Here is a 48,060-nt window from a genome sequence, read left to right on the forward strand (position 1 = left end):
CGGGCTCGCCGCGCCCGCACGGTGGAACGCCGCCTGCAGGCCCCGGGCGCTGAGCCCCGTGGCGCGGCAGACGTCGGCCGTGGTGAGCGGTCGGCGGGCGTTCGCCGCGATCCACTCCTGGGCGGCGCGGACCGCACCGTGCCCCGCCGCAGCGATGCCCGACGGCGGGGTCTGGTCGAAGGCCTCGAGGACGGCCTCGGCGATCCTCCGGTGCTGCGCCTCGCGGAGGGGCGGCGCGGCGCGCGGGTCCCACAGTGTCCCCGCGGCCCCGGCGATCGTCCGGCGGAGTGCGGGCAGGGCGTCGGGGTCGGCGGTCGTCCGCAGGTCGAGCGGGCCGGGCAGGTCTCCTCGGAGCGCTGCCGAGACCGACTCCAGGAAGTCGGCGTCGAAGCGGATGACGTGCTGCACCGCGGGGGCGGCGTCGAAGGTGAACGGGCGCCCTGCCGGGTACGCCACGGGGAGGTTCGGGTGCATGGTGATCGGGTCGCGGCGGTCGGCGTCGAGGACCATGCCCGGTCCGGTGGCCCACGCCAGGGTGTACTGCCGCCCGGGGTTGATCGTGCCCCAGCGGTGCGCTGCGACCGCCGAGGTCGCGGTGGTCACCCGCTCGTCGCCGACCGCGCGGTAGCGGTAGGAGAACCCGTCGGCCACCGCCTGCCCGATGTTGATGTCGTGACTGCTGTAGACGCCCTCGAACAGGTCGACGGCATCGTCGACCACGGTGCCGTGGTGCTCGGTCGCGGTGGGGGTCCGGGTGTCGCTGTGCATGCGCGGACCAGTCTGCGCCTCGTCGCCGGGTGCCGGCGGTGCGGTGCGCGTCGCGGCGTTCCGGCTTTCCGGCTTTCCGGCGTTAAATTTATCGTCGCCGGTCCAACGTTGTTAACTTTAACTACGGGTCAGCCGAGGCGCTGCGCCAGGAACGCCGCCTGCCGCTCCCAGTGCCGGTGGCCGCCGCCCTCGTGGCCGTTGTACGGGTAGACCTCGATGTGCTTGTCCGTCGACGCCAGTGCGTTGTACGCCGCGAAGGTCGTGCGTGGGGGCACCACGTCGTCCATGAGCGCGACGGAGAACAGCGCCGGGGCCGTGATCCGTGCGGCCAGGTTCACGCCGTCGAAGTACGCCGCGGTGTCCCACACGGTCTCGACCGCGTCCCGGTGCACGGCGAGGTACTGGGCGAGCTCCAGGTACGGGCCGCCCACCGCGACGTCGGTGCCGTGCTCCCAGTCCGACAGGAACGCGACGTCCGGCAGCACGGCGACGAGCGGTGCGGTGTGCGCCTCGACCAGGGCGGCCGCGGCGATCGCGATGCCGCCGCCCTGGCTGCCGCCGGTCAACACGATGCGGTCCGGGTCGACCCCGGGCAGCGTGCGGATCGCGTCGACGAGCCGGACCGCGTCCGTGTACACGCGGCGGTAGTAGTGCTCGGCGGGCGAGGCGATGCCGCTCGCCATCCACCCGCCGCCGTTCGGGCCGGAGCCGTGCGGGTCGGGGGTGTCACCGCCGGACCCCCAGCCGCTGCCCTGCCCGCGGGTGTCCATCACGACGTGCACGTACCCGGCGAGGGCCCACGAGACCCGCTCGCCCGGCAGGCCCCGACCGCCGCCGTACCCGATGAACTCGACCACGGCGGGCAGGTCACCCGTCGAGCCCGCCGGACGCGAGACCCAGGCACGGACGGGGTCGCCGGCGAAGCCCGGGAACGTCAGGTCCTGCACGTCGAGCGCGGTGACCGGCGTGGTGGCGGGGACGAGCACGGGCTCGGTCCCGGCGCCGGCCGCTCGGGCCTCGGCGATCGTGTCCGTCCAGAAGGCGTCGAGGTCGTCGGGCCGCCGCACGGTCGGCCGGTACGCGCGGAGCTGGTCGAGGGGCAGGTCGGTGAGCGGCATGGGGTCCTTCCGGCAGAGGTGACGTGGGCTGTTCCGCGTGCGGGATGTCGAACCGCTCGTAGGGTGCCGGTTCTTCCTGCACCCTACGAGCGATTCGTCTTCCTACGAGCGGTTCGTCCTACTGGCGTGCGGCGGAGCGGTACTGCTCGAGCACCTCGGGGTGCGGGTCCGCGGGCGCGACCGTCGCGGAGACCTCCCACGACGGCAGGCTCCCGGTCAGCACCCACGCGGCCTGTCGAGCGGCACCCGAGGCGACGTACTCGCCGGGCTCCGGGATCGACACGTCGCGGCCGAACACCTGCGCGGCGACGGCCCGGACGGCCTCGTTCCGCGCGGCCCCACCGATGAGCAGCAGCCGCGACACGTGCACGCCGGTGTCCTCGACCGCGGCGAGACCGTCGGCGAGGGCGCAGAGCATGCCCTCGACGGCCGCACGAGCGAGGTGCGCCCGGTCGGTCGTCACGGGCGTCATGCCCACGAGCGAGGCGGTCGCGTCCGGCCGGTTCGGCGTGCGCTCGCCGACGAAGTACGGCACGAGCACGAGCCCGTCCGCCCCCGCCGGCGCCTGCAGCGCGAGCTCGCCGAGCTCGTCGTGGTCGACGGAGAGGAGTCCGCCGATCACCTCGAGCACGCGGGCCGCGTTCAGGGTCGTGACGATCGGGAGGCGCGACCCGGTCCCGTCGGCGAAGCCCGCCACGGTCCCGCTCGGGTCGGTCACCTCGGTGTCGGTGACGCCGAAGACCGTCCCGCTGGTGCCGAGGGACACCGCGACGTCGCCCGGGCCGAGCCCGAGGCCGAGCGCTGCCCCGGCGTTGTCGCCGAGCCCCGGGCCGACGACGAGGCCGACGCGGGCGACGGCACCGCCCGGCAGCTCGACGTCGGACGTCAGCGTGCCCATCGCCTCGTCGGGAACCACGACCCGCGGGACGACGACCAGGTCGTCGTCCCCGTCGTGCGCGGTGCCGTCGTGCGTTCCGGCAGCGACCCGTGCACGACGACCGAGCGCCTGCTCGAACAGCTCGGTGTCGTACTCCCGGCGCACCGGGTCCCAGTAGCCGGTGCCGCTGGCGTCCGAGCCGTCGGTCGCGAGGGCGTCGAGGTCCGGTCCGAGCGGGCTCTCGTCCGCCGGTCCGTACCCGCGCAGCCGCCACGACAGCCAGTCGTGGGGGAGTGCGACGGCGGCGACGCGCGCCGCGTTGTCGGGCTCCGCGTCGCGGAGCCACCGCAGCTTGGTGCCGGTGAACGAGGCCACCGGCACCAGACCCGTCCGGGCGACCCATGCCTCCCGGCCGAGCTCGTCGACCATCTGCGCGGCCGCGTCGGCACTGCGGACGTCGTTCCAGAGGAGCGCGTCGCGGACCACGCGACCGTCGGCGTCGAGCGCGACCATGCCGTGCTGCTGCCCGGCGATCGCGACGGCGGCGACGTCGTCGAACCCGCCGGCGTCCGCGATCGCGGTGCCGAGCGCGTCCCACCAGTGGCGGGGGTCGACGGACGTGCCGTCCGGGTGGGACGCGCGTCCCTCCCGGACGACCGCACCGGTGGCCGCGTCACGGATGGTGACCTTGCAGGACTGGGTCGAGGAGTCGACCCCTACGACGAGCCGACGCTCGACGACGTCAGCCACGAGCGCCCATGAGGTGCTCGATCGCGAGCTGCTGCAGGCGCACGAAGCCGAAGCCCTTGCCGCCGAAGTACGCGTCGGCGTCGAAGTCCTCGTACGCCGAGCGGTCGGCGAGGAAGTCGTCGTACGACTCGCCGCTGTTCAGCGTCGGCGTCGAGAGCTCGTCGACCTTGGCGGCGGACAGGGCCTCCTGCACCTCGGGGTCGGCACGGAACGCCTGCGCGCGCTCCTTGAGGAGCAGGTACATGCGCATGTTCGCCTTCGCCGAGTCCCAGACGCCCGTGATGTCCTCGGTGCGGCTCGGCTTGTAGTCGAAGTGACGGGGACCGTCGTACGCCTGGCCACCCTGCGGGGCGCCGTGCTCGAGCAGGTCGACGAGCGAGAACGCGTTCTGCAGGTCGCCGTGGCCGAACACCAGGTCCTGGTCGTACTTGATGCCGCGCTGCCCGTTGAGGTCGATGTGGAAGAGCTTGCCCTGGTAGAGCGCCTGGGCGATGCCGGCCGTGAAGTTCAGGCCCGCCATCTGCTCGTGGCCGACCTCGGGGTTGATGCCGAACAGCTCCGGACGCTCGAGCGTCTCGGTGAAGGCGATCGCGTGACCGAGGGTCGGCAGCAGGATGTCGCCGCGGGGCTCGTTCGGCTTCGGCTCGATGGCGAAGCGGATGTCGTAGCCCTTGTCGGTGACGTACTGGGCGAGCAGGTTCACGGCCTCGCGGTAGCGCTCGAGCGCTGCCTGCACGTCCTTGGCGGAGTCGTACTCCGAGCCCTCGCGGCCACCCCACATGACGAAGGTCTTCGCGCCGAGCTCGGCGGCCAGGTCGAGGTTGCGGAGCACCTTGCGGAGCGCGAAGCGACGGACGTTCCGGTCGTTCGAGGTGAAGCCGCCGTCCTTGAAGACCGGGGCCGAGAACAGGTTCGTCGTGACCATCGGCACGATGATCCCGGTGGAGTCGAGCGCGCCCTTGAGGCGGTCGATCTGCGCCTGGCGCTCGGCGTCGGTCGAGCCGAAGGCGAACAGGTCGTCGTCGTGGAAGGTCAGGCCGTAGGCACCGAGCTCGTCGAGCTTCTCGACCGCCTCGACCACGTCCAGCGCGGGACGGGTCGGGCCGCCGAACGGGTCGGAGCCGTTGTAGCCGATGGTCCAGAGACCGAAGGAGAACTTGTCGTCGCGGGTGGGCGTCGTTGCCATGGTGGGTCACCGTTCGTCGTCGAAACAAAATGTTGCCGCGCCCAACATAAGCGGTAGGGTGGATCCTGGCAACACCGGATCGCAAAGGAGCGAGTGGATGGCACAGGACGGACACGGACCGGGACGACTGCGCGTCGCCATGGTCGGGCACGGCTTCATGGGGGCGGCGCACTCCCAGGCGTGGCGGACCGCACCGCGGTTCTTCGACCTCGGCGTGGAGCCCGAGATGGCCGTGGTCGTCGGCCGCGACGCCGAGCGCACCGAGGCCGCGCGGCGGCAGTACGGCTGGCAGACCGCGTCGACCGACTGGCGGCAGGTGGTGGCCGACCCGGACATCGACGTCGTCGACGTCGTGTCGCCGGGGTCCTCCCACGTCGAGGTCGCGATCGCGGCGCTCGAGGCCGGCAAGCACGTCCTCTGCGAGAAGCCCCTCGCCAACACCGTCGCCGAGGCCGAGGCGATGACCGCCGCCGCCGAGGCCGCCGCCGAGCGCGGGGTCCGCGCGATGGTCGGCTTCAGCTACCGCCGCGTCCCCGCCATCGCGTTCGCCCGCCAGCTGGTCGCGGACGGGAGGATCGGCACGGTCCGCCAGGTCCGCGCGCTCTACCTGCAGGACTGGTTGGCCGACGAGGACGGTCCGATGACGTGGCGCCTGGACAAGGCGCTCGCCGGCTCCGGCTCGCTCGGCGACATCGGTGCGCACGCGATCGACCTCGTCGAGCACGTCACGGGCGCACAGCTCGCCACCGTGTCCGGCACGCTCGAGACCTTCGTGCACGAGCGTCCGCTGATGGCCGAGGGCGTCGGGCTCTCCGGCACTGCGTCCAGCGAGCGTGGGCAGGTCACCGTCGACGACGCCGCGTTCTTCCTCGGCCGTCTGACCGGCGGCGCTGCCGAGGGTGCGATCGGCACCTTCGAGGCCACGCGCTACGCGACCGGCCGGAAGAACGGCCTGACGCTCGAGGTCAGCGGGTCCGAGGGTGCGATCCAGTTCGACCTCGAGTCGATGAACGAGCTGCGTCTGTACGAGTCGTCGGCGCCCGCGGGGGAGCAGGGCTTCCGCCGCATCCTCGTCACCGAGCCGGAGCACCCGTGGATGGCCGCGTGGTGGCCGACCGGGCACCTCATCGGCTACGAGCACACCTTCAGCCACCAGGTGACGGACTTCGTGCGGGCGATCGTCGCCGGCACCGACCCGCAGCCGTCGTTCGCGGACGGGCTGCACGTGCAGCGGGTCCTCGACGCGGTCGAGCGCAGCGCAGCCGACGGCAGCACCTGGACGGCGATCTGATGGCCGACACGACGAAGCGAGCGCTGGTCGTCCGTGGCGGGTGGGACGGGCACATGCCCGTCGAGACCACCGACCTGTTCGTCCCGTTCCTCCGCGACAACGGCTTCGACGTCCACGTGTCGGACTCGACGGCGGTGTACGCCGACGCGTCCGTGATGGCGGACGTCGACCTGGTCGTGCAGGTCGTGACGATGTCGACCATCGCCGACGACGAGTTCGCCGGGCTCCAGCAGGCGGTGCTCGGCGGTGCCGGGCTCGCCGGCTGGCACGGCGGGATCGCGGACGCGTTCCGGAACACCGCCGACTACCTGCACATGGTCGGCGGCCAGTTCGCGCACCACGCGGGCAAGCACCCGTCGGAGCGCACCGGCGAGCAGTCCGACAACTACATCCCGTACACGGTGCACATCACCGAGGCCGGGCACGAGCACCCGATCACGCAGGGCATCGAGGACTTCGACCTCGTGACCGAGCAGTACTGGGTGCTCTCCGACGAGTACAACGACGTGCTGGCGACGACCACGCAGGAGGCCCGGGACTTCGACGCCTGGAACCGTCCGGTCACCGCACCGGCGATCTGGACCCGCCAGTGGGGCGAGGGGCGCGTGTTCGTCTCGGCACCCGGGCACCGGCTCGAGGTCGTCGAGTCGCAGCCGCTCCGCACGATCATCGAGAGGGGACTCCTGTGGGCAGCCCGATGAAGGTCGGTGTCGTCGGGGTCGGCGTCATCAGCCAGCAGTACTTCGAGCACTTCCCGGCGCTGCCCGGCCTCGAGCTCACCGCCGTCGCGGACATCGACGTCGACCGGGCGCAGTCGGTCGGCGGGACGCAGGGTGTGCGGGGGACGAGCGTCGACGAGCTCATCGCCGCGGACGACGTCGACGTCGTGCTCAACCTCACGATCCCCGCCGCGCACGCGGAGATCGCCACCCGGGCACTCGAGGCCGGCAAGCACGTGTACGGCGAGAAGCCGCTCGCCATGTCGACGGCCGAGGCGCAGCCCGTGCTCGACCTCGCGCGGCGCTCGGGCCTGCGGGTCGGCAGTGCGCCGGACACCGTGCTCGGCACCGGGATCCAGACCGCACGGGCCGCGCTCGACGACGGCCTGATCGGCAGCCCGGTCGGGGCCGCGGTGTCGTGGTCGGCGCCCGGGCACGAGCTCTGGCACCCGGCGCCCGCGTTCTACTACCAGCCCGGCGGCGGTCCGCTGCTCGACATGGGGCCGTACTACCTGACGAGCCTCGTGTCGTTCTTCGGTCCGGTCCTCCGGGTCAGCGGTGCCTCGACCCGCTCCGACCGCGAGCGCACCATCGCGACGGGTCCCGCCGCGGGCACCCCGCTCCGGGTGGACATCGACACGCACGTGGTCGCCGTCCTCGAGCACGTGAACGGTGTCGTCTCGACGGTGACCGTGTCGTTCGAGGTCTGGGCCACCCGGGCGCCGCTGTTCGAGGTGTACGGCACCGCGGGCACGCTCGGCGTCCCCGACCCGAACCGGTTCTCCGACACGGTGTCGATCGCCGTCGCCCAGGGGGGAACAGCACAGCCCCGCGAGTGGCGGGACCTGCCGACGAGCGCGGGGTACGCCGACGCCGGACGCGGGTACGGCCTGGCCGACATGGCGCACGCGGTCGCGACCGACCGACCGCACCGGGCGTCGGGGGAGCTCGCCTTCCACGTGCTCGAGGTGATGGAAGCGGTGTCGACCGCCGCCCGCGAGCACACCGTGGTCGAGGTCCGGTCGCGCGTCGACCGTCCCGACACCGTGCCGGCGGGCGCCACACCCGGGTCCTGGTGAGCCAGACTCAGCAGCAGCAGCAGCAGCAGCAGCAGCAGCAGCAGCAGCAGCAGCAGCAGCAGCACGACGCGACACGACACGACAGGCGAGGAAGGACGACGACGATGACGACGACGGACGGAACCGGCGAGACCGAGGTGGGCAGCGCCTCCAGGCCGGACGGCGGCGGACGGTCGACCAGGCCGGTGACCCTGTTCACCGGGCAGTGGGCGGACCTGCCCTTCGAGGAGGTCGCGCGCCTTGCGGGGGAGTGGGGCTACGACGGGCTGGAGATCGCCTGCTGGGGCGACCACCTGGACGTGCGGCGCGCCGCGACGGACCCGGAGTACGTGGCAGACCGGAAGGCGGTCCTCGAGCGCAACGGGCTGCAGGTCTGGACGATCGCGAACCACCTGACCGGGCAGGCCGTGTGCGACGACCCGATCGACCAGCGGCACGAGGACATCCTCGCGCCGCACGTGTGGGGCGACGGCGACCCCGAGGGCGTCCGGCAGCGGGCCGCCGAGGAACTGCAGTGGACCGCCCGTGCGGCGGCCGCGCTCGGGGTGACCACCGTGACCGGGTTCTCCGGGTCCTCGATCTGGAAGACCGTCGCCGGGTTCCCGCCCGTGCCGCCGGCGATGATCGAGGCCGGGTACCAGGACTTCCACGACCGCTGGTCGCCGATCCTCGACGTCTTCGAGGAGGTCGGCGTCCGCTTCGCGCTCGAGGTGCACCCCTCCGAGATCGCCTACGACTACTGGACGGCGAAGCGGGCGCTCGAGGTGTTCGCCGACCGGCCGTCGTTCGGGTTCAACTTCGACCCGTCGCACTTCGTGTGGCAGGACCTCGACCCCGCCGCGTTCCTGCTCGACTTCGCCGACCGGGTGTACCACGTGCACTGCAAGGAGTCGGTCAAGCAACTCGACGGCCGCAACGGTCGACTCGGCTCGCACCTGCCGTGGGGCGATCCCCGTCGCGGGTGGGACTTCGTGTCCGCCGGGCACGGCGACGTGCCGTGGGAGCGGGTGTTCCGCGTGCTGAACCACATCGGGTACGACGGCCCGACGAGCGTCGAGTGGGAGGACGCCGGCATGGACCGACTCGTCGGCGGCCCCGAGGCGCTCGCCTTCGTGCGGAAGCTCGGCACCATCGCCCCGCCCGACGCCGCGTTCGACGCCGCGTTCTCCCGCTCGCGCTGAGCGCCCGCCCGGGTACGCGAGACTCGGTCTCAGCGACGTTCCTCGTCCCGACCGGCGCGAGGAGGGTCGCTGAGCACGAGACTCGCGCCGCCGATCCACATCACCACCACGAGGAGGACCCATGGCCCGCACGGCCACGACCACGCCCGGCAACGTCGCGCGGGTCCTCCGCATCGTGCACGAGAGCGGACCCGTCACCCGCGCGGAACTCACCCGACAGACCGGGCTGAACCGCTCGACGGTGCTCGCCCTGGTGGGGGAGCTCGTCGAGCGGGGTCTGGTGCACGAGGAGTTCCCGGCCGCCGGGACCGCGGGAGCCGACCGACCCGCCGGGGTCGGGCGGCCGAGCGCGGTCGTCCGGGCATCCGGCGACGTCGTGGCCGCCGCGGTCACCGTCGAGATCGACACCGTCGCGGTGGCACTCGTCGCCCTCGACGGCACCATGCGCGACCGGCTCGTCGAGCCGCAGCCCAGCGTCCCGAGCGCGGCCGTCGCGGTCGACGCCGTCGCCCGGCTGCTCGACGTCCTGACCGGACGGGCGGCCCCGGAGCTGCAGCTCGTCGGCGTCGGCGTCGCCGTCCCGGGCATCGTCCGGGTCGAGGACGGGGTCGTCCGCGACGCCCCGCACCTCGGCTGGCGGGACGAGCCCTTCGCCGGACCCCTCGCCGAGCGTCTCGGGCTACCGGTCCGCGCGGCGAACGACGCGAACCTCGGTGCCTGGGCCGAGCGGCTCTACGGCAGTGCGCGCGGTGTCGACGACCTGGTGTACCTGAACGGCGGCGCGAGCGGCATCGGTGGCGGGATCGTCAGCGCCGGCCGACCGTTCAGCGGTGCCGACGGGTACGCGGGCGAGCTCGGGCACACCTTCGTCGCGGCGAACGGCATCCGCTGCCACTGCGGGGCGATCGGGTGCCTGGAGACCGAGGCCTCGCGCGGCACCCTGACCGCCGTGACCGGCACTCCGCCCGACGACCTCGACGCCCTCGCCACGGCGCTGGCCGCGGGGCACGACGCGGTCGATCGGGTCGTCGACCGACAGGTGACCGCGCTCGCGACGGCGATCCGGAACGCCATCCACACCGTCGACCCCCAGGTCGTCGTGCTGGGCGGGTTCCTCGGGGTGCTGCTCGGGCACGTCGGGGACCGCGTCGAGGACGACGTCCGGGCGCAGACCATGGCGGCGATGACCGACCGGCTGCGCATCGTGCCCGCCGAGCTCGGGCGGGACGTCCTGGTGCGCGGCGCGGCCGAGCTCGGGTTCGCCGACCTGCTCCGCGACGGGGCCCTCCCGACCACCAGCGGCGCGGCAGCCGCCCCCGCCACCGACCACACCACATCCGACCGCGAGGACGCGGTCGAGGAAGCGAGATCCGCATGAGCACCACCCCCGACACCCAGCGCGCGAGCGTCCTGCTCGGCACCGAGGACCTGACGATCGAGGACCGCCCCGTCCCCGCGGTCGCCCCTGGTGACGTCCTCGTCCGCGTCGCCGCCGTCGGCGTCTGCGGCTCCGACGTCCACTACTACCGCCACGGCCGCATCGGCGACTTCGTCGTCGAGGAGCCGCTCGTCCTCGGCCACGAGCTCTCCGGCACGATCGCCGCGGTCGGCGAGGGCGTCGACCCCGCCCGGATCGGCGAGCGCGTCGCCGTCGAGCCCCAGCGCCCCTGCCACCGCTGCGCGCAGTGCCTGGCCGGCCGCTACAACCTCTGCCCGCACATGCGGTTCTACGCGACGCCCCCGGTCGACGGTGCCTTCGCCGAGTACGTCACGATCGAGGCGGAGTTGGCACACACCCTGCCCGACACGGTGTCCTTCGAGGCGGGTGCACTGCTCGAACCGCTGTCCGTCGGCATCGCCGCGGCGCGCAAGGCCGGCATCGTGCCCGGCTCGTGCGTCCTCATCGCCGGCGCCGGACCGATCGGCGTCATCTGCGCCCAGGTCGCGCGGGCGTTCGGCGCGACGCGCGTGGTCGTCAGCGACCTCGTCCCCGAGCGCCGCGAGCGTGCGCTGTCCTTCGGCGCGACCGAGGTGGTCGACCCCGTCGCGGTGGACGTCACGTCGGACATCGTCCCCGTCGACGCGTTCATCGACGCCAGCGGTGCGCCCCGTGCCGTGTCGGACGGCATCAAGGCCGTCGGGCCCGCCGGCGCCGCGGTGCTCGTGGGCCTCGGCAACTCCGAGATGGTGCTGCCGGTCGAGCACATCCAGAACCTCGAGGTGACGGTCACCGGCATCTTCCGCTACACGAACACGTGGCCGGTCGCGATCGGTCTCGTCGCGTCGGGCCAGGTCGACCTCGACGCGCTCGTCACCGGCCGCTTCGGCCTCGACGAGGTCCGGGATGCCCTCGAGAGCGACACCGACCCGGCCTCGCTCAAGTCCGTCGTGTACCCGAACGGGGTCCCCGCGGGCGCGTGAGGACGCGAGTCGACGTGCGCGACGCGGGTCGCGCCCGTCCGGTGACCGCTCGACGGACGGGAGGCGCGGTGCCGGCGGGTGCCGACCCTCCCGTCCGGCGTTCGGTCACCACGGCGAGCCGTGGCCGGGTCGTCCCCGCCCGGTCACCACGACGCGCTACGGTTCGGCCATGACCGCGACACCGGCGGCGGCAGTGCCGCAGCGCACCGACCGGCGGGCCCTCGTGTCCTGGGCACTCTGGGACTGGGGGTCCTCGGCGTTCACCGCCGTCGTCACCACGTTCGTCTTCAGCACCTACCTGGCGAGCCGGGCGTTCGTCGACCCGCGGCTCGTCGCTGCCGAGGACTCCTCGGCGGCCGCGGCGCAGGCGGTCGAGCGGGAGCTCGCGCACAACGCGGCCACGGTCTCGACGGCACTGACCCTCGCGGGGATCGTCGTCGCGCTCGTCGCGCCCGCGGTGGGGCGGCTCGCCGACTCCTCCGGGCACCGCCGCCGGTCCGTGCTCATCGGCACGATCGGTGTCGCGCTGTCGATCGGGGCGATGGTCTTCGTCGCGCCCGAGCAGCCGTACCTGGTGCTCGGCGCAGCGCTCCTCGGCATCGGGACCGTCGCGTACGAGGTCGCGACCGTCGGCTACAACGCGATGCTCGGCCAGGTGGCGTCCGGACCGCAGACCGGGCGCGTGTCGGCGGTCGGTTGGGCGGCCGGGTACTTCGGCGGGATCGTGCTGCTCGTCGTCCTGCTCCTGCTCTGCATCCAGGACTTCGGCACCGAGGGGGTCGCGGGGCTCCTGCAGCTGCCGTCGACCGTGGCGGACGGGTCGTGGGACGTCCGGGTCGCGATCGGCATCGCGGCGGTGTGGTTGGCGGTCAGCTCGGTTCCGCTCTTCCTGACCGTGCCCGAGGCGGCACCGGACCGGTCCCGCACCGGCGGCCTGCTCAGCGCCTACCGCGACCTCGGCCGGCACGTCGCCCGGCTGTGGCGGGAGCGCCGGAACGTCCTGGTCTTCCTGCTCGCGAGCGCCGTGTTCCGCGACGGCGTCGGCGCGGTGTTCACCTTCGGCGGCATCGTCGCCGCGCAGGTCTTCGGGTTCAGTCCGTCGCAGGTGATCCTCTTCGCGATCGCGGCGAACGTCGTCGCCGGCATCGCGACCTTCGCGTCCGGGCGGCTCGACGACCGGTTCGGCTCGCGGGCGGTCATCACGGTGTCGCTCGTCGGGCTCGCGCTCACCGGCATCGGCGTGTTCCTCATCGGGAACGCCACCGCCGGGTTCTGGGTGCTCGGGCTCACGCTGGCGATCTTCGTCGGGCCGGTGCAGTCGTCGTCCCGGGCGTACCTGGCGCGGCTCGCCACCCCGGGCCGCGAGGGCGAGCTGTTCGGCCTCTACGCGACGACCGGGCGGGCGGCGTCGTTCCTGGCACCGGCGCTGTTCGGCATCGCGGTGACGATCGGCGGGTCGACGCGGTTCGGGATCATCGGCGTGGTCGTGGTGCTCGTCGCGGGGCTCGTGCTCATGGCGTTCGTCAAGCGGGAGCCCGCGCGGGCGTGACGCACGGTCGGGGACCATGCGCCAGGATGGAGGACATGACCGACCAGCGGATCGCCGTCGTCGTCCTCGCCGCCGGGCAGGGCACGCGCATGAAGTCGTCCACCCCGAAGGTGCTGCACCGCCTCGCCGGCCTGCCCCTCGTCGCGCACGTGCTGCGCACGGCCGCCTCGCTCGAGCCCGAGCACGTCGCCGTGGTCGTCCGGCACGAACGCGACCGGGTCGCCGCCGAGGTCGCCGAGCGCGCCCCCGAGGCGATCGTGGTCGACCAGGACGACGTCCCCGGCACCGGTCGCGCGGTCGAGGTCGCCGTCCAGGCGCTGCCCGCCGACTTCGACGGCACGGTCGTGGTGCTGTCCGGCGACGTCCCGCTGCTCGACGCCGTGTCGCTCCGCGCGCTGGTGAACGCCCACGTCGGCAACGCCGTGACCCTGGTCAGCGCGATCGCCGACGACCCGACCGGTCTCGGCCGCGTAGTCCGCGATGCGTCCGGCACCTTCGTCGGCATCGTCGAGCACAAGGACGCCACCGACGAGCAGCGCACGATCACCGAGTACAACGCCGGGATCTACGCCTTCGACGTCACGCAGCTGCGTGCCGTCCTGCCGTCGCTCACCACCGCGAACGCGCAGGGCGAGAAGTACATCACCGACGCACCGGCACTCGTCATCGAACGGGGAGGCTCGGTCGACGTCGTGACCCTCACCGACCCCTGGCTCGTGGCCGGCATCAACGACCGCGCGCAGCTCGCCGACGCCGCGCGCGAGCTCAACGCCCGCATCGTCAGACGACACCAGGTCGCCGGCGTCGCCGTGCAGGACCCGGCGACCACCTGGATCGACCTCGACGTCACCATCGAGGCCGACGCCGAGATCCTCCCCGGCACGCAGCTCGTCGGCGCCACGGCCGTCGCCGCCGGTGCCGTGGTCGGGCCGGACACCACGCTGCGCGACACCGAGGTCGGTGCCGGCGCGGTGGTGAACCGCGTGGACGCGACCCTCGCCGTCATCGGCGACGGCGCCTCGGTCGGTCCCTTCGCCTACCTGCGCCCGGGCACGATCCTGGGCGAGCGGGGCAAGATCGGCACGTTCGTCGAGACGAAGAACGCGGTGATCGGCCGCGGCAGCAAGGTCCCGCACCTGTCGTACATCGGCGACGCCGAGGTCGGCGAGGACTCGAACATCGGCGCGAACACGATCACCGCCAACTACGACGGCGTGCACAAGCACCGCACCGAGGTCGGGTCGAACGTCCGCACCGGCTCGCACAACGTGTTCGTCGCCCCGGTTAGGATTGGCGACGGGGCGTACACCGGCGCGGGTACGACCGTCCGCAAGGACGTACCGGCCGGGTCGCTGGCGATCAGCTACGCCCCGCAGCGCAACACCGACGGATGGGTCGAGGAACACCGACCCGGTTCGCCGGCGGCCGAGGCGGCTCGGCGCGCGCACGGCGAACAGATCTGACGGCGGTCGGGTCGATCGAGACGGCCCCGAGCGGGTCAGGGAGTGAGCACCGCACTTGTCCGGAATCAAGACCACGGGCCAGAAACGACTCGTCCTCGTGTCGGGCCGGGCGCACCCGGAGCTCTCGGCGCAGATCGCCGACGAGCTCGGGGTCGACCTGGTGCCGACCGATGCCCGGACCTTCGCGAACGGTGAGCTCTACGCCCGCTTCGACGAGTCGGTCCGCGGCTGTGACGCGTTCGTCATCCAGTCGCACACCGCGCCGATCAACGAGTGGCTCATGGAGCAGCTCATCATGGTCGATGCGCTGAAGCGTGCCTCGGCGAAGCGCATCACCGTCGTCGCGCCCTTCTACCCCTACGCCCGCCAGGACAAGAAGGGCCGTGGCCGCGAGCCGATCTCGGCCCGACTCGTCGCGGACCTGTTCAAGGCCGCCGGTGCGCACCGCATCATGAGCGTCGACCTGCACGCCGCCCAGATCCAGGGCTTCTTCGACGGCCCGGTGGACCACCTGTTCGCGATGCCCGTCCTGCTCGAGCGCTTCCGGGAGATCCTCGACCCGAAGACCCTGACGGTCGTGTCGCCCGACATGGGTCGCGTCCGCGTCGCCGACATCTGGTCGGAGAAGCTCGGCGCCCCGCTGGCGATCATCCACAAGCGCCGCGACCCGCTCGTGCCGAACCAGGTGTCCGTGCACGAGATCGTCGGCGACGTCTCCGGCCGTGTCTGCCTGCTCGTCGACGACCTCATCGACACCGGCCGCACCATCGCCAAGGCGGCGGAGGCCCTGAAGGCCAACGGCGCGACCGGCGTCGTCGTCGCGGCGACGCACGCCGTGTTCTCCGACCCGGCCACCGAGCTGCTGCAGAGCGAGTTCATCGACCGCGTCGTCGTCACCGACACCCTGCCGCTGCCCGAGGACAAGCGCTGGGACCGCCTCGAGGTCCTGCCGATCGCGCCGCTCATCGCCCGCGCGATCCACGAGGTCTTCGACGACGGCTCCGTGACGTCGATGTTCGACGGTGCCGCGTAGTCGGACCGGTCGCGCGATCCGCGTGACCCGACCGTCGAGCTGAGCCGTGCCTCCTGTCCACCCGGCGCACGCCGCGCTGGCCGCCCGACTCCGGTCGGCGGGCAGCGTGTTCGCCGAGGACGAAGCCGACCTGCTGCTCGAGGCCGGTGACGGTGACCCGGTGAAGCTGCGCAGCCTGGTGCAGCGTCGGCTCGCCGGCGAACCGCTCGAGGTCGTGCTCGGCTGGGCCGCGTTCGACGGACACCGCGTCCGTGTCGCACCGGGGGTGTTCGTGCCACGGACCCGCACCACGGTCGTCGTCGAGCAGGCCACAAGACGGTTGCAGCGCTACGACCGGGTCGTCGACCTGTGCTGCGGGGTCGGCGCGATCTCGGTGGCGTTGCTCGGCCGGGTCGGCGCGCTCGACCTGGTCGCCGCGGACATCGACCCGGACGCGGTCGACGTCGCGGCGGAGAACATCGGCGACCGCGGGATCGTCGTCCTGGGAGACCTGTTCGCACCGCTGCCGGAACGGTTCCGCGGAGCCGTCGACGTCATCGCGGTGAACGCGCCGTACGTGCCGTCGGAGGCGCTGGCGACCATGCCGGCCGAGGCGCGGGAGCACGAGCGACTCGTCGCGCTCGACGGAGGCCCGGACGGGCTCGACGTGCACCGGCGGGTGGCCGCGGGAGCGGGGGAGTGGCTGCGACCGGGCGGCGCGGTCGTCATCGAGGTGTCGTCGACCCAGGCGCCGGTGTCCGGCGCGGTGTTCGAGGGCTCGGGCTTCAGCGTGACGATCGAGTCCGACGACGAGGTCGAGGGGACCTGCATCGTCGCGGAGCTCCCCGCCTGACGCCCCTCGGCCGCGGTACCGTCTGGGCGTGGAGTACTCGTTCGCACCGCCGACCGCAGCGGAGTTCCAGGCCCTCTACGGCGAGACCGGTTGGGGTGCCTGGGACCCCGAGCGCTTCGCACGGGCCCTGTCCGGCAGTTGGGTGGTGTGCAGCGCGCGGGACGAGGCGGGGCGTCTGGTCGGGATCGGACGCCTGATCAGCGACGGTGCCCTGCACGCCTTCGTCACCGAGATGATCGTGTCGGAGGGCGTCCGCGGCCGGGGTGTCGGAGGCGAGGTGCTCGCCCGGCTCGTCGACGAGGCACGCCGACGGGGCGTCGAGGACGTGCAGCTCTTCGCGGCTCGGGGCCGAGCGTCCTTCTACGAACAGCGCGGCTTCGTCCGCCGGCACGAGGACGGACCCGGCATGGACCTCGACACGGTCGTCGCGACACCCGGTGCCCGTGGCGACGGCGACGGCGACGGCGACGGGGACGGGGACGATCACACTGACGGGGTCAGCCGGCGCTGACCTGCACCGTGTGCCACCCGGTCGCACCGTTCGGGGCCGGCGGCCGTTCGACGCTCGTCTGCACCTGGCCGTCGGCGCTCACCGCCCGGACCCGGATAGTGTGCGAGCCGGCGTCCGGCGTCCAGCGGTACACCCACTGCCGCCAGGTGTCGGCCGAGACGGAGTCCGCGAGCGTGGCATCCTGCCACGGGCCGTCGTCGATGCGCACCTGCACCGCCTTGACCCCGGTGTGCGGCTGCCAGGCGACGCCGGCCACGGCGACCTGCTGGCCGGCGGTCAGTGAGGCACCGCCCCGAGGGGTGTCGATCCGCGACTCCAGCTTCACCGGCCCGCGTTCGGACCACCCGCGCGGCGTCCAGTACCCCTGGGCGTCGGCGAACCGCGTGACCTCGAGCTCGGTCACCCACTTCGTCGCGGAGACGTAGCCGAAGAGCCCGGGGACCACCATCCGCACCGGGAAGCCGTGCTCGGCCGGCAGCGGTTCGCCGTTCATCCCGATCGCCAGCAGTGCCGCCGTGCCCTCGTCCTGCAGCACGTCGAGGGGCGTCCCGGCGGAGAACCCGTCGATGCTGCGGGAGAGGACCATGTCGGCGCCGTCCTGCACACCCGCTCGGGCGAGCAGTGCACGGATCGGGTAGCCCAGCCACAGGGCGTTGCCGATGAGGTCACCACCGACCTCGTTCGACACGCAGCTGAGCGTGGCCATGTGTTCCTGCAGGGGCAGTGCCAGCAGCTCGTCCCAGGTCAGGACGACCTCTCGGTCGACGGCACCGTGGATACGGAGCGACCAGTCCGCCGGGTCGATCGACGGCACGCGGAGCGCCGTGTCGATGCGGTAGAAGTCGGCGTTCGGCGTGACGTAGGGCGTGATCCCGTCGACGTCGAGCGACGCGCCGGCGGGGACGGCGGGCGCGGTCGTCGCGGCCCGGGGGAGCCGGACGGCGCGTCGCGCGGCCGCCGCGGCCTGCATCGCCGCCGTACCGGCTCGTGATGCTCCGCCGACGACGATCGCCGCGACGGCGGTCGTCGCGCTCCAGACCAGGAAGGCGCGTCGCTCGGTCGCGGCCATGCGGGGCGACGCCGAGGGCACGGCCGCCGCGGCCTCCCACCGACGGAGCCGACGCAGGAGCACGCGGAGCACGACGATCGCCGCGGCGACGCCGAGCACCGTCGGGGCTCCGTCCCAGGTCCCGCTGCCCGAGCGGGTGGTGACGGCGACCAGCGCGAGGACCGCACCGGCCGCGAGGACGAGCGCCCCGAACGGCGGCCGCGCGCGCTCGAGCACACCGGCGCCCGCGCTGATCGCGGCCGTGAGCACGGCCATGAGCACGAAGAGCGCGACCTTGTCCCCGGTGCCGAACAGGCCGACCATCAGGTCCTTCGCCGCCGGGGGAGCGAGGTCGATCACGGCCGAACCGACGGCCACAAGCGGGCTGCCCGCACCGCCGAGCAGCAGCGCGCCGAACTCGGCGACGGCCAGGAACGCGGCGATCGCGATCACACCGCACACGGCCGCGAGCAGCGCCGGGTGCCGGACCCGTGTCGGGGTCGGTGCCTGCTCGGTGGTCGGTGCCGCTGTCGTGCTCACCCGTGCAGCGTAGGTCGGGACCACCGCGGATGGGCTGACAACGTCCGTGGTGGTGGACGACGGTGAACCGCTCCGGCCTGTGCAGGGATCGTGATCGCGACGGGTTCGTCGACCGTTCACGGCGCCGGGACAGCGCGCCCGACCGGAGCCGTGCGAGGATCGGGATCGTGTTGGACCGACCAGACCGCCTGCCCCGCCGCGGTCGCGCGCGGCGGTCGCGCACCGCGTGGACGGCCGATCGACGCTTCGCGGTCCTGCGCTGGAGCATCGTCGGCGTGTGGACGGCGCTCCTGGTCGGTCGGATCGTCGTCGTCTCGACGGCGCCGCAGACCGACCTGACGTTCTTCGGCGTCGCCGAGCTCGTCGCGGTCTCCGTCGGGATGGCGGGTGTCGTCGTCGCGGTCGTGCGCGCCCGGGCGATCCGCCGTCGTCGTGCCGACGAGGCACTCGCGTCCGCGATCCGTCGCATCGACCCGACCGTCTGGTTGGTGCCGGCGGCGCCGACGCCGGAACTGCGGCGGGACGTGCAGCGGGCCCGGCCCGAGACCACCCTGGGCGAGCGGGTGACCTGGGCGTTCGGGGCCACCGAGGCGTCGCTGTGGGAACTCGAGGAGCGTCGGGCGACCCGTCTGCTCGTGATCCGCTGGAGCCGCATGGTGCACGTGGGCGTCGAGGACGTCCTGGGGGAGCGGACTGCGAGCGCCGTGGCCGTGCACTACGTCCGACCGGACGACACCGCCGCCGTCGCCACCTTCTTCGTCCGCTCGTCGCCCGGGTCCCGTCGGTTGCTCGGACGGGGCCCGAGACTCGAGCGGCTCGTCGCCGACCTCGCACGGGAGCGCATCGTCGCCTGACCTCGACCGCCGGACGGCAGCAGGCCCCGTCGAGCGACGGGGCCTGCTGTCGTGTCCGGGTCAGAGCGCTGATCAGTGCGTGGACGGTTCCTGCTCGACCTCGCGGCGGCCGTCCTCCGACCACAGCGTGTGGAAGGTGCCGTCCTTGTCGACGCGCTGGTAGGTGTGCGCGCCGAAGAAGTCACGCTGCCCCTGGATGAGTGCAGCGGGCAGGCGGTCGGAGGCGAGCGAGTCGAAGTACGCCAGCGCGGACGAGAACCCGGGGGCGGGGATGCCCGACGCTGCGGCGATCCCGACGATGCGACGCCACGCCGCCTCGCCCTCGGCGACGGCGTCCGCGAAGTACGGGTCGACCAGCAGGCTCTCGAGCGAGGGGTTCTTGTCGTACGCCTCGACGATGCGGTTGAGGAACTGGGCACGGATGATGCAGCCACCGCGCCAGATCTTCGCGACCGCGCCGAGGTCGATGTCCCAGTCGTACTCCTTCGCCCCGGCGATGATGAGGTCGAAGCCCTGCGCGTACGCGACGACCTTCGACGCGTACAGCGCGGCGCGGACGTCGTCCTCGAACGTGTCGGGCACGTCGACGACGTCCGGGCGGCTCGTCACCGACTCCTGGACGGCTGCGCGCTGCGACGGCTTCGACGACACCGCGCGGGCGAAGACCGCCTCGCCGATGCCGGAGACGGGGATGCCGAGTCCGACGGCGTTCTGCACGGTCCACACACCGGTGCCCTTCGACCCGGCCTCGTCGCGGATGACGTCCACGAGCGGCTTGCCGGTGTCGGCGTCCTGCTGCTTGAGGACCTCGCCCGTGATCTCGATCAGGTAGGACTCGAGGTCGCCCTCGTTCCACTTCTCGTAGATCTGCACGAGCTCGTCGACCGAGTGCCCGCCGGCGCGACGGAGCAGGTCGTAGGACTCGGCGATCAGCTGCATGTCCGCGTACTCGATGCCGTTGTGGACCATCTTGACGAAGTGGCCGGCGCCGTCGGTGCCGATGTGCGTCACGCACGGCTCGCCCTCGGCCACCGCGGCGATCGACTTCAGGATCGGCCCGAGGGTCTCCCACGCCTCGTCCGAGCCGCCGGGCATGATCGACGGGCCCTTCAGCGCGCCCTCCTCGCCGCCGGAGATGCCGGTCCCCACGAAGTTGAGGCCCTTCTCGCGCAGGTCGTGCTCGCGGCGGATGGTGTCGTGGAAGTTCGCGTTGCCGCCGTCGACGATGATGTCGCCTTCCTCGAAGCGCTCGGCGAGCTGCTCGATGACGGCGTCGGTGCCCTTGCCGGCCTGCACCATGATGATGGCGGTGCGCGGCTTCGACAGCGACGCGACGAAGCCGTCGATGTCCTCGGACGCGATGAACCCCATGTCGCCGTGCTCGTCCATGAGCTCCTGGGTGCGTGCGTAGGTGCGGTTGTACACCGCGACCGTGTTGCCCTCGCGCGAGGCGAGGTTGCGGGCCAGGTTCGAGCCCATCACCGCGAGACCGACGACGCCGATGTTCGCCGTGCCGCCGTCGTCGTGCTGTTCGTTGTCCGCCACCTGAGTCTCCTTCGTCCTGACGTGTCGCGGCCCACCGTACGACCGACACCTTGGGTCGGCACGGGTGTTCCGGCAACTGGGGACGGGAAGCGGACGACCCGTACTGTGGAGGGATGACCGACCACGACGTCCTCCCGCCCGTGCTCGTGATGGGCGTCTCCGGCTCCGGCAAGTCCACCGTCGGCCAGGCGCTGGCCGACGCCCTCGCCGAGCAGGGCCAGCCGAGCACGTTCGTGGACGCCGACGACCTGCACCCGGCGGCCAACAAGGAGAAGATGCGGCAGGGCACTCCGCTGACCGACGAGGACCGCTGGCCCTGGCTGGACGCGTGCGCGGCCCGCATCGCCGAGGTGCAGGCGTCCGGCCACCGGTGCGTGATGGCGAACTCCGCGCTGAAGCGGGTCTACCGCGATCGGCTCCGCAGCTCGGCGCCCGACCTCGTCATCGCGTTCCTCGACGGGTCGCACGACCTCATCGCCGAGCGCCAGGCCCACCGCCACCACGAGTACATGCCGTCGTCGCTGCTCGACTCGCAGTTCGCGACCCTCGAGCGGCCGCAGCCCGACGAGACCGCCGTCGCGGTGTCGATCGAGGGCTCGGTCGACGACACCGTGGCGACGATCACGTCGGCGCTGTCGGTCACTTCCGGCTGAGCTCGGCGAGCCGCGAGCGGTACTCGTCCGCGTCGATGTCGCCGCGGGCGAACCGGTCGGCGAGGACGGCCCTGGCGTCGGACCGTGCCCGCCAGCTGCCGCGGCGCAGCGCGCCGAAGACGACGGCGGCGGCCAGGAGCACGAGCACGAAGAACGCCGGGAACAGGAAGAAGGGCGGGCTGCCGTGCCCGTACGGGCCGACGGCGGCGATGGTCGAGAGAGCGGTGTGCACGGTTGCCTCCTGGGCGGTTCGTGTCGCCCGGTCGGGCGACGATCCAAGCGTCCGGTACGGAGGCTCGTCCCGCGTCCGCCGCGGAGGCCGACTCCGGCCTGCTCCCGCAGCGGTACCGCCGTCCCTCCTGCACAGGCGGCTACTCCCGCGGGAGTAGTCCACACCTCCTGCCAGCGCCCGACGCCGTGGCACCCGTCCGACCCTAGGCTCGGACCCATGCACCGCACCCCCACCGCCTCGGCCGAGGCAGACGACGACCAGCGAGACGGCGTCCGCCGCTTCGCCCGGTTCGGTCGGGTGCTGCCGGTCGCACTCGTGCAGATCGTCGGGACGCTGCTGGCAGCGCGGTTCCCGACCGGTCCGACGGACGCCGTCGGTCCTCGCGGCGGCCCGCCCTGGGCGTCCCACGTCCTCGGCTCATCCGTCGTCGACGCGGCGGTCCCGGGCCCGCTCGCGATCGCGCTCCTGGTCGCCGGGGTCGTCGTCCTGCCGTGGCGCTGGCGGTGGCCGACGGCAGTCCTGCTGGTCACGCTCGGGACGACGATCGGCTACGCCCTGCTGGTGAGTCCACGGGGTCCGTTCGTGGCCGCGCTGACCATGGCCGCGGTGAACGCGTGGCTGCGGGGACGTCGCACCGCCGCGGGCGTCGCGCTCGGACTGGCCGTCGCGGTGCTGCCGACCGCCGACGCGGTCCTCGGTCGGACGCCCGCCCGGAACCTCGACGCGGGCTTCCTCGCCGTCGCCTGGGCGGCCGTCACCCTGTCGGTGGCCGAGCTCGTCCGGGTCCGTCTCGAGCGCGTCGCGGAACGACACCGCCGACGGGCTGCTGCGGAGCAGGAACGTGCGCGTGACGAGCGCGTCCGCATCGCCCGTGAGCTCCACGACTCCGTCGCGCACAGCATGTCGCTCATCAACCTGCAGGCCGGGGTCGCGCTCCACCTGGGGGCTGCACTCCCCGAACAGACGCGCAGCTCGCTCGCCGACATCCGTGACACGAGTCGCGAGGCCCTGGTCGAGCTCCGGACCATCCTCGGCGTCCTCCGATCGGTCGACCGCCCCGGTCGCCCCGGCGCTGACGGTTCGGACGAGCCGGACGGGTCGGACGCGTCGGACGAGTCGCTCGACAGCGGACCGCTCGGACGTGGCCCCCTCGACGGCGAGTCGTCCCACGGCTCAGCGGACCGGCACCCCGTCCCCGGTCTCGACCGCCTGGAGGACCTGGTGGTGCGGGCTCGTGCGGCCGGGGTGGACGTCACCGCGGACGTCGACGGTGACCGGACGCTGCTGGACCGCACCACCGACCGCACGGCGTTCCGCATCGTGCAGGAGTCGGTGACGAACGTGATGAAGCACGCGCCCGAGCACCGCGCGCGCATCGCCGTGCGGGTCGCCGCGGACGTCCTCGAACTGTCCGTCGAGGACTCCCCGTCACCGGCCCACGACACCAGCGTGGATCGGACGTCGCCGCTGCTCGGGCCGTCGGGCAACGGCCTCATCGGGATGCGCGAGCGGGCCGCGGCGGTCGGTGGCACGCTCTCGGCCGGGCCGACGTCGGACGGGGGCTGGCGGGTCGCCGCTCGTCTGCCGAACACCGCGACAGCGACCGGGCGGGTGCACCGCGAGAACGGGACCCGGGAACGATCGTGACCACCACCTCCACCTCCTCCACCGACGACGTCATCCGCGTCGTGCTCGTCGACGACCAGGTGCTCATCCGGGCCGGCCTCCGCGCGCTCGTCGACGCCGAACCCGGCATGACCGTGGTCGGCGAGGCCGGTGACGGTGACGAAGCCGTCGACACCGTCCGACGGGAGCGTCCCGACGTCGTGCTGATGGACATCCGCATGCCGGGCACGGACGGACTCGTCGCGACCCAGCGCATTTCGGCTGACCCGGACCTGGGCGGCGTGCACGTGGTGATCCTCACGACCTTCGAGGAGGACTCGTACGTGTTCGAGGCGATCCGTGGCGGTGCGGCGGGCTTCCTCGTGAAGGACACCGAGCCCGCCGAACTGCTCCGCGCGGTGCGCACCGTGCACGCGGGGGAGTCCCTGTTGTCGCCGGGGCCGACGCGGTCCCTCGTCGCCGCCTACGCCACGCACGCGAAGCCCGCGGCCCTCGCCCCCACGCTCGACGTGCTCACCGAACGCGAACGCCAGGTGATGCAGCTCGTCGCCCTCGGCCTCACCAACACGGAGATCGCCGAGCGGCTCTTCGTCAGCCCGATGACCACGAAGACCCACGTCTCCCGCGCCATGATCAAGCTCGGCGCCCGCGATCGCGCGCAGCTGGTGGTCTTCGCCTACGAGACCGGACTGGTCACGCCGGGGTGGCAGCCGTGATCACGTCCGGTGCGCCACGACGGCCGCGTGCGGACGTGCCCCCTTGCCGGTCCTCCGGTTCACGGAGTCGACCGTGAAGCCTGCGTCCTCGAGCGCAGTGACCATCCGGTCCACGGGCCATCGGTGGGCGGTCGTCACCGCGTGGTCGAACGGCTCGAGCGACGGGCCCTCGAAGAAGCCGACGAGCAGCCCGCCTCCGGGGGCCAGGATGCGGTGGACCTCAGCGAGCGCGACCGGTACCCGGTCCGGGCGGTGGTGCACGAGCGAGTACCAGGCGAGCACACCGCCGACACCACCGTCGGGCAGACCGACCGCCTCGATCGTCCCGAGTCGGAAGTCGACCTCGGGGGCGGCGGCCCGTGCGAGCCCGACGAAGCGCGGGACGGGCTCGATCCCGATGACGTCGTGGCCACGGCGGTCCGGGGCCGCACCCGACGTCGAGCAGGAGCCCGGGCGTCGCGTCCGCCCAGGCCTCGACGAGTGTCCGGTCGTCGGGGTGGACCGCACCCATCGACCCGAGGACGTCGGCGTACTCGTCCGCTCGGTCGCCGTAGGCAGCCACGACCCGGTCGACGTCGGGCACCGTCGCGCTCGGGACGTCCGGAGTGCTCTCCGCGGTGTGTTCCACGACTCGACGGTACCGACGGCCACCGACCTGCCGACATCGACCTGCCGACATCGACCTGCCGACATCGACCTGCCGGTACCGACCTGCCGACATCGACCTGCCGCTGCCGACTAGCCGCTACCGACCAGCCGCCCCGGAGCGTTCGTTCCGTCGGATCCGAGGCGCGTGCCGCTGGTCCGGCCCACGTACCGGCGGTTCTCGCGTCGGCGGTCGTGGTGCCGGCGGTCTCCGCTCGTGGTGCCGGCGGTCTCCGCTCGTGTCGACGGCGGGGTCGGGTCACCCGGAGGCAACCCGACCCCGCCGGACGGAACTCGGTGGGCGGAGCTGTCGATCAGTCCGACGTCGGCCGGGAACGCCGCCGGCCGACGAGCACGGTCACCCCCGGCACGAGGAGCGCGAGCGCGAGCGCGACCGCAGCACCGATGCTCGTCCCAGTGAACGCGAGTCGTCCGGCAACGGAGGCGTGCGCTGCGCCGGTGCCGCCGCCGCGACCACCCTCGCTCGACGCGCCGTCGCCCGTCCCGTCACCGGGGCCGCCGCCTGCCCCGGGTGCTCCACCGCCGTCCCCGTCGCCCCCGCCGCCCCCGCCACCGGGAGCCTCCGCGACCAGGCCGGCGTCGACGGACGTGTCACGGCGCACTCCCTCGAGCGCGCCGGTCGTACTCGTGACCCGGTCGACCGTGACCGGTGCGGTCTGGCCGTCCGGAGCGGCGTCGGAGTCGACCGCGGGGTCGTCGCCGACGTGTTCCTCGGTGAAGTGCGTCCCGTCCGGCGCCGTGAAGCGCACGCGGTAGTCGCCCGGCCGCAGCCCGTCGAACCGGTACCCGCCGTGGTCGTCGGTGGTCGTGCGCCGCTCGACCTCGTCACCGTGGTCGTCGGTCCCCGTCAGGGCGACGGGGACGCCCCGGACGCCGGGCTCGTCGTCGTCCTGCAGGCCGTCGTCGTTCCGGTCGTCCCACACCCGGTCGCCGATCGCACCGGCGACGACCCGGACGGTCGACGGGTTCGACTGCACCGGCAGCGCCAGGTCGGACGTCCGGAGCCCGAACCGGTTCACGTAGCGGTCGCCGTCCTGTTCGCCGCTCGTCGCGAGGGTGAGCCGGTGCGTCACGGTGTCGCCGGCGGGGACCGGGGTCTGCCGTTCGATCCGGACGGCGGTCACCCGCGCGAGTGCGTCCGGGCAGCCGCTCGCGCCGAACTCGTCCTCGGTGCACCAGCGGGTCGCCCCGCCGGGCTGGTTGCTCGGGTCGGCACCGTCCATGGCGACCTCGGTGGGATCGGCGTCGGTGTAGCGCACGGCCTCGTCCTGGGCGGGGTCGGTGGGGACCGGCGCTGCGAGGCCGACGCTGCCGTGGAAGTCCGAGCCCCGTGCGTCTCCACGGTGCGGGAGCACGTCGATCAGGTCGAGGCCGCTGATCGCGGTGTCGTCGGTGTTCGTGACGTCGAGGTCCCACTCCGGGTGGTCGCCGGTCACGACGACGGGTGCCGGCGTGCGCTTCTCGACCCCGACGCCGCCGGTGGTGACGACCTCCAGCCCGCGCTGCGCGGTGCGCCAGCGGTCGTCGGACCGGTCGGCCGGGGACTCGACCGTCACGGTGTTGGCGATCCGTCCGGCCGGGGCCGAGCGGTCGACCCGTGCCGTGTAGGTGATCGGGGTGATGCGGCTGTTCGGCTCCACGTCGTGCAGCGTCCAGGTCAGACGCTGGTGCTCCTGGCCGTCGGCACCCGGCACCGTGTCGACCTCGGGAGTCCTCGACGCACTGTCCTCGACGTACGAGGTGTGCGCGGGCAGGACGTCGCGGACGGTGACGTCGGTGGGGCGTCCGTCGGCGAAGCCGTTCGTCAGGGTCGGTCGGAGCGCGTAGTCGACGGTGTTGCCCGGGGTGACCGCGCTCGTCAGGTCCGGCGTGTCCGCGGCGTCGTGCCCGGGATCGACGACCACCTTGCCGACGCGGACCAGGTCCTCGGTCAGCACGACACTGTCGGCCAGTCCGCCTGCACCGAGGTCGGGGTCCTGCCGGTCGTGCACCCAGGCGGGGAGGTGGTCACCGAAGCGGGCATGGCCGAAGTCGCGAGCGCGGGTGCCGTCGGGCGCTCGCTGCGTCGTCACGGTGGAGAACAGGCCACCGCCCGTTCCGCCGGGCAGGTCACCGACGACACGGACCGCCCCGACTGCCGCAGCTCCGCCGGGGACGTCCTCCGGATCGTCGTACCAGGGACCGTCGCCGTCGTCGCACGTGTGGACCTGGCCCGCCGCCGGCGACGCCATGTCGTAGGCGGCGTACTGCACGCGGGCGTGCTCGAAGCCGCTCGTCCACGCGGGCGCCCGTCCTCCGACGGCGGTCAGACGCTGCGTCCGGCGGTCGAACGTGTCGCAGAGGGCCGCGTTGCGGAAGGCGGCGAGCCCCGGGTTCGTCATCGTGACGTCACTGCGGAGCCGGGTGCCGGGCGTGGCCCAGGGGTCGCCGTCCTTCGCCGACCCCGCGACCACGCCGCTCCCGTCGCTGTCGAGACGCCAGAGTCGCTTCCCCGCGCTGCCCGGTCCGAGCTCGACGAGGTTCCGCCGCGCGCTGTTGTCGGTCGTCGGCTCCGAGCCGCCGGGGAAGTTCGGCGTCCCGCTGACCGACGTCGTCTGCAGCGGTGTGAAGGTGTTCACCGACTCGACGGACGTCGGTGCCTCCGGGGTGGGCATCCACAGCGAGATCCACCCGCTCACGACGTACGGCTTCGCGCCGCCGCTGATCGGTCCGCCGCCGATGTTCCGCCCGGGCATGCGTGCTGCGTCGGTCACGGCACCGTCGATCGTCACGTCGACGTCGCCGCCCGGTTCCGTCTGCGTGCAGGTGATGGTGCCCGAGTCGACCACGGCACGGTCGCCCCCGCCGCGGCCACCGGGCAGGCCGCCGAACTGCACGCCGTCCTCGCCGTTCCGACCACAGGCGGGTCGACCGCGGTTCCAGAGCACCGCGCCGGACGGCCGGTCGCCGAGCAGGTGGGACAGGTCGTCGGTGAAGTGCATGTCACCCGTGCTCCGTTCGAACCCGAGGAGGCCCTGCCCGGGGACGGGGGACTGCCAGTCGACCGTGATCGGGTAGCGCAACTCGACGCCGGGGGTGCCGTCCGGCCCCGGCACGTCGGTGCGCAGGGTCGAACCGACCGCAGCCTTGCTGAGGTTGTACCGCGGCGCGGCGGACACGACGGTCGTCGCCGAGGTGACCGGGGCGGTCGGTTCGGCATCGTCGGCCGAGGCCGTGCCGGTCACGGCGATGCGGTCGCCGTCCTGCAGGTCCCCGGACACGTCGAGCACGGCGGGCACGGCGACCGCGTGCCCCGAGGGGACGTCGCCGAGGTCGCAGGTGAGCCGCTGGCCCTGCACCGCCGAACCGGCTCCGGTGCACGCTATCGGGACGCCTGCCCAGCTCGTGCCCGTCGGGGCGTCGAGCACGAACCGCTCGTGGTGTGCGGTCTCGTCGCCCGCGCTCACGGTGACCCGGTAGGTCACGGCGTCACGGGTCCGGACGACACCGTTCGCGGGACCTCGGTCGGCCCCGGGACCGTCGTCCGGTGTGAACGGACTGCGACCGTCGGCGGCGACCTCGACGGCCAGGCCGACCACCGCCGCGGGCGCGGTCGCGGCGGCAGCAGCCCCGCTCTGCCCGAGCAGGACGGCGGGGACCGCCAAGGCCACCGTCCCCAGGGCGCCGATCGCGCGCCCGGGCGACGGGGGACTGACAGGCCGGCCGCATCGAGCGGGCGAGGGAGGACGTTCGGACGACGGACGACGAGACATGGCGCTCCTCGGTCGGGGATCGGGACGGACGGACCCCTACCCTGCGCCGACGAGGACCGCAGCGCCGAACACTCTGCATGTCACATGTGCGACGTGCCGATCAGAGATTGAACGTCGCCCGCGGGATGTCCGACACGATCCGGCGCGCCGTGTGCACCGCGTCCTCCTCGGAGAGCTGGTGCGTCACCACGAGCGACGCCAGGTGTGCCGCGTCCGCCCGCCGGGCCATGTCGTGGCGCGCCGGGATCGAGCAGTAGGCCCGGGTGTCGTCGATGAACCCGGAGGTCTTCGTGAACCCGGCCGAGTCGGTGACCGCCGCCCGGTAGCGCCCGATCGCCGCCGGGGTGTCGATGAACCACCAGGGGGCTCCCGCGTAGACGGCCGGGTAGAAGCCGGCGAGCGGCCCGATCTCCCGTGAGAAGACGGTCTCGTCAACCGTGAAGAGCACGAGGTGGAAGCCCGGCGCGGTCCCGAAGGCCTCGAGCAGTGGACGGAGCGGCTCGGTGAACGCGCCGACGGCCGGCAGGTCGTGTCCGGTGTCCGGGCCGAAGCGCTCGAGGGTCGGCGTGTGGTGGTTCCGGAGCACGCCCGGGTGCAGCTGCATGACGAGGCCGTCCTCGACGCTCATCTCGGCCCACCGGAAGAGCATGTCGTGGCGGTAGGCGACGGCCTCGTCGGGGGTGACCTCCGACGGACCCCGCACCGCTGCCGCGTGGATGCGCGCTCGCTCCGTCTCGGACAGCGGCGTGGACCCTGCGTCGAGCACACCGGTGTCGGTCGCCGTCGCGCCGTGCTCGACGAAGTACCGGCGCCGGTCCCGCAGTGCCGCCAGGAGCCCGTCGTGGGTGCCCGTGTCGATGCCGGACGCCTCGCCGATCGACGCGACCACGTGCCTCCAGTCCGAGCGCGACGGGTCGAACACGGCGTCCGCGCGGAAGGTGGGGAGCACCCGACCCGTGAAGGACGGGTCGGCGGCGAGCCGCGCGTGTGCGGCGAGGTCGTCGGCGGGACCGTCGGTGGTCGCGAGCACCTCGATGCCGAAGGCGTCGAACAGGGCTCGGGGGCGGAGTTCGGGCGTGGCCAGCGCCGCGGCGATGCGGTCGTACTGCTCGTCGGCGTTCCCCGCCGACGGCTGCTCGGTCAGGCCGAAGACGTCGTGCAGCTCCGTCTCGAACCAGTAGCGGACCGGCGTACCGACGAAGTCGTCCCAGTGCTCGGCGAGTCGGCGCCAGACCTCCCGACCGTCGGGGAGCGGGTGCGTGCCCGACCGGTCGGGGCGTCCCAGGTCCTGCAGGCCGACGCCGTTCGCGTGCAGCAGGCGCAGGACGTAGTGGTCGGGCGTGACCAGCAGCGCCGCAGGGTCGGGGAACGGCTGGTCGTCGGCGATCAGGGCCGCGTCGACGTGTCCGTGCGGGGAGATGATCGGCAGGTCGCGGACCGCGTCGTACACGGTCCGCGCGACCGCGCGGGCACCGGGGTCCGCCGGGAACAGCCGGTCGGGGTGGGGTGCGAGCGGCGTGGCGGTGCTGGTGGAGGACATCATCGGCTCCTTCGGGCGGGGCGGGCGAGGTGGGACGCGTGGTGCGGTCATCGGGCCGGGGGCCGCGCTCGAGCCGGGCCCGTGGACTCGCGCACGGTCAGGTGCGTGGGCAGCGCGACGGCTCCCGACGCGTGCTCGCCCGGCAGCTCGTCGGCGGGCAGCGCGTCGAGCCGTCCGAGCAGCATCCGGATCGCCACCCGACCGGCGCGTTCGATGGGCGAGGTCATCGTGGTCAGCGGTGGGTTGCAGAAGTCGGCACCGAAGATGTCGTCACAGCCGACGACGCTCACGTCCTCCGGCACCCGGACACCCCGTTCGCGGAAGCGCGTGAGCATCCCGATCGCGATGAGGTCGTTGAACGCGATGCACGCGGTGGCCCCGGCGTGCACGGCGGCGTCGGCGGCCGCTGCTCCCGAGTCCACGAACGGCGCGTGCGGACCGATCCTCGCGACCCGCACGCCCAGGCGCTTCGCGACGCGGACGAGCGCCCGCCACCGCCGCTCGTTCGACCACGAGCTGTCCGGACCCGCGACGTAGAGCACGTCCCGGTGGCCGAGGGAGACGAGGTGCTGCACGGCCTGCTCGACCCCGCCTGGGGTGTCGATGAGCACCGACGGCACCCCGGCCGGGCGCCGGTTCACGACGACGAGCGGCGTGCGCTCGGCGAACCGGGCGATCTGCGCGTCGGACAGACGGGACGCGGTGAGCACGGCACCGTCGGCCTTGCCGGCGACGGCGCTCAGCGCTGCGACCTCGGCCTCGGCGGACTCCTCGGTGTCGACGAGCAGCTGCGTCCACCCGGCGGCGGAGAGCTGGTGCTGCGTGCCCCGGATGACGTCGAAGTAGAACGGGTTCGTGATGTCCGACACCAGGACGGCGACCGCCCGGGTCCGACCCGAGGTCAGTGCCCGGGCCTGCGAGTTCGCGACGTAGCCGAGCTCCCGGGCGGCCTGCTGGATCCGCTGCTGCGTGTCGCGGTTCACCCGGTCGGGCAGCGAGAGCGCGCGGGACACCGTGGACGGGGCGACCCCGGTCGCATCGGCGATGTCCCGGATGGTCACCCGCCGCGAGGTGTCCGTGTCTGCGCTGCTCACGAGGCGAAGCTAGGCCGCGTTGGCAACAAGTGGCAACCGGTTGCCGGTTGTTGCCACGGACGGGACAGTGGTGGCACGTCGGCAGCGCAGCCGCCGTCCCGGGCACCGTCGCCCGGGGGAGATGTCGAGGAGGACACCCCGCATGAGCACAGGAAGACGCAGGACCCGCGTCCTGGTCGGTGCCGTCGTCGTCGCCGTCGCCGCCCTCTCGCTGCAGGGCTGCGCGATCGTCGACGGCAGCGGCGACGACCCGGACACCCTCCGCGTGATGATGGGCGCGGACACGACCTACCCGAAGGAGCGCGCGCAGTGGCAGCGGGAGACCGCCGCCGAGTTCGAGCGCACCACGGGCGCCGACATCCAGTGGGAGACCTACTCGACCCCGCAGGAGGAGCTCACCGCGATCCAGACCAGCGTCATCTCCGGGCAGGGTCCGGACGTGTACGCGATCGGCACGACGTTCACCCCCACGGCCTACGCCACCGGCGCGTTCGTCGAGATGGGGCCGGAGCAGTGGGACGCCGTCGGCGGCAAGGACCAGTTCGCGCCGGCCTCGCTCGGCATCTCCGGTCCGAGCACGTCGAAGCAGATCGGCATCCCGTTCGCCAGTCGGCCGTTCGTGATGGCCGTGAACACCGAGCTCCTCGCGCGCGCCGGGATCACGGACCCGCCGACCACCTGGGACGAGCTCACCGAGGACGCTCGGAAGACCACGGGGGACGGCGTCCACGGCATGGCCGTCGCCTACGCGGACGGCTTCGACCCGTGGAAGTTCGTGTGGGGCATGGCGCAGAACGCCGGCAACACGATCGTCGACGGCGGGTCGGCCGAGATCGACGCCCCCGCGGTCGAGCAGGCCTACCGCACCTACTTCGACTGGGTGACGAAGGACGGCGTGGTCGACCCCGCGGCGATCGGGTGGAACAACCCGCAGGCGCTCGCGCAGTTCGCCGACGGCAAGGCCGCGTTCTTCCCGATGACCACGACGACGTCCCTCAACTCGCTGAAGGGCTCCGCCGTCGACGGCAAGTACGAGTACGCCCTCCTGCCGACCGTGCCACCGGGCGCGACCGAGCGTCCCGCAGACGGCATCGAGGCGGCGAGCATCCTGTCCGGCGACAACCTCGTCGTCGCCGACTACGGCTCGAAGCAGGACCTGTCGTTCGACTTCGTCAAGCAGGTGTCCTCGCCCGCGGCGCAGGAACGGTACTTCGAGCTCTTCGGACAACTGCCGACGAACACCGTCGCGGCGGACCGCATCGCCGAGCAGAACCCCGACCTCGCACCCATCGTCCGCGCCGGCGAACTGTCGAAGCCCACCGCCTTCACCGGCGCGTGGTCGGACGTGCAGCTCTCGCTCGTCGACGTCGTCGTGCAGTCGATCCCGTCGCTGAAGAGCGGCGAGGTCAGTGACGACCAGCTCCGGAAGCGCCTCGCCGCGGCGCAGCGGGACGCCCAGGCAACGCTCGACCGCCAGAAGAACGGAGGGCTGTGATGACCACCACGCAGACCCGGCCCCGCCAGGAGACCCCGCGCGCGGTCCGCCCGCACGGGAAGACCCCGCTGTACAAGCGCGAGCGTCCGCTGTGGATGCTCCTGCCCGGGGGCGTCCTCATGCTCGCCGTCATCGTCGTCCCGCTGCTCGTCGGCGTGTACATCGCGATGCTCGACCTCGACCAGTACACGCTCCGCCAGTGGTTCAGCGCCCCCTTCGTCGGGTTCGCGAACTTCGCCGAGGCGTTCACCGACTCGCCGCTCCTGCACTCGATCTGGATCTCGGTGTCCCTGTCGGTGCTCGTCACCGCGGTCACCGTGCCGATCGGCGTCGCCGCGGCGGTCTCCACCCAGAACCGCTTCCCCGGTCGCGGTCTGGTCCGGTCGATCTACCTCGTGCCCTACGTGCTGCCGGCGTTCGTCGTCGGGACGTTCTTCCGCACGATGCTCCAGCCGCAGGGCGTGGTGAACACCGCGCTCGGCACCGACGTCCTCTGGCTGAACGGCTCGGCGTCGTACTGGGCGCTCGCCGGCGTCATGGTCTGGACGAGCTGGCCGTTCGTCTACCTGCTCTCGCTCGCCGGACTCCAGGCCGTCGACAATGAGGTGCACGAGGCCGCCGCCCTCGACGGCGTGACGTGGTGGGCGAAGCTCCGGTACATCGTCTTCCCGTACCTGCGCGGCCCGTTGAGCCTGGCGATCATCATCTCGATCCTGCACAACATCAACAACTTCACGCTGCCGTTCGTGCTCTTCGGGAACCCCCTGCCCTCGAGCGTCGAGGTGATGCCCGTCCTGACGTACATCGCGAGCTTCCAGTCGTTCCGCTTCGGTCTGTCCGCGGCGATGGCGATCTGCTCGCTGGTGATCGTCGCCATCCCGCTCTTCGTCTACCTGCGGGCCGTCCGGCTCGACACCGGCGAGGACGCCGGCGGCGACGCCGGTCCCACCCGGAAGCAGCGCCGCGCCGACCGCGCGACGCTCGCCGCGGCGACACCCGCCGCGGCCGCAGACATCGACGGAGCCCGCGCATGAGCGCCTTCAGCCAGGCCCGGACCCGCCCGACCGCGACGCTCACCGAGAGCATCACCGCCGGCGGCGCGAAGCGCCCGAGGCGCCCGTACGACACCGACGTCACCCGGCTGCTGCCCCGGTGGCTGCTGGTCACCGTGATCGTGCTCCTCGTCGCGTTCATCGCCGTACCGGTGCTGTACATCCTGTTCGGGTCGGTGAACTCGGACGTCGCGGTCGCCCGCGGCGAGTACTTCCCCTCCGAGTTCACGCTGGCGAACTACGTCGCGATCTGGGACACGGTGGCGCTCGGCCAGGGCCTGGTGAACTCGCTGCTCACCGCCGGGGCCGTCGCCGTCGCGAGTGCCGCGCTCGCCGTGTCCACCGCCTACGTGCTCGTCCGGTTCCGGTTCCTCGGCCGCCTGACGATCCTCCGCGGGCTGCTGGCGCTGCAGTCGATCCCCGGCACCCTGCTGCTCCTGCCCGTCTTCGTCGTCTTCGCCAACATCGCCAGCGCGACCGGCGTGCAGGTGATCGGCACCCGCTGGGGCCTGTTCGTCACCTACCTGACCTTCGCCCTGCCGTTCTCGACGTGGGTCATGGTCACGTACCTGCGCGGTCTGCCGAAGGAGCTCGAGGAGGCCGCCCGCATCGACGGTGCCTCGAGCGGGCGGATCCTGCGGAGCGTCGTGCTGCCGCTCTCGTGGCCGGGCATCGTGGTCTCGGCGATCTTCGCCTTCCTGCTCGGCTGGAACGACGTGCTCTTCAGCACCATCATGACGACCCCGAACACCCGCACGGTCGCCGTGGTGCTGCAGGTGCTCGGCACCGCCCAGGAGGGCGGCGCCGTCCCGATCTACGGCCAGATGATGGCCGCGTCGATCGTCTGCGCCGTGCCGGTCGTCGCGCTCTACCTGGTCTTCCAGCGCTACCTGGTCGGCGGTCTGACCGCCGGCTCCGTCAAGTGACGCACGCAACCACACGACGGACGGGAGGCGCGGTGCCAGCCCGCCACGCGCCTCCCGTCCGACAAGGAAGGAACTCGATGACCCAGCCAACGTGGGAGCTCTCCGGCTTCGGCGACGAGATCGACGCCGACCCGGTCGTCCAGGTCGCGGTCCTCCAGGCGCTCGGCGCGAGCGCCATCGAGGTGCGCAGCGCCTGGGGCACCAACGTCGTCGACCTCGACGAGGACCAGCTCGCCGGGCTGCACCGCCTGTTCGAGGAGCGCGGACAGACCGTCTCCGCCGTCGCCTCGCCGATCGGCAAGGTGCCCGTCGACGAACCCGTCGAGCACGAGGTGTCGCGGCTCGCCCGTGCGATCCGGGCCGCGCACGCCCTCGGGACGACGAACATCCGGATCTTCTCGTTCTACTTCGACGGCCGCACCGCGGACGAGGTGCGCGACGACGTCCTCGTCCGGATGCGCGCGCTCGCCGACCTGGCGGAGCGCGAGGGCGTCACCCTGCTGCACGAGAACGAGAAGGACATCTACGGCGACGTGCCCGAGCGCGTGCTCGACGTCGTCGAGAGCGTCGGGTCGAGCGCGCTGCGGCTCGCCTGGGACAACGCGAACTACGTGCAGTGCGGCGTGGCACCGTTCACCGACGGCTGGGCGCAGCTCGCGCCCTACGTCGACTACCTGCAGGTCAAGGACGCCCTCGCCGCCGATGGGTCCGTCGTCCCGGCGGGGGAGGGCGACGGTGAACTCCTGCTCACGCTCACCGCGCTGCGTGACGCCGGGTACGCCGGGTACGCCTCCCTCGAACCGCACCTGACCGACGTGAACAGCCTCGGCGGGTTCTCCGGCCCCGCCGCGTTCGGCCGCGCCGGACGAGCCTTCCGGAGCCTCACCGACCAGATCGGAGTCACCCTGCGATGACCACCCCACTGAAGCTCGCCGTCGTCGGCGCCGGCGTCATCGGACGCCACCACGCCCGCGTCGCCGCACAGCACCCGGACCTGCAGGTCGTCGCCCTCGTCGATGCCGTCCCCGCGGCCGCCACCGGCGCCGCCGACGAACTCGAGGCGACTGGCGCCGACCGGCCCGTCACCACCGCGACCATCGAGGACGCCATCGCGCAGACCGACATCGACGTCGTCGCGATCTGCTCGCCCTCCGGCATGCACGTCCAGCTGGCCGAGGCGGCGCTCGCCGCCGGCAAGCACGTCGTCATCGAGAAGCCGCTCGACACCACGATGCCGCGGGCGCGGCAGATCGCGGCGCTCGCCGCGGACGCCCGCTCGCGTGGGCTGGTGACGAGCGTGATCAGCCAGCACCGCTTCGACCCGGCCTCGGTCGCGGTCGCGGGAGCCGCGCACGGCGGCGACTTCGGCACCGTGACGTCCGGCGTCGCGAGCGTCGCCTGGTACCGCTCGCAGGGCTACTACGACTCGGGCGACTGGCGCGGCACCTGGGCGCTCGACGGCGGCGGTGCGGTGATGAACCAGGGCGTCCACACCGTCGACCTGCTCGTGTGGGCCCTCGGTCGTCCGGAGGAGATCTCGGCGCAGGTCGGACTCCTGGCGCACGACCGCATCGAGGTCGAGGACACGGCGGTCGCCACCGTACGGTTCCGGAACGGCGCCCTCGGCGTCGTCCACTGCACGACCGCCGCGTACCCCGGGCTCTCGGCGCGCTACGCGGTGTACGGCACGCACGGGTCGGCGATCGTCGACGACGACCGGCTCGCGTACTTCCACGTCGCGCCGGACACGGCGACGCTGGAGTCCGCGGCGACGACGGCGAACACCACCGCGGTGGCCGACGCCGCCGACCAGAAGCACGACGTCGTCCCACCGGAGCACGTCGTCGGCGGCCCGGCCGAGGCGGACCACTTCGCCGCGGGGCACGCGCGCCAGTACACGGACGTCGTCTCGGCGATCCGGGAGGGCCGCGACCCCGGTGTGACCGTGGACGACGCCCTCGTGTCGCTCGCCACCGTCCGCGGGCTGTACGTCAGCGCGACGCTCGGGCAGCCGGTGCGGATCGACGACGTCATCGAGGGGAAGTACGACGACGTCGAACCGGTCGTCGCTCCCCGGGAAGGAGCAGTCCGGTGAAGTTCTCCGTGTTCACCGCCTCGACGCCCGACTGGACCCCGGCGCAGGCAGCCGACACCCTCGCCGAGCAGGGCTGGGACGGCATCGAGTGGCGGATCGTCGACGACCGCACCGCAGACGGCTCGTCCGGCTTCTGGGCCGGCAACCGCTCGACCTGGCAGTTCACCGGCATCGCGGACCAGGTCGGCGAGATCGCCCGGGTCACCGACGCCGCCGGCCTGGAGTACTCCGGGATCGGCGGCTACCAGCCGGTGTCCGACCACGAGGGCGTCGAGACGATGCTCCGGGTGACGAGCGAACTCGGCGCCCGCCAGGTCCGCGTGACCATGCCCTGGTACCAGCGCGAGCGGGAGCGGACCGGCACCACCTACGGCGAGCTCTTCGACCAGACGCGCGCCGACCTCGAGTGGGCTGCCGCCCGCGCGGCCGACCTCGGCGTCAAGGCGCTCGTCGAGCTGCACCACATGACGATCACCCCGTCGGCGTCCGCGGCGCTCCGGCTCGTGGACGGGCTCGACCCCGAGCACGTCGGCGTCATCCACGACCTGGGGAACCTCGTCATCGAGGGGCAGGAGGACCACCTGGCGGCCTTCGAGCTCCTCGGCCCGTACCTCGCCCACGCGCACGTCAAGAACGCCCGCTGGGTCGACACCGGCGAGACCCGAGCCGACGGCAGCCGGATCTGGCGCAACGAGTGGGCACCCCTGCGCGACGGTCAGGCGTCGGTGTCCGAGTACCTCGACGCCCTGCGGCAGCACGGCTACGACGGCTGGGTCACCATCGAGGACTTCTCCACCGACCTGCCGCTCGCGGAGCGCACCGCCGACAACCTGGCGTACCTGCGCTCCCTGGTGCCGGTGACGGCATGACCCGTCGTCCCGGCATCGTGCACCTCGGCATCGGGGCGTTCGCGCGCGCCCACCTCGCCTGGTACACCGGGCACGCCCGAGGCGAGCCGTGGGGCATCACCGCCTTCACCGGTCGGTCACCGTCGGCGGCCGAGGCCCTCTCCGCGCAGGACTGCCGGTACACACTGGTCACGCGCGCGGCCGACGGCGACACCGCCGAGGTGGTCGACACCGTCGTCGCGGCCCACCCCGGCAGCGACGACACGGCCTGGAGGCACCTGGTCGCGTCCCCGGAGACGACCGTCGTCACGCTGACGGTCACCGAGGCCGGCTACCGCGCCGACTCCGGCGTGCCGGCCCGGCTGGTCGAGGGGCTCGCCGCCCGACGGGCCGCCGGCGGCGGCCGGATCGCGCTGGTGTCGCTCGACAACCTGACGCACAACGGCGAGGTCCTGCGGGAGGCCGTGCTGGGGGCGACGGACGACCCGGCGCTCCGGTCGTGGACCGCGTCGACGGTCGCGTTCCCCTCGTCGATGGTCGACCGGATCACGCCGGCCACCACCGCCTCCGACCTCGCGGAGATCGGCGACCTGCCCGGGGCGCTCGACGGCGACCGCGTGCCCGTGGTCACGGAACCCTTCGCCGAGTGGGTGCTCGAGGACGCGTTCGACGGCGTCGACCGCCCCGGTTGGGAGACCGCGGGCGTCCGGCTCGTGCCCGACGTCACCCCGTACGAGCAGCGGAAGCTCTGGCTGCTGAACGGGTCGCACTCGCTCCTGGCGTACCTCGGCCTGCTGCTCGGCCACGAGACCGTCGCGTCCGCGATGGACGACGAACGCTGCCGTACCGTCGTCGAGCAGCTCTGGGACGAGGCCGCCGCCGAGCTCCCGCTGCCCGCCGACGAGGTCGCCGACGCCCGGGCCGCGCTCGTCGAGCGGTTCGCGAACCCGCGCATCCGGCACACCCTGCGCCAGATCGCGTCCGGCGGCTCGCAGAAGCTGCCCGTCCGCGTCGTCGACGTCCTGCGTCGGCGACTCGAGCGCGACCCCGACGCCGGTGTCGGACCGGGAGCCGCGACCCTGCTCGCCGCCTGGTGGTTGCACTGCACCACGCAGCCCGAGCTGGTGGACGACGCCGGAGCGCCCGGGCCAGACTCGGACGTGCACGACGTCCTGGGGGTCGTCGCGCCCGACCTCGACACCACCCCCGTGGTGGCCTCCGTCACCGCGGCCGCCGAACGCATCCGCGCCGCCGCGGCACCCGCACGCGGCCCCGTCGACGAAGGAGTCCACGCATGACCGACACCGGCACCACGAACCCCGCCGCGCCCGTCCCCGGGGCCGCCGACGGCGGCGCGGCGACGGACCCGACCGCCGGCCGCCCGGACACCTGGGCGTCGACCGACCGCGGGCAGCTGATCGACCGGGCCGAGGTGATCGTCACGAGCCCGGACCGGAACTTCGTCACCCTGAAGCTCACGACCGCGGACGGCGTCACCGGTCTCGGCGACGCCACGCTGAACGGTCGCGAGCTCGCCGTCTCCGCGTACCTGTCGGAGCACGTCGTCCCGCTGCTCGTCGGGCGCGATGCCAGCCGCATCGAGGACGCCTGGCAGTTCCTCTACCGCTCGTCGTACTGGCGCCGCGGCCCGGTCACCATGGCCGCGATCGCCGCCGTCGACATGGCGCTCTGGGACATCAAGGCCAAGGTCGCGGGGATGCCGCTCTACCAGCTGCTCGGCGGGGCGTCGCGCACCGGACTCATGGCCTACGGGCACGCCTCCGGCAAGGAACTGCCCGAGCTGTTCGACTCGATCCGCGAGCACCAGGCCGAGGGCTACCGGTCGATCCGGGTGCAGACCGGGGTCCCCGGACTCGAGAGCATCTACGGCATCGCGTCGAACCGGACCACCGAGGGCAACGCCGGCGTCCGGTACGACTTCGAGCCGGCGCAGCGCGGGGCGTTCCCGGCGATGGAGGACTGGGACACCCGGGCGTACCTGCGGCACGTGCCGACCGTGTTCGAGGCCGTCCGGAACGAGTTCGGCCCCGAGCTGCCGCTCCTGCACGACGGTCACCACCGGATGACACCGCTGCAGGCCGCGAAGCTCGGCAAGAGCCTGGAGCCGTACGACCTGTTCTGGCTCGAGGACTGCACGCCCGCCGAGAACCAGGAGGCGCTGAAGCTCGTCCGGCAGCACACCACGACGCCGCTCGCGATCGGCGAGGTGTTCAACACGATCTGGGACTTCAAGGACATCATCCGCGACCAGCTCATCGACTACGTCCGCGGCGCCGTGACCCACATGGGCGGCGTCACCCCGCTGCGCAAGACGATGGACTACGCGGCGATGTACCAGATCAAGTCCGGGTTCCACGGGCCGACCGACATCTCGCCCGTCGGCCTCGCGGCGCAGATGCACCTCGGCATGGCGATCCACAACTTCGGCATCCAGGAGTACATGCAGCACGGGCCCCGGACGAACCAGGTGTTCCGGCAGACGTTCACCTTCACGGACGGCTACCTGCACCCGGGCGACGAGCCGGGGCTCGGCGTGACGCTCGACCTCGACGAGGCGGGGAAGTACCCGTACGAGCAGGCGTACCTGCCGTTCAACCGCCTGGCCGACGGCACCGTCCACGACTGGTAGGCCTCCGCCGGTCCCGGTCCCGGCCCTGGGCCTGAGCGGGCGACATACGTCACGGCCACGCTCGACCGTGACGCATGTCGCTCGCTCGGCGGATGACGCGCGGCGCGTCGTGCCCGCTCGCTCGTGCTTCCGACGAGAGCGCAGCTGATCCGACGGGCATGCTGGGGGCGTGGAGTTCGCGGACGTGGCGAGGAAACTGCTCCTCGTCGCGCCCGCGGACTTCGTGCGGGAGCGCACCGCTCGGCAGCGGGCCGTGCGGAAGGACGACCGCGACCTCGCGTCCCGGATCGGCGGACTGCGGAAGCCCGCGCCCGCCGCGTGGGTGGTCGACCTGCTCGCGCACGAGGGCGCCCTGGACGAGGCGATCGACCTCGGCCCGGCGATCCGACGGGCCCAGGCGGACGCCGACCCCGACGAGATCCGTCGACTCCGCCGGCAACGGGCGGAGGTCGTCGCCGCGCTGGCGCAGGCCGGGGCCGACCTGGCATCCGACGCCGGGTACCCGGTGACGTCGGCGGTGCTCGACCAGGTCCGCGCCACGATCGAGGCCGCGATGGCCGACCCGCACGCCGGCGCCGCCGCACGATCGGGTCTGCTCGTCCGACCGCTCGAGAGCGCCGGGTTCGACGCCGTCGACCTCGACGGAGCACTGGCCGACCCCGATGCGGTGCCCGACGCGTGGTCCGGCACCGGTGCCGAACCCATCCCGATCACCAGCGCGCGGCGATCCCGCACGGCGAGCCGTGCCTCCCGACCGGAGCCGGAGCCGGAGGCGGAGCCCGAGGAGGAACAGGACCCGGAGCCGGAGCCAGAACCGCGTGTCGACCCCGCTGCCGAGCGTCGCGCCGCTCGTGAGGCCGAGGCCGCAGCGCGCACGGAGTCACGCGATGCCGACGCGGCACTGGACGCCGCAGAGCAGGAGCTCGAGACCGCCGAGGAGCGCCGTGCCGAGCTCGAACGGCAGCTCGCCGACGCCCGCGCCGAGATCGAACGGGCCGAACGTGCGCGCGACGAGGCAGCGGACGCGAGCGACCGCGCACGGGACCTCCTGCGCGCCGCGCAGCGCCACCGCCGAGAGGTCGGCCGCTGACCCGGCGCGACACGCCCGACGGCCCCTGCTAGACTCACAAACCGACTTCGGCGAGGGCCGCGCAGCGCGCGGCCGTGATCGACGCGGTAGGGAGACCCGGCCCAGTCCAGGGAGCGTTCCTCACGCGTGCACGCGTTCGAGTTGCAACACCACAGACCCCCCGATGCCGGCACCCCGGCGTCGACCCCGACACCAGGAGGCACCATGGCCGACTACACCAAGCTCGCAGCGGAGACCCGCACCAAGTTCGGCAAGGGCGCTGCGCGCAAGCTCCGCGCCGCCGACAAGATCCCGGCGGTCGTCTACGGCCACGGCACCGAGCCGCAGCACATCACCCTCCCGGGTCACGAGACCATGCTGCTCGTCCGTACCGCCAACGCGGTCGTCGACCTCGACATCGAGGGTGCGGCCCAGCTCGCCCTCGTCAAGGACGTCCAGCGCGACCCGGTGCGCCAGATCATCGAGCACATCGACCTCGTGGTCGTGCGCCGTGGCGAGAAGGTCACCGTCGACGTCCCCGTCGTCGTCGAGGGCGAGTCCTTCTCCGGCACGATCCACGTCCAGGACCTCTCGTCCGTCTCGCTCCTCGTCGAGGCGACCGACATCCCAGAGCACGTGACCGTCGACGTCGAGGGCCTCGAGGACGGCGCACAGGTCCTGGCCTCGCAGCTCGAGCTGCCGGCCGGTGCCGAGCTCGAGACCGACGGCGAGGCGCTCGTCGTCCAGATCGTCACCCCGCGTGGCACCGCTGACGACGACGCGGCCGACGAGGCCGCTGCCGAGGCGGGCGCCGAGGCCGGCGCCGAGGGCGGCTCCGCCCCGGTCGACTCCGAGTAACACCCCCTTCGCGGAACGTCTGGCCGACGCTGATGACAGGAACGACCCTCGTCGTGGTCGGGCTCGGGAACCCCGGGCCCGGCTACGCGGGCAACCGTCACAACGTCGGCCAGATGGTCCTCGACGAACTCGCCGCTCGCATGGGCGCGACGTTCAAGAAGCACAAGACGCCGAACCAGGTCGCCGAGGGGCGCCTGGTCCCCGGCGGACCGAAGCTGGTCCTGGCGAAGCCGGGATCCTTCATGAACACCTCGGGTGGACCGGTCTCGAGCGTGCTCGGGTTCTACAGCGCCACCGCCGAGGACCTGATCGTGGTCCACGACGAGCTCGACCTGCCGTACGACACCGTCCGTCTCAAGGGCAGTGGCGGGCACGGCGGCCACAACGGGCTCCGCGACATCATCAAGGCGACCGGCACGAACGAGTTCACCCGGGTGCGGATCGGCATCGGCCGACCCCCGGGACGCCAGGACCCCGCCGACTACGTCCTGCGTGACTTCTCGCCGACCGAGAAGAAGACGCTGCCGAACCTGCTCGCAGACGGCGCCGACGCCGTCGAGGCGATCGCGGAACTCGGCCTCCTCGCCGCCCAGCAGCGCGTGCACGCCCCGTCCTGATCCGTCACGCACGTCCCGCCTGATCCGTCGGGCGGTCGGACCCGTCGTCGGCCTGGAGGCGCGGCACGGGTCCGCCACGCCGCTGTCCGGAAGGCGTGCGGTCCCCGAACTGGGGGACACTCACGTACCCCGGTCGTCGGTACGTTCGCCCACGGGGTGACGATCCCCGACGACGAGGGGAACGACCGTGGGACGAGCAGCGCACCGGGCACGACGGACCGGCGGGAGCCGGGCGGCGGTGGCCGTCGTCCCGGCCGCGATCGCGGTGATCGCCGTGGGCCTCGGGTCGCTCCTCACGCAGGACGGCGCCGTCGCGGCGACCGAGACCTGGACGCCGACCGTCGCGGAGTCGTCCGCACCGCCGGTCGCGACGACCTTCGGCGCGCCGAACGACGTGCACCACGAGTCGGACGGCTCGCTCCTCGTGGCCGACTTCTCCGCCAACGGGCTGCTGCGGCGCGCGGTCGACGGCACCTGGAGCACGGTCGCACCGTTCGGCACCGGGGCCGGCGACATGTGGAACCCGTCGGCGGTGACCACCACGACCGACGGCCGCATCCTCGTCGCCGAGGCCGGTCGCCCCGCGCTGACGGTCCTCGACGCCGACGGCACCGTGCTGTCGCGCACGGCGCCGCCCGCGCGGCGAGCGGTCTCGGAGCTGGCCGTCGACGGCTCGACCGTCTACGCCGCGGTCCCCCTCAGCGGCACCCTCTTCACGACCGAGCTCGGGAGCGGGAGCTGGGCCGCGGTGCCCGGTCCGTGGACGGACCCGAGCGGTGTCGCGCTGTCCGCCGACGGCGGGATGCTCACGGTGTCGGACGCCGGTGCCGACGAGGTGTGGCAACTCGACCGGGCCTCGGGGGAGGTGACGTCGCTCGGGTTCCCGGGTGTTGCGCAGACCCGACCGCGCGGGGTCGCCGTCGACGACGGGGACGTCTTCGTCGTGGACAACGGGCGCGGCGCGGTCTGGGCGCTGACGGGAGGTTCCTGGACCGAGGCGTTCTCGAGCGCTCCGGACGGCTCGCCGCTGGTGAACCCCACGGCGGTGTCGGTCGGGCCCGGGCGCAGCCTCGTCGTCGCGGACTACAACCGTCAGCGCATCGTGACGGCCGTGTCGTCGGGACGAGCGGTGGTCGTCCCGAGCCCGGCACCGACGATCGCCCTGCCGACGGTCGACCCGACGAGTGAGCCGACGATCGAGCCGACGGGCGAGCCGACGATCGAGCCGACGGGCGAGCCGACGATCGAGCCGACAGCCGTGCCCACGAGCGCCCCGACCGCCACGCCGGCGCCGACGACGGTCCCCGGCCGCGAGGCGACCCCCTCGGTGACGGCTGCGGTCCCGGGCACCGGTACCGAGCCTCCCGGCCGACCCGCGACCGACGCTGCGGGAGCCGGAGCAGGCGACGGCCCCACGGACGGAGTGCTCGTCTCGCAGGCCGCAGGTCAGCAGGGCGACCTCGCCTGGACCGGCGCCGGTCCGGTCCTGCCCGCGCTGCTCACCGCCACGGCCCTGGCCGGGGGCGGGGTCCTCCTCGGTGGTCTCGCGCGTCGTCGCCGTCGCTGATCCGCGCCGTCCCGCGCCGCGTGCCGTGTTCGCCGCCCGCGCACGCCGGACCGGGTGTCGGACGCCGCCGGTACCATCGTCTGAGTGACGATCTCGGGCATCATCCCTGCGCTCTCGCGCGCCTCCGCGTTCGATCGTGTCCTCCGCGCTGCCGGGCGTGACGCGGACTTCTCCGTCGTCGACGGCCTGCGCGTCCCACTGCTCGGCGCGCTGCTCGCCGAGCGCAACGGTCCCCAGTGCCTCTTCGTCGTCACCGCCACCGGGCGCGAGGCCGAGGCGGTCCGCGGTGCCTTCACCTGCACCGTCCCCGACGCCGAGGTGCTCGAGTTCCCCGCGTGGGAGACCCTGCCGCACGAGCGCCTGAGCCCGAGCGCCCAGACGGTCGGCACCCGCATCGCGACGCTCCGGAAGCTCGCGGCGTGGCAGGACGCCGACCCGGCCGACCGCCGCACGATCGTCGTGGTGGCGAGCGTCCGCGCTGCGCTGCAGCCGATCGCGGGCAACCTGACGTCCCTCGCGCCCGTCGCGCTCGTCACGGGGTCTCGGGGCAACGACCTCGCGGCCATCGCGTCGCAGCTCGTCGACCTGGCCTACGCCCGGGTCGACCTCGTCACCCGCCGCGGCGAGTTCGCGGTGCGCGGTGGCATCCTCGACGTCTTCCCGCCCGGGGCCGACCACCCGGTGCGCGTCGACTTCTTCGGCGACGAGATCGAAGCGATCAAGGCCTTCTCCGTCGCCGACCAGCGCACCACCGACGACGACCTCGGCTCGGTCGAGCTCACGGCGTCGCGCGAGCTCCTGCTGAGCGACGACGTGCGGCAGCGTGCGCGCGAGATGCTGCACGAGTTCCCGAACCTGTCGCAGATGCTCGCGAAGATCGCCGAGGGCATCCCGGTCGAGGGCATGGAGTCCCTCGCACCGGCCCTCGTGCAGGACCTCGTCCCGATCACGAGCTACCTGCCCGAGGCCGCGACGATCGCCGTGCTCTCCCCGGAGCGGGTGGCCGGCCGTGCGCACAGCCTCGCCGAGACGAACACCGAGTTCCTGCAGGCCGCGTGGAGCGCCGCGGTCGCCGGTGCGCAGGCACCGATCGACCTCGACGCCGGCAACTTCCTCACCGTGCAGCAGCTGAAGAACGCGCGCGGGCAGCGCACCTGGTGGACGGTCACCCCGTTCGACTCGGGGCTCGACGAGGGCGATCGCGAGCGGGTCCTCACCGACGCCGAGGCCGCTGCCGAGGCCGGCGAGTACATCCGCGTCCGCGCCGAGTCGATCCCGAGCTTCGCGGGCAGTGCCGACGGTGCCGTGGCCCACGTCAAGCAGCTGGTCGACGACGGCTGGGCCGTGGTCGTCACCGCGCAGGGCAAGGGCCTCGTCGAGCGCGCCGTGCAGGTGCTCGCCGACGCCGGGGTCGCGGCCCGGGCCGACGACCTCACCGCGCCGCCGGAGCCGGGGATGACGATCGTCACCACCGCCACGGTCGAGGCCGGCTTCGCGACCCCCGACCCGCGGATCGCCGTCCTGAGCGAGGCCGAGTTCTACGGCCGCAGCGTGCAGCAGGGCGCGCGCACGGTGAAGAAGCTCGCCGGGCGCCGCAAGAACGTCGTCGACCCGCTGCAGCTCAAGCCGGGCGACGTCGTCGTGCACAACACCCACGGCATCGGCAAGTTCGTCGAGCTCGTCTCGCGCGAGGTCAGCTCCGGTGGCCGCAACGCCGTGAAGACCCAGCGCGAGTACCTCGTGCTCGAGTACGCGCCGTCGAAGCGGAACTACCCGGGCGACAAGCTCTTCGTGCCCACCGACCAGCTCGACCAGCTCTCCCGGTACGTCGGCGGCGAGAACCCGACGCTGTCGAAGATGGGCGGCTCCGACTGGTCCGCCGCGAAGTCCAAGGCCCGCAAGGCCGTCCGCGACATCGCCGTCGACCTCGTGAAGCTGTACTCGGCACGCATGGCCTCGAGGGGGCACGCGTTCGGTCCGGACACCCCGTGGCAGCGCGAGCTCGAGGAAGCGTTCCCGTTCGCGGAGACCGCCGACCAGCTCACCACCATCGACGAGATCAAGCGCGACATGGAGAGCCCGATCCCGATGGACCGGCTGCTCTCCGGTGACGTCGGCTACGGCAAGACCGAGGTCGCGATCCGCGCGGCGTTCAAGGCCGTGCAGGACGGCAAGCAGGTCGCCGTGCTCGTCCCGACGACGCTGCTCGTGCGGCAGCACATGGAGACGTTCCAGGAGCGCTTCGCGGGCTTCCCCGTGCACCTGCGCGCCCTCAGCCGGTTCCAGACCGAGAAGGAGTCGAAGGAGACCATCGCCGGGCTCGCCGACGGCACGGTCGACATCGTCATCGGCACGCACCGGATCCTGTCGCAGAGCATCCAGTTCAAGGACGTCGGACTCGTCATCATCGACGAGGAGCAGCGCTTCGGGGTCGAGCACAAGGACCAGCTGAAGAAGCTCAAGACGAACGTCGACGTCCTGGCGATGTCGGCGACGCCGATCCCGCGCTCGCTCGAGATGGCGGTCACCGGCATCCGCGAGATGTCGACGCTGGCGACCCCGCCGGAGGACCGCCACCCGATCCTGACCTTCGTCGGGCCGCAGTCCGACCTGCAGGTCGCCGCCGCGATCCGGCGCGAACTGCTGCGCGAGGGTCAGGTGTTCTACGTGCACAACCGCGTGAAGGACATCCAGTCGGTGGCGTCGCACCTCGCCGAGATCATCCCCGAGGCCCGGATCCAGGTCGCGCACGGGCAGATGTCGGAGGGCACCCTCGAGCAGGTCATGGTCGACTTCTGGGAGCGCAAGTTCGACGTGCTCGTGTCGACCACCATCGTCGAGACCGGTCTCGACATCGCGAACGCGAACACGCTGATCATCGACAAGGCCGACAAGTACGGGCTGTCGCAGCTGCACCAGCTTCGTGGTCGTGTCGGCCGTGGGCGCGAGCGCGGCTACGCCTACTTCCTGTACGACGCCGACAAGCCGCTCTCCGAGACCGCACAGGACCGCCTCGAGACGATCGCCGCGAACAACGAGCTCGGTGCCGGCATGCAGGTCGCGATGAAGGACCTCGAGATCCGCGGCGCCGGCAACCTGCTCGGCGGCGAGCAGTCCGGCCACATCGCGGGCGTCGGCTTCGACCTGTACCTGCGGATGATCGGCGAGGCCGTGTCCCAGTTCCGCGGGGACGTCGCCGAGGGGCAGACCGAGCTCCGGCTCGAGATCCCGGTCGACGCGCACATCCCGGAGGACTACGTCGAGTCCGAGCGCCTGCGCCTCGAGGCCTACCAGAAGCTCTCGGCCGCGTCGGCCCCGGCGGCGCAGCCCGAGGCGATCGACATGGTGCTCGACGAGCTCACCGACCGCTACGGCCAGCCGCCGCAGCCGGTGCTCACCCTGGTCGAGGTCTCGCGTCTCCGCCGCATGGCGCAACAGGTCGGCCTGTCCGACGTGGTCGTCATGGGCTCGAACCTGCGGGTCGCCGGCAAGGAACTCGCCGACTCGGCCCAGGTCCGGCTCAAGCGCATGTTCCCCGGCGCGCGCTGGTTCCCGCAGCAGGACGCCGCGAGCATCCCGCTCCCGAAGCCGCACGGCGAGACGCTGCCCGACGACGGGCTCATCCAGTGGGTGGAGAGCATCCTGACGGCCGTCTACGGGGCGTCGAAGGCTCCCGCGGAGGCGCCCGCGTCCTGAGTCGCCACCCCCTGCGGACGGGGGGGGGGGGGGGCCCCGGGGCCCCCCCCCCCCCCCCCCCCAGGGGGGGCGCCGGCGCCCCCCCCCCCCGCGCGGCGCGCGGGCCCCCCCCCCCCCCGGGGGGGGCCGCCGCCCCGGCGCGG

At 72.9% G+C, this 48,060-nt stretch carries 39 protein-coding genes (1 of these 39 only partly in view); 28 read left to right on the top strand and 11 right to left on the bottom strand.

The features are described from left to right. The 4 genes from ACIPEQ_RS06230 to xylA all read right to left on the bottom strand — a co-directional run. Positions 1 to 768: the 5' portion of a helix-turn-helix domain-containing protein gene (locus tag ACIPEQ_RS06230; protein WP_402714502.1), read on the bottom strand. It extends 240 nt beyond the left edge of the window; the window shows 768 of its 1,008 coding nt (coding positions 1–768); it begins with the start codon at positions 766 to 768; its stop codon lies beyond the left edge, outside the window. 128 nt (positions 769 to 896) lie between these two features. Further along, entirely contained in the window at positions 897 to 1,886 is a 990-nt protein-coding gene (locus ACIPEQ_RS06235; protein ID WP_402714503.1) for an acetylxylan esterase, read from the bottom strand. Positions 1,887 to 2,004: 118 nt separating this feature from the next. Continuing rightward, a complete protein-coding gene (locus tag ACIPEQ_RS06240) occupies positions 2,005 to 3,513 on the bottom strand; it encodes a xylulokinase (RefSeq protein ID WP_402714504.1) in 1,509 nt (502 codons plus the stop codon). Continuing rightward, a complete protein-coding gene (xylA, locus tag ACIPEQ_RS06245; protein ID WP_137766612.1) occupies positions 3,506 to 4,699 on the bottom strand; it encodes a xylose isomerase in 1,194 nt (397 codons plus the stop codon). Before xylA ends, ACIPEQ_RS06240 begins: the two co-directional genes overlap by 8 nt. A gap of 97 nt (positions 4,700 to 4,796) precedes the next feature. Here xylA and ACIPEQ_RS06250 point away from each other — a divergent pair, with 97 nt between their 5' ends. The 11 genes from ACIPEQ_RS06250 to ACIPEQ_RS06300 all read left to right on the top strand — a co-directional run bounded on the left by ACIPEQ_RS06250 (position 4,797) and on the right by ACIPEQ_RS06300 (position 16,778). Beyond that, the gene (locus ACIPEQ_RS06250; protein ID WP_402714505.1) at positions 4,797 to 5,990 is read left to right on the top strand and encodes a Gfo/Idh/MocA family protein; all 1,194 of its coding nucleotides are present in this window, start codon (positions 4,797 to 4,799) and stop codon (positions 5,988 to 5,990) included. Beyond that, a complete protein-coding gene (locus ACIPEQ_RS06255; protein ID WP_402714506.1) occupies positions 5,990 to 6,691 on the top strand; it encodes a ThuA domain-containing protein in 702 nt (233 codons plus the stop codon). Before ACIPEQ_RS06250 ends, ACIPEQ_RS06255 begins: the two co-directional genes overlap by 1 nt. Next, positions 6,676 to 7,788, top strand: a complete 1,113-nt coding sequence (locus ACIPEQ_RS06260) for a Gfo/Idh/MocA family protein (protein ID WP_402714507.1) — start codon at positions 6,676 to 6,678, stop codon at positions 7,786 to 7,788. Before ACIPEQ_RS06255 ends, ACIPEQ_RS06260 begins: the two co-directional genes overlap by 16 nt. A gap of 104 nt (positions 7,789 to 7,892) precedes the next feature. Further along, positions 7,893 to 8,969: a sugar phosphate isomerase/epimerase family protein gene (locus ACIPEQ_RS06265; protein ID WP_402714809.1), complete on the top strand. Its 1,077-nt coding sequence runs from the start codon at positions 7,893 to 7,895 to the stop codon at positions 8,967 to 8,969. A 121-nt stretch (positions 8,970 to 9,090) separates the two neighbouring features. Continuing rightward, the gene (locus ACIPEQ_RS06270) at positions 9,091 to 10,347 is read left to right on the top strand and encodes an ROK family protein (RefSeq protein ID WP_402714508.1); all 1,257 of its coding nucleotides are present in this window, start codon (positions 9,091 to 9,093) and stop codon (positions 10,345 to 10,347) included. Next, the gene (locus ACIPEQ_RS06275) at positions 10,344 to 11,390 is read left to right on the top strand and encodes an NAD(P)-dependent alcohol dehydrogenase (protein ID WP_402714509.1); all 1,047 of its coding nucleotides are present in this window, start codon (positions 10,344 to 10,346) and stop codon (positions 11,388 to 11,390) included. Before ACIPEQ_RS06270 ends, ACIPEQ_RS06275 begins: the two co-directional genes overlap by 4 nt. Before the next feature lie 169 nt (positions 11,391 to 11,559). Continuing rightward, complete coding sequence (locus ACIPEQ_RS06280) at positions 11,560 to 12,939, top strand: MFS transporter (protein WP_402714510.1); 1,380 nt, start codon at positions 11,560 to 11,562, stop codon at positions 12,937 to 12,939. Positions 12,940 to 12,974: 35 nt separating this feature from the next. Then, positions 12,975 to 14,402 carry a bifunctional UDP-N-acetylglucosamine diphosphorylase/glucosamine-1-phosphate N-acetyltransferase GlmU gene (glmU, locus tag ACIPEQ_RS06285; RefSeq protein ID WP_354026439.1) on the top strand — a complete coding sequence of 476 codons (1,428 nt, stop codon included), beginning with the start codon at positions 12,975 to 12,977 and terminating at the stop codon, positions 14,400 to 14,402. A 55-nt stretch (positions 14,403 to 14,457) separates the two neighbouring features. Further along, entirely contained in the window at positions 14,458 to 15,435 is a 978-nt protein-coding gene (locus ACIPEQ_RS06290) for a ribose-phosphate diphosphokinase (RefSeq protein ID WP_126892446.1), read from the top strand. A 46-nt stretch (positions 15,436 to 15,481) separates the two neighbouring features. Then, a complete protein-coding gene (locus ACIPEQ_RS06295; protein WP_402714511.1) occupies positions 15,482 to 16,267 on the top strand; it encodes a putative protein N(5)-glutamine methyltransferase in 786 nt (261 codons plus the stop codon). A 28-nt stretch (positions 16,268 to 16,295) separates the two neighbouring features. Further along, on the top strand, positions 16,296 to 16,778 hold the full coding sequence (locus tag ACIPEQ_RS06300; protein ID WP_402714512.1) for a GNAT family N-acetyltransferase: 483 nt from the start codon (positions 16,296 to 16,298) through the stop codon (positions 16,776 to 16,778). Here the strand turns inward: ACIPEQ_RS06300 and ACIPEQ_RS06305 are convergent. Further along, on the bottom strand, positions 16,765 to 18,366 hold the full coding sequence (locus ACIPEQ_RS06305) for a molybdopterin-dependent oxidoreductase (RefSeq protein ID WP_402714513.1): 1,602 nt from the start codon (positions 18,364 to 18,366) through the stop codon (positions 16,765 to 16,767). The genes ACIPEQ_RS06300 and ACIPEQ_RS06305 overlap by 14 nt on opposite strands. A 167-nt stretch (positions 18,367 to 18,533) precedes the next feature. Here ACIPEQ_RS06305 and ACIPEQ_RS06310 point away from each other — a divergent pair, with 167 nt between their 5' ends. Then, positions 18,534 to 19,220, top strand: a complete 687-nt coding sequence (locus tag ACIPEQ_RS06310) for a hypothetical protein (protein WP_402714514.1) — start codon at positions 18,534 to 18,536, stop codon at positions 19,218 to 19,220. 72 nt (positions 19,221 to 19,292) lie between these two features. On the opposite strand, the gene gndA is transcribed toward ACIPEQ_RS06310, so the two are convergent. Then, on the bottom strand, positions 19,293 to 20,765 hold the full coding sequence (gene gndA / locus ACIPEQ_RS06315; protein WP_402714515.1) for an NADP-dependent phosphogluconate dehydrogenase: 1,473 nt from the start codon (positions 20,763 to 20,765) through the stop codon (positions 19,293 to 19,295). A gap of 113 nt (positions 20,766 to 20,878) precedes the next feature. Between gndA and ACIPEQ_RS06320 the strand changes: the two genes are divergently transcribed. Then, positions 20,879 to 21,418 (top strand): gluconokinase, encoded by a 540-nt coding sequence (locus ACIPEQ_RS06320; RefSeq protein ID WP_126890985.1) that lies wholly within the window; start codon positions 20,879 to 20,881, stop codon positions 21,416 to 21,418. Here ACIPEQ_RS06320 and ACIPEQ_RS06325 read toward each other — a convergent pair. Continuing rightward, positions 21,405 to 21,650 carry a hypothetical protein gene (locus ACIPEQ_RS06325; RefSeq protein ID WP_402714516.1) on the bottom strand — a complete coding sequence of 82 codons (246 nt, stop codon included), beginning with the start codon at positions 21,648 to 21,650 and terminating at the stop codon, positions 21,405 to 21,407. The two genes, ACIPEQ_RS06320 and ACIPEQ_RS06325, sit on opposite strands and share 14 nt — an antisense overlap. 216 nt (positions 21,651 to 21,866) lie before the next feature. On the opposite strand from ACIPEQ_RS06325, the gene ACIPEQ_RS06330 reads away from it, so the two are divergent. Both ACIPEQ_RS06330 and ACIPEQ_RS06335 read left to right on the top strand, forming a co-directional pair. Further along, complete coding sequence (locus ACIPEQ_RS06330) at positions 21,867 to 23,297, top strand: histidine kinase (RefSeq protein ID WP_402714517.1); 1,431 nt, start codon at positions 21,867 to 21,869, stop codon at positions 23,295 to 23,297. After that, positions 23,294 to 23,992 (top strand): response regulator, encoded by a 699-nt coding sequence (locus ACIPEQ_RS06335; protein WP_402714518.1) that lies wholly within the window; start codon positions 23,294 to 23,296, stop codon positions 23,990 to 23,992. Before ACIPEQ_RS06330 ends, ACIPEQ_RS06335 begins: the two co-directional genes overlap by 4 nt. Here the strand turns inward: ACIPEQ_RS06335 and ACIPEQ_RS06340 are convergent, their stop codons facing one another. From ACIPEQ_RS06340 to ACIPEQ_RS06355, 4 genes are all read right to left on the bottom strand, one after another. Further along, entirely contained in the window at positions 23,993 to 24,499 is a 507-nt protein-coding gene (locus ACIPEQ_RS06340; protein ID WP_402714519.1) for a class I SAM-dependent methyltransferase, read from the bottom strand. It lies immediately after the preceding gene. 452 nt (positions 24,500 to 24,951) lie between these two features. Further along, positions 24,952 to 28,302 carry an SdrD B-like domain-containing protein gene (locus ACIPEQ_RS06345; protein ID WP_402714520.1) on the bottom strand — a complete coding sequence of 1,117 codons (3,351 nt, stop codon included), beginning with the start codon at positions 28,300 to 28,302 and terminating at the stop codon, positions 24,952 to 24,954. A gap of 208 nt (positions 28,303 to 28,510) precedes the next feature. Further along, positions 28,511 to 29,950, bottom strand: a complete 1,440-nt coding sequence (gene uxaC, locus ACIPEQ_RS06350) for a glucuronate isomerase (RefSeq protein ID WP_402714521.1) — start codon at positions 29,948 to 29,950, stop codon at positions 28,511 to 28,513. 47 nt (positions 29,951 to 29,997) lie between these two features. Further along, positions 29,998 to 31,044 (bottom strand): LacI family DNA-binding transcriptional regulator, encoded by a 1,047-nt coding sequence (locus ACIPEQ_RS06355; protein WP_402714522.1) that lies wholly within the window; start codon positions 31,042 to 31,044, stop codon positions 29,998 to 30,000. 142 nt (positions 31,045 to 31,186) lie between these two features. On the opposite strand from ACIPEQ_RS06355, the gene ACIPEQ_RS06360 reads away from it, so the two are divergent. The 13 genes from ACIPEQ_RS06360 to mfd all read left to right on the top strand — a co-directional run bounded on the left by ACIPEQ_RS06360 (position 31,187) and on the right by mfd (position 47,917). Next, on the top strand, positions 31,187 to 32,539 hold the full coding sequence (locus ACIPEQ_RS06360) for an ABC transporter substrate-binding protein (RefSeq protein ID WP_402714523.1): 1,353 nt from the start codon (positions 31,187 to 31,189) through the stop codon (positions 32,537 to 32,539). Then, positions 32,539 to 33,573, top strand: coding sequence for a carbohydrate ABC transporter permease (locus tag ACIPEQ_RS06365; protein WP_402714524.1), 1,035 nt, complete (start codon positions 32,539 to 32,541; stop codon positions 33,571 to 33,573). Before ACIPEQ_RS06360 ends, ACIPEQ_RS06365 begins: the two co-directional genes overlap by 1 nt. Further along, positions 33,570 to 34,517, top strand: coding sequence for a carbohydrate ABC transporter permease (locus tag ACIPEQ_RS06370; protein ID WP_402714525.1), 948 nt, complete (start codon positions 33,570 to 33,572; stop codon positions 34,515 to 34,517). The genes ACIPEQ_RS06365 and ACIPEQ_RS06370 overlap by 4 nt, the downstream gene beginning before the upstream one ends. A 77-nt stretch (positions 34,518 to 34,594) precedes the next feature. Beyond that, on the top strand, positions 34,595 to 35,431 hold the full coding sequence (locus tag ACIPEQ_RS06375; protein ID WP_402714526.1) for a sugar phosphate isomerase/epimerase family protein: 837 nt from the start codon (positions 34,595 to 34,597) through the stop codon (positions 35,429 to 35,431). Then, on the top strand, positions 35,428 to 36,612 hold the full coding sequence (locus tag ACIPEQ_RS06380; RefSeq protein ID WP_402714527.1) for a Gfo/Idh/MocA family protein: 1,185 nt from the start codon (positions 35,428 to 35,430) through the stop codon (positions 36,610 to 36,612). Before ACIPEQ_RS06375 ends, ACIPEQ_RS06380 begins: the two co-directional genes overlap by 4 nt. Continuing rightward, complete coding sequence (locus ACIPEQ_RS06385) at positions 36,609 to 37,481, top strand: sugar phosphate isomerase/epimerase family protein (RefSeq protein ID WP_402714528.1); 873 nt, start codon at positions 36,609 to 36,611, stop codon at positions 37,479 to 37,481. The genes ACIPEQ_RS06380 and ACIPEQ_RS06385 overlap by 4 nt, the downstream gene beginning before the upstream one ends. Then, positions 37,478 to 38,758 (top strand): mannitol dehydrogenase family protein, encoded by a 1,281-nt coding sequence (locus ACIPEQ_RS06390; RefSeq protein WP_402714529.1) that lies wholly within the window; start codon positions 37,478 to 37,480, stop codon positions 38,756 to 38,758. Before ACIPEQ_RS06385 ends, ACIPEQ_RS06390 begins: the two co-directional genes overlap by 4 nt. Continuing rightward, positions 38,755 to 40,110 carry a D-mannonate dehydratase ManD gene (manD, locus tag ACIPEQ_RS06395; RefSeq protein WP_402714530.1) on the top strand — a complete coding sequence of 452 codons (1,356 nt, stop codon included), beginning with the start codon at positions 38,755 to 38,757 and terminating at the stop codon, positions 40,108 to 40,110. Before ACIPEQ_RS06390 ends, manD begins: the two co-directional genes overlap by 4 nt. A gap of 169 nt (positions 40,111 to 40,279) precedes the next feature. Further along, on the top strand, positions 40,280 to 41,200 hold the full coding sequence (locus ACIPEQ_RS06400) for a hypothetical protein (protein ID WP_402714531.1): 921 nt from the start codon (positions 40,280 to 40,282) through the stop codon (positions 41,198 to 41,200). A gap of 204 nt (positions 41,201 to 41,404) precedes the next feature. After that, positions 41,405 to 42,037, top strand: a complete 633-nt coding sequence (locus ACIPEQ_RS06405) for a 50S ribosomal protein L25/general stress protein Ctc (RefSeq protein ID WP_354026462.1) — start codon at positions 41,405 to 41,407, stop codon at positions 42,035 to 42,037. 32 nt (positions 42,038 to 42,069) lie between these two features. Next, positions 42,070 to 42,654, top strand: coding sequence for an aminoacyl-tRNA hydrolase (pth, locus tag ACIPEQ_RS06410; RefSeq protein WP_126890972.1), 585 nt, complete (start codon positions 42,070 to 42,072; stop codon positions 42,652 to 42,654). A gap of 187 nt (positions 42,655 to 42,841) precedes the next feature. Further along, the gene (locus tag ACIPEQ_RS06415) at positions 42,842 to 44,221 is read left to right on the top strand and encodes a hypothetical protein (RefSeq protein ID WP_402714532.1); all 1,380 of its coding nucleotides are present in this window, start codon (positions 42,842 to 42,844) and stop codon (positions 44,219 to 44,221) included. An 84-nt stretch (positions 44,222 to 44,305) separates the two neighbouring features. Further along, entirely contained in the window at positions 44,306 to 47,917 is a 3,612-nt protein-coding gene (gene mfd, locus ACIPEQ_RS06420; RefSeq protein WP_402714533.1) for a transcription-repair coupling factor, read from the top strand. Positions 47,918 to 48,060 lie beyond the last annotated feature (143 nt).

Source organism: Curtobacterium sp. NPDC087080 (assembly GCF_044745105.1).
In the GTDB taxonomy this organism is placed as follows: domain Bacteria; phylum Actinomycetota; class Actinomycetes; order Actinomycetales; family Microbacteriaceae; genus Curtobacterium.

Excerpts from the sequence above, each read along its gene's own strand:
- ACIPEQ_RS06235 (WP_402714503.1), bottom strand. The coding sequence starts at position 1,886 with ATGCCGCTCACCGACCTGCCCCTCGACCAGCTCCGCGCGTACCGGCCG.
- xylA (WP_137766612.1), bottom strand. The coding sequence starts at position 4,699 with ATGGCAACGACGCCCACCCGCGACGACAAGTTCTCCTTCGGTCTCTGG.
- ACIPEQ_RS06250 (WP_402714505.1), top strand. The coding sequence starts at position 4,797 with ATGGCACAGGACGGACACGGACCGGGACGACTGCGCGTCGCCATGGTC.
- ACIPEQ_RS06255 (WP_402714506.1), top strand. The coding sequence starts at position 5,990 with ATGGCCGACACGACGAAGCGAGCGCTGGTCGTCCGTGGCGGGTGGGAC.
- ACIPEQ_RS06265 (WP_402714809.1), top strand. The coding sequence starts at position 7,893 with ATGACGACGACGGACGGAACCGGCGAGACCGAGGTGGGCAGCGCCTCC.
- ACIPEQ_RS06270 (WP_402714508.1), top strand. The coding sequence starts at position 9,091 with ATGGCCCGCACGGCCACGACCACGCCCGGCAACGTCGCGCGGGTCCTC.
- ACIPEQ_RS06275 (WP_402714509.1), top strand. The coding sequence starts at position 10,344 with ATGAGCACCACCCCCGACACCCAGCGCGCGAGCGTCCTGCTCGGCACC.
- ACIPEQ_RS06280 (WP_402714510.1), top strand. The coding sequence starts at position 11,560 with ATGACCGCGACACCGGCGGCGGCAGTGCCGCAGCGCACCGACCGGCGG.
- glmU (WP_354026439.1), top strand. The coding sequence starts at position 12,975 with ATGACCGACCAGCGGATCGCCGTCGTCGTCCTCGCCGCCGGGCAGGGC.
- ACIPEQ_RS06320 (WP_126890985.1), top strand. The coding sequence starts at position 20,879 with ATGACCGACCACGACGTCCTCCCGCCCGTGCTCGTGATGGGCGTCTCC.
- ACIPEQ_RS06330 (WP_402714517.1), top strand. The coding sequence starts at position 21,867 with ATGCACCGCACCCCCACCGCCTCGGCCGAGGCAGACGACGACCAGCGA.
- uxaC (WP_402714521.1), bottom strand. The coding sequence starts at position 29,950 with ATGTCCTCCACCAGCACCGCCACGCCGCTCGCACCCCACCCCGACCGG.
- ACIPEQ_RS06360 (WP_402714523.1), top strand. The coding sequence starts at position 31,187 with ATGAGCACAGGAAGACGCAGGACCCGCGTCCTGGTCGGTGCCGTCGTC.
- ACIPEQ_RS06365 (WP_402714524.1), top strand. The coding sequence starts at position 32,539 with ATGACCACCACGCAGACCCGGCCCCGCCAGGAGACCCCGCGCGCGGTC.
- ACIPEQ_RS06370 (WP_402714525.1), top strand. The coding sequence starts at position 33,570 with ATGAGCGCCTTCAGCCAGGCCCGGACCCGCCCGACCGCGACGCTCACC.
- ACIPEQ_RS06375 (WP_402714526.1), top strand. The coding sequence starts at position 34,595 with ATGACCCAGCCAACGTGGGAGCTCTCCGGCTTCGGCGACGAGATCGAC.
- ACIPEQ_RS06380 (WP_402714527.1), top strand. The coding sequence starts at position 35,428 with ATGACCACCCCACTGAAGCTCGCCGTCGTCGGCGCCGGCGTCATCGGA.
- ACIPEQ_RS06390 (WP_402714529.1), top strand. The coding sequence starts at position 37,478 with ATGACCCGTCGTCCCGGCATCGTGCACCTCGGCATCGGGGCGTTCGCG.
- manD (WP_402714530.1), top strand. The coding sequence starts at position 38,755 with ATGACCGACACCGGCACCACGAACCCCGCCGCGCCCGTCCCCGGGGCC.
- ACIPEQ_RS06405 (WP_354026462.1), top strand. The coding sequence starts at position 41,405 with ATGGCCGACTACACCAAGCTCGCAGCGGAGACCCGCACCAAGTTCGGC.
- pth (WP_126890972.1), top strand. The coding sequence starts at position 42,070 with ATGACAGGAACGACCCTCGTCGTGGTCGGGCTCGGGAACCCCGGGCCC.